A 56,831-nucleotide genomic window follows, 5' to 3' on the forward strand; every position below is an offset into this window, starting at 1 on the left:
AAAAGTCCTGCTCGCTCTGGTGCTGGGCGTGGCGTTCGGCGTGGCCTTGCACACCGTTTACGGTGCCGGCAACCCGGTCCTCAAAACCTCGATCGGCTGGTTCGATCTGGTGGGCAACGGTTATGTGCAACTGCTGCAAATGATCGTGATCCCGCTGGTGTTCGCCTCGATCCTCAGCGCCGTGGCCCGCCTGCACAACGCCTCATCGCTGGGCAAGATCAGCTTCCTGACCATCGGCACGCTGCTGTTCACCACGGCCATCGCGGCCTTGATCGGCATCGGTCTGACCAACCTGTTCGGCCTGACCGCCGAAGGCCTGGTGGCCGGTACCCAGGAAATGGCGCGCCTGCAAACCATCCAGACCGACTACGCCGGCAAGGTCGCCGACCTGAATGTGCCGCAACTGTTGCTGTCGTTCATTCCGCAAAACCCGTTCGCCGATCTGGCGCGGGCCAAGCCGACGTCGATCATCAGCGTGGTGATCTTCGCTGCGTTCCTCGGTGTCGCGGCCCTGCAGTTGCTCAAGGATGATGCTGACAAAGGTCAGAAAGTGATCAACGCCATCGACACCCTGCAAGCCTGGGTGATGCGTCTGGTGCGCCTGGTGATGAAGCTGACCCCGTACGGTGTTCTGGCGCTGATGACCAAAGTGGTCGCCGGTTCGAACCTGCAAGACATCATCAAGCTCGGCAGTTTCGTGGTGGTGTCCTACATCGGCCTGGGCCTGATGTTCGTGGTACATGGCGTGCTGGTGTCGGCCGCCGGGATCAATCCGCTACGCTTCTTCCGCAAGATCTGGCCGGTGCTGACGTTTGCCTTCACCAGCCGTTCGAGCGCTGCGACGATTCCATTGAGCATCGAAGCGCAGACCAGTCGCCTGGGTATCCCGCAGTCCATCGCCAGTTTCGCCGCTTCGTTTGGCGCAACCATTGGCCAGAACGGTTGCGCCGGCCTGTACCCGGCGATGTTGGCGGTGATGGTGGCGCCGACCGTGGGCATCAACCCGCTGGACCCACTGTGGGTCGCGACGCTGGTGGCGATTGTCACGCTGAGTTCGGCCGGTGTGGCCGGGGTTGGCGGCGGTGCGACCTTTGCGGCGTTGATCGTGTTGCCGGCGATGGGCTTGCCAGTGTCACTGGTGGCGTTGCTGATTTCGGTCGAGCCGCTGATTGATATGGGGCGTACGGCGTTGAACGTCAGTGGCTCGATGACGGCGGGGGCGATTACCAGTCAGGTGATGCAGCAGACTGATAAAGAATTGCTGGATGCGGATGAGCATTCGGAGTTGGCTCACGCGTAGGAGCTGCCGCAGGCTGCGATCTTTTCGTGGCAAAGAAAGATCAAAAGATCGCAGGCTTCGCCAGCTCCTACAGTGAATGCGCTGATCCTGTAGGAGCTGCCGCTGGCTGCGATCTTTAGGCTTTTTCCCAGACTTCGAAGTTGTACGCCGGTTTGTCGCCTTCGGCCGGGTTCGGCACATTCGACACCAGTTTCCACTGGTTCAAATCAAACTCCGGAAACCACGCATCCCCTTCCGGGCTCAGCGCCACGCGGGTCAGGTACAACCGATCAGCCTGCGCCAACCCTTGCGCATACAACTGCGCCCCGCCAATCAGCATCAGCTCATCAACGCCCTGTTCCTTCGCCCATGCTTCGGCGCGAACCACAGCGGCTTCGAGCGACGGATAAACCTCCGCGCCTTCCAGCACCAGATCCGCCTGACGGCTGACCACGATGTTCAAACGGCCCGGCAACGGGCGACCGAGGGAATCCCAGGTCTTGCGACCCATGATGATCGGCTTGCCGAGCGTCGTGGCCTTGAAGTATTTGAAGTCCCCCGGCAAGTGCCAGGGCATGCTGTTGTCGACGCCGATCACACGGTTTTCACCGAGGGCTGCGATCAGGCTGAGGGGGAGTGATTTAGTCATGCCGGCGAGGATACCAGAGCCTCGCTTTCGCCGATAAGCGTCACAGCGGTTATGCTCACTGCTCAATTAAGCGACGGGATGCCGCGTGACTGAACTCAATACCCTCTGGCTGACAGAAACCATCCGCCTGCGCGAAGAGTACGCCGGCCCTCTGGAAGACCTTGAAGCCAACCGACTGGCCCGCAGCACCGGCGGCGATTTACCGTTGCGCATTCAACGCCGGGCCCTGTGGCTGGCTGAACGCGATGGCCTGGTTACGGCCCTCAAACACTGGCTGCAAGGTGCACGACTGGCGCTGATCGTCATGGCGGTGCTGGCGGTGATCAGCGGGGCCGGCCTGGCCTTTGCCGCCATGGGCGACGGCCTGCACCCGGTGAATGTGTTCTGGGCCTTGGGCAGCTTGCTCGGGCTCAATTTGATCCTGCTGCTGAGCTGGGCCTTGGGCCTGGTGTTTGCCGGTGAACACGGCGCCAGCCTCGGACGCCTGTGGCTGTGGCTAAGCGAAAAACTCGCCCGGGACGCCAAAGCCGCACAACTGGCGCCGGCTCTGCTGCTGTTGCTGCAACGGCAGAAACTCAACCGCTGGGCAATCGGTGTGCTGGTCAACAGCTTGTGGTTGCTGGCGATGCTCAGCGCGCTGGTGATCCTGCTGGCGTTGATGGCGACCCGGCGCTATGGCTTCGTCTGGGAAACCACCATCCTCGGCGCCGATACTTTTATTGCCGTGACCCAGGCCCTCGGCGCGCTGCCGGCCCTGCTCGGCTTCAGCGTGCCCACCGAGGAGATGATCCGCGCCAGTGGCGACGCCGCCCTCAACATCGAAAGCGCCCGCCAGGCCTGGGCCGCGTGGCTGGTGGGCGTTCTGCTGGTCTACGGCGTTTTGCCGCGCCTGCTGCTCGCGCTGTTTTGCCTGTGGCGCTGGAAATCCGGGCAGGCGGCGCTGCGCCTGGATTTGAACCTGCCTGGTTACGCACAACTGCGCGAACGCTTGATGCCCACCAGTGAGCGCCTCGGCGTCAGCGATGCGGCACCGGCCCAACTGCATCGCGTGGAAAGCGGCGTCAGTGAACAACAAAGTGATGGTGCTCTATTGGTCGCCATCGAACTGGACGACGACCGCCCGTGGCCACCGCAATTGCCGAAAACCGTCAGCAACGCCGGCATCCTCGACAGCCGCGAATCGAGACACAAACTCCTCGAACAACTGAGTCGCTTTCCCCCCGCGCGCCTGGCCATTGCGTGCGATCCACGGCGTTCGCCGGATCGCGGCAGCCTGGCCTTGATTGCCGAACTGGCGCGCAGTGCCAGCGCCACCCGCGTGTGGTTGTTGCAGGCACCACCCGGAGAAGCACTGGACGCTGAACGCCTGGGCGACTGGCACGTGGCGCTGCAACAGCTTGAGCTGCCGTTTGCCGATTGTGCACCGATGAACTGGCTGGAGACGGGTCATGACTGATACCTGGAAGCAGCCGCTGAAACTCGCCGTGGTCGGCCACACCAACGTCGGCAAAACCTCGTTGCTGCGTACCCTGACCCGCGACGTCGGCTTCGGTGAAGTGTCCCATCGCCCCAGCACCACGCGGCACGTCGAAGGTGCACGGTTGTCGGTGGACGGCGAGCCCTTGCTCGACCTCTACGACACTCCCGGCCTGGAAGACGCCATCGCCCTGCTCGACTACCTCGAACGCCTGGAGCGGCCTGGCGAACGCCTCGACGGCCCGGCGCGGCTGACTCGTTTCCTCGATGGCAGCGAAGCCCGGCAACGCTTCGAACAGGAAGCCAAGGTGCTGCGCCAGTTGCTGGCGTCGGACGCCGGGCTCTATGTGATCGACGCCCGGGAGCCGGTGTTGGCCAAGTATCGCGACGAACTGGAAGTGCTGGCCAGTTGTGGCAAACCCTTGCTGCCGGTACTGAACTTCGTCAGCAGCGCCAACCACCGCGAGCCGGCATGGCGTGAAGCACTGGCGCGGCTTGGCTTGCATGCCTTGGTGCGCTTTGACAGCGTCGCGCCGCCGGAGGATGGCGAGCGTCGACTCTATGAAAGTCTCGCCCTGTTGCTGGAATCCGCCCGGCCGCAGCTCGAACGCCTGATCGCCGATCAGCAAGCCCAGCGTCTGGCTCGCCAGCAAAGTGCGGCGCGGTTGATTGCCGAATTATTGATCGATTGCGCGGCCTGCCGACGCAGTGTGGTCAGTGAGGCCGAGCAGGAACAACAGGCGATCAGCGAACTACGCAAAGCCGTACGCCAGCGCGAGCAGCGTTGCGTCGAGGCCCTGCTCAAGCTCTACGCCTTCCGCCCACAGGATGCCGCCGCCAGTGATTTGCCGCTGCTCGACGGCCGTTGGGGCGACGACTTGTTCAATCCGGAAACCCTGAAACAATTGGGCGTGCGAGTCGGTGGCGGAATCGCAGCCGGCGCGGCCGCCGGGGCCGGGGTTGATCTGCTGGTGGGTGGCATCACCCTGGGCGCGGCGGCACTCGCCGGGGCCATCGCTGGCGGCGCCCTGCAAACCGCGCGCAGTTACGGCAGCCGTTTGCTCGGTAAAATCAAGGGCCAGCGTGAATTGACGGTGGATGACAACGTGCTGCGGCTGTTGGCGCTACGTCAGCGGCAATTGCTGCAAGCGCTTAATGCCCGTGGGCACGCTGCGATGGACAGTATTCAGGTCGCCACGCCACAGGATAAAACCTGGCGCGAAGGCAAACTGCCCGAAGCGCTGAACAAGGCGCGGGCGCATCCGCAGTGGTCGTCGCTCAATCCTCATCCAAAATTGAATCAGGCGGAGCGGCAGGAGCAGGTTGAGGGGTTGGCGCAGCAGCTTTAGTGGCATGACCGATGATTTATGGTGTGAGCGCTGGCCTCTTCGCGAGCAAGCCCGCTCCCACAGGTTTTTGTGCTGGAACAACAATCTGTGACCAGACGCAAATCCAATGTGGGAGCGGGCTTGCTCGCGAAGGCCGCGCCTCGGTTCAAAGGCTTCATGCAGCCAACAAACGCACCGCTTTGTCCTTCAACACCGCCAGATCAATCACCGGCACATGCATCTCTTTCGCCAGTTCATCCCACTGGCGCATGCGCAAGCTCACGGCACACAGCGGGTCCTGCTCGAACGCCTGCGCCTCTTCAGCCGTCATCACCCCGCCCTGATATTCCAGGGTTCGGCGACTGGCTTCACTCAGGCGCTCGTAGTATCCCGCCTCCTTGAGCGTCAGGTAACGCTTGGCCTGCACGTGATACTCGACCAACCGCGCCATGCGCTCGCTGAATCCGGCGCGGCGCAGATAATCCGCACCCAGACGCTCATGACTGACCACGCCTAAGCCGCCCATGTTCTCCGCGCTTTCAGCGCAGATATGCCCGATGTCGTGAAAGAACGCCGCCAGAATCACTTCATCATCGAAGCCTTCGGCAATGGCCAGCTCAGCGGCCTGGGACATGTGCTCGATCTGCGACACCGGTTCACCGATGTAATCGCTGTCACCAAAACGCTCGTACAGACTGAATACTTCGGCGACGACTTGTTCATTGCGCGCCATCAGATTTCCCCCAACACAGCTGCGATGTTTCGTTCAGCCATCGCTGGCCCGACACTCATGCCGACACCGGTATGCATCAACGCCACGCTCAGGCCTTTTGCCGGGCGCAGAAACGAGAACGGTCCCGGTCCCCGTGAACCATAGACCCCCTGCCAGCGCTCGACCACTTGTACCTTGCAGCCCAGGGTCTGCTCGGCCAGCTCGATCATCCAGTCGTCAATCTGCTCGGCATTGAAGGGTGACGGATCGCTGCCGTAATGGTGCGAATCACCAATGATCAATTCACCATAGGGCGTCGGGCTGATCAGCAGGTGGATACCGTTCTCGTGCAGATGCGGCGCGTACCGCAGAATTTCTGCCTGTACCGCGCCGGCCTCCGGCAAGTCGGCGAAGGCGCCGTAGTGCACGCAACTCAAACCGGTGAGCAGCGCGTGTTGCAGGTTGAGGTTGATTTGCGGGCGCGCGCGAAGCATTTGCAGGCGACAGATTTGCGGCTCGAGTTCGGCGATCTGTTCGGCCAGCAGCGTCTGATAATCGTGGCCGGAGCAGACGATGATCTGCCCGGCACTGAAGCTGCCGGCGGTGCTGTGCAGGCGGCCCGGCTCGATATCGCGTACCAGGGTAGAGAAGTGAAACTCGACGCCCAGGTCGCGGCGCAGGAAATCGATCAGCGCCGGAATCGCTTCGCGGGAATACAGCTGCTGATCGTCCATACCATGCAAGGCCGCGCGGTGATGGCGGAACTGACCGCCGTACAAATCGCGCAGCGCGGCGCCGCGCAGCAGGTCGACGCGGTAACCGTGTTCGACGGCGCGGCCGTCGCAGAAAGCTTCCAGCAACTGCTCTTCCGCCTCGTTGCGGGCGAACAGGTACGAGCCATTGCGCTTGAGTTGCAGGCCGGCGAGCTGCGCCCAGTCGCACCAGATCCCGCGACTGGCGCGGGCCAGTTCCAGCATTGGTCCTGGCGGTTGGCCGGTGACCAGTGCCTGGCCGAAGTTGCGCACCGAAGCGCCAACAGGCGTTTCGCTGCGCTCGAAAACCCTGACCTTCAGACCGCGTTTGGCGGCGGCATACGCGTGGGACAAACCCAGGATGCCGGCGCCGACGATCAGCATGTCGTTGTGTTGTGTCATGGAGTCTTGTCCTGAATGTGAAACCGTCTTCGCGAGCAAGCCCGCTCCCACAGGGGAATGCGTTCCAATGTGGGAGCGGGCTTGCTCGCGAAGAGGCCCTGTCAGCCGATAAAGACCTACTTGGCCGCCACTTTCTCTGACTTGCCGTCATAGCGCTTGCGCCATTCGGTCAGGATCTCGTCGCGGTTCTTCGAAGCCCAGGCGAAGTCGTTCTTGATCAGGCGCTGTTCGTAGTCAGCCGGCAGTTCGGTCTGTGGCTTGGCGATGCCAGGCTGGGCGAGCACGGCGAAGTTTTCCTTGTAGAGTTCCATCGCCTCTGGACTGGCGGAGAAGTCAGCCAGTTTCTTCGCCGCTTCTTCGTGGGCAGTACCCTTGATCACCGCAGTCGCTTCGATCTCCCAACCCAGGCCTTCCTTCGGCAGGATGATGTCCAGCGGTGCGCCCTGGCGTTTCAGCTGAACGGCCGGGTATTCAAAGGAAATACCAATCGGGAATTCGCCAGCCGCCGCCAGTTTGCAAGGCTTGGAACCGGAGTGAACGTACTGCCCGATGTTCTGGTGCAGGCCGTCCATGTAGGCCCAACCCTGCTTCTCGCCGAAGGTTTGCAGCCAGGCGCTGACGTCGAGGAAACCGGTGCCGGACGATGCCGGGTTCGGCATGACGATCTTGCCTTTGTACTCAGGCTTGGTCAGGTCTTGCCAGCTCACGGGCTTGGTCAGGCCCTGCTTCTCGGCTTCGACGGTGTTGAAGCAAATGGTCGCGGCCCAGACGTCCATGCCGACCCAGGCTGGTGGGTTGGCCGCGTCGCGGTAGTTGGCGCCGATCTTGCCCAGGTCTTTCGGTGCATAGCTTTGCAGCATGCCTTGCTGATCAAGGATCGCCAGGCTGGAAGCTGCCAGGCCCCACACGGCGTCAGCCTGCGGACGGGCTTTTTCGGCCAGCAGTTTGGCGGTGATGATGCCGGTGGAATCACGCACCCATTTGATTTCGACGTCCGGGTTGGCCTTTTCGAAAGCTTCTTTGTAGGTCTTCAGTTGTTCGGCTTCGAGGGCGGTGTACACCGTCAACTCGGTTTTCGCCGCAAAGGCGTTCAGGCTGAAAGCGGTGAGGACAGCAGCGGCCAGGGCCATAGGCTTGAACATGATCTTTTCCTGTTTTTGAGTTGAGGGGTTGTGCAGATTCAATGACCGGGCGCGGTCTGCCGCCAGGCTTGGGAGCGGCGCAGCAAACCGCGCGAGGCCCAGGCCAGCAGCAGAGACACGCCCGCCGAGGTAATCAGGATCAGCGTCGACATCGCTGCCGCACCGCCGACGTTGCCGGCGTCGTCCATGTTCAGTACCGCCACCGCCGCGAGGATGGTGTCGGGGCTGTAGAGGAAGATCGCCGCCGAAACGGTGGTCATGGCCGAGACGAACAGGTAGCGCACGATGTCCAGTAGTGCCGGCAGGCAGATAGGCACGGTGACCCGCAGGTAATGGCGATACAGCGGCGCCTTGAGCGACAGCGCGGCGGCTTCGAACTCGGCGTCGAGCTGACGCAGCGCGGTGGTGGCGGTCATTTGTGCGGTGGTCAAATAGTGAGCAATGGTGCAGACGATCAGCAGGGTCATGGTCCCGTACAGCACATGCAGCGGGTTGCCGGTGAGATTGAAGAAGAAGACGTAACCCAGCCCAAGCACCAGTCCCGGTACCGCCATCGGGACGAAACTGAGCATGCGCAAGGTCAGGTTCAGGCCGCGCTGGCCCTTGGTTTTTTCCATCAGGTAGGCGCCGGTGAAAATCAGCAGGCTGCCGATCAACGCCGTGGCCAGGGCCATCTTCAGGCTGTTGCCGTAGGCCAGCCAGCCACCGCCGGCGGTTTCGTTGAACTGATAGTGGTTGAGCGACAGCGACAGGTTGTACGGCCAGAACTTCACCAATGACGAGAACACCGCCATGCCGAACACCAGCAGCAACGCGGCGCAGATCAGCAGGACGATGACCAGGTAGCAGCTGTCGCGCAGCTTCGATGGCAAAGGCTTGAACACTTGGGCGCGACCGCTCATGGCGTCGCCATGGCGCCGACGCAACCAGGCATCGACCCCGAAACTGAAGAGCGCCGGCAGCAACAGCACCATGCCGATCAACGCCCCGCGACCAAACTGTTGCTGGCCGACCACCGCCTTGTAGGCTTCCAGCGCCAGCACTTGATAGTCGCCACCGACCACCACGGGCACGCCGAAATCGGTGATGGTCAGGGTGAACACCAGGCAGAACGCAGCGAACACAGCCTGTCGGGTCGCCGGCCAGGTGATGCTGCGGAAGGCTTTGGCCGGGCTGGCTCCCATGCTGGAGGCAGCATCGAACAGTCGCGCATCGGCCAGGGACAGGGCCGACAGCAGAATCATCAAGGCGTGTGGGAAGGTGTAGATGACTTCGCCGAGCACAATGCCCCAGAAGCCGTAGATGTTGTCCGAAAGCAGGCCACGCAACATGCCCTGGTTGCCGAACAGGTAAACCAGCGCAATCCCCGGCAGCATCGACGGCGCCATCAATGGCAACAGCGAAATACCGCGCCAGATGCCTTTGGCCGGAATCAAGGTGCGTTGCAGGGCGTAGGCAAACAGGTAGGCCAGCGGTACGACAATGGCCGCGACGCTGAGGGAAACCTTCAGGCTGTTACCGAGCAACCAATGGAAGTTCTCGCTGCTCACCAGCTCTTTCGCTGCGACCCAGCCACCGCCCTGCCCGGCTTCGGCGCTGAAACCGCGCCAGAAGATCGCCAGCAACGGCATCAATACGGCAACGCCCAACAACACCAGCATGAGGACTTTGCCACCGACCACGAACAACCGGTCACCAACCTCGGCGCGGGTGGTTTGCCGAACCTGCTTGTGCGGCAGCGGCAGGGCGATGTTCGCGCTCATCAGGCAAACACCTGCAGGCTGCGCGGCGGCAAGGCGACCATGATCTGCTGGGTGCCAAGGCGCGGCATGGCTTCCGGCGCCAGCTCAGCCAGCAAGGCGTGGCCCGGCAAATGATCGAGTTCAAAGCTCATGCGGCAGCGGTTGCCGAGGAAGGTGATCTCGCGAACCTTGGCCGGGAACAGGTTTTCCTCGTGCACCAGCGGATTGACATTGATCGCTTCCGGACGGCAGAACAAGCGGCCCGACGCGGTCTTGGCGCTGCCATCGGCCAGACGCATGTTCATCCCGCCGACCTGGGCGTGGCTGTCGCCGCTGCGCTGGAAGGGTAGCCAATTACCCTGGCCGACGAACTCCGCCACAAACGGCGTGGCCGGGCGGTTGTAGATTTCCTGCGGCGTGGCGTACTGCTCGACCTTGCCGTTGTTCATCACGGCGATGCGGTCGGCCATCAGCATGGCCTCGTCCTGATTGTGGGTGACCATCAGGGTGGTGATGCCAAGGTTGCGTTGCAGTTGGCGCAACTCGGTACACAGATGCTCGCGCACCCGGGCATCGAGGGCCGACATCGGCTCGTCCAGCAGCAACAGCGAAGGTGCCGGGGCCAGGGCGCGAGCCAGGGCAACCCGCTGCTGCTGGCCGCCGGACAATTGACCGGGATACTTTTTCTCGCTGCCACTCAGGCCGACCAGTTCCAACATCTGACCGACACGACGGCGAACTTCGTCGCGACCGCTGCCGGCGAGGCCGTAGGCTATGTTCGCTTCGACGGTGAGATTGGGAAACAACGCGTAGGACTGAAACAGAATACCGTAGTCCCGCGCTTGGGGCGCCAGGTGGGAAACGTCACGATCACCGAGGTACAACTCGCCGCTGTCCTGCTTTTCCAGACCGGCGATGCAACGCAGCAACGTGGTTTTGCCGCAACCCGACGGGCCGAGCAGACACACCAGCTCACCGGCCGCCACGTCGAGGGAAACGTTATCCAGCGCCGTGAAAGCGCCAAAACATTTCTGTACGCCGCGCACTTTCATCGGTGCACCGGGGTTGGTCAAGGCAGTTGCGATCGGGTTGTTCATGGACGGACCTCATCTAGCAGATGGGGCAATCCTAGAGTTGTAATGAGTCCGTCATGTGGCAGTAAGGCAAAAACTGCCGATAGTGGTATTCAAGGATTTTGGTTCAAATTTTGTATTGCCTGAACTGGCCTCATCGCGAGCAAGCTCGCTCCCACAGTGGGTTTGAGGTGAAACACAAATTGTGTGAACACCCAAAATCCCTGTGGGAGCGAGCTTGCTCGCGATGGCGCCGGTACAGACACCACAGAATTCAGGCCGGAGCCATTTCCTGCGCCAACCCCAGAAACGCCGCCGGCAGCCGCGCGTTTTTGCGCTCCTTGAGGCAATACAGGTATTCGGGTATCTGCGGTGCATTCTCGATGGTCAGCACTCGCAGTTGCGGATCATGGGGCACTTCCTGTCGGGCAATGATGCTGATGCCGATGTTGCGCAGCACCGCTTCGCGAATCGATTCGCGGCTGCCGATCTCCAGCAGCGGGCCGAAACACACGCCAGCGCTGAGCAGCAACTCTTCGGTCAAACGACGGGTGGTCGAGCCCGGTTCGCGCATCAGCAAGGTGTGCCCGGCCAAGGCGCCGAGCGGCACGTGATCGTGAACCGCCAGCGGATGATTGCGATGCACCGCCAGCACCAGCGGATCGCTACCGAGCACCCGGCGAACCAGTCGCGCGTCGTCAAGCAACTGCGACGAGGCCGCGACATCGACCCGGTAATCCTCCAGCGCTTCAAGCACCTGTTGGGAGTTGCCGATTTCCACCGAAACCTCAACCTGCGGCAGGCGTTCGCGGAAGGTTTTCACCAGGTCGAGAATGTAATACGGCGCCGTGGCGGCTATGCGCAACGTGCCCTGGACCTGACCGCAGTTACGCAGGAAAAACTCGATGTCGGCTTCCTGCTGCATCAGCACCTTGACCATCGGCAGCAGCCGCGCGCCCTCCTCGCTGACGCTGAGACGCCGGCCGCCACGGTAGAACAGCTCGACCGAATACTGACTTTCGAGGTTGCGGATCTGCGTCGTCACCGTCGGCTGGCTCAGGCCGAGCTTTTTGGCAGCCTGGGTAATGCTGCCCAGGCGGGCCACCATGTAAAACGCCTTCAGCTCGGCACTCAGCACACCCGCCCCTCATCCTTTACTTGCGCAGCAGGCGCAAACCGTTGAACACAACCAGCAGACTCACGCCCATGTCGGCGAACACCGCCATCCACATGGTAGCGACCCCGGCGAAGGTTACCCCAAGAAAGATCGCCTTGATCACCAAAGCCAGGGCGATGTTCTGTTTGAGGATGCTCGAGGTCTGCCGAGACAGTCGAATGAACGCCGGGATTTTGCGCAGATCGTCGTCCATCAGGGCGACATCGGCGGTTTCGATTGCGGTATCGGTACCCGCGGCGGCCATGGCGAAGCCGATTTCGGAACGCGCCAGGGCCGGGGCGTCGTTGATGCCATCGCCGACCATGCCGACCCGATGCCCTTGGGCGTAAAGCTCCTCGACAGCCTGCAATTTGTCGCCTGGCAACAGGTCGCCCCGGGCTTCGTCGATGCCGACTTGCACGGCAATGGCTTGCGCGGTGTGGACGTTATCGCCGGTGAGCATCAGGGTCTTGATGCCCAGGTCATGCAACTGCCGGATAGCCTCGCGGCTTGACTCCTTTACCGTGTCCGCCACGGCAAACAGCGCCAAAGGGCCGGACGAATCGAGCAGCAACACCACCGATTTTCCCTGTTTTTCCAGGGCAAACAGCTTTTCCTCCAGCGCCGGCGAACACAGGCCCAGATCTTCCACCAGTCGATGATTGCCCAAATGGTAGAGCTGGCCGTTGATCTCGCCGCGCACCCCGCGCCCGCCAAGCGCTTCGAAGTTATCCACAATCAGCATCGCGGTCTGGTTATCCACAGCCGCTTTGGCGATGGCCAGGGAGACCGGGTGATCCGAGCGCCCGGCCAGCGCGGCGGCAATGGCGGGCGCCGAGTCGTCGGCGGTCGGGTCTAGCGACAGGTAGTCGGTCTGCACCGGTTTGCCGTGAGTGATGGTACCGGTCTTGTCCAGGGCCAGGTAATCGAGCTTGTAACCGCCCTCCAGATAGACGCCGCCCTTGACCAGAATGCCTTTGCGCGCCGCCGCCGCGAGGCCGCTGACGATGGTCACCGGCGTGGAAATCACCAGCGCACAGGGGCAGGCCACCACCAGCAGCACCAGCGCCCGGTAGATCCAGTCGAACCACAACTCGCCCATGAACAATGGCGGGATCACCGCCACGGCCAAGGCCAGGACAAACACCGCCGGGGTGTAGATTTTCGAGAAGCTGTCGACGAAACGCTGGGTCGGCGCCCGCGCCCCTTGGGCCTGCTCGACGGCGTGGATGATGCGGGCCAGGGTCGAGTTATCCGCCACGGCGGTCACCGCGTACTCCAGCGAACCGGCCTGATTGATGGTCCCGGCGAACACTTTGTCGCCGACGGTTTTTTCCACCGGCAGGCTTTCACCGGTGATTGGCGCCTGGTCGATGGTCGAGCGACCGGACAACACTTCACCGTCCAGGCCGATACGCTCACCGGGGCGCACCCGTACCCGCGCGCCAAGCCCGATGCTTTTGACATCCTGCTCAAGCCAGCTCCCGTCAGCCTGCAACACCGTTGCCGTGTCCGGGGTCATTTGCATCAAACCGCTGATGGCATTGCGCGCACGGTCGAGGGATTTGGCTTCGATCAACTCGGCCACGGTGAACAGGAACATCACCATCGCCGCTTCCGGCCACTGGCCGATCAGCACCGCGCCGGTCACGGCAATGCTCATCAGGGCGTTGATGTTCAGGTTGCGGTTCTTAAGGGCGATCCAGCCTTTTTTGTAAGTACCAAGGCCACCGCTGAGGATCGAGACCAGCGCGATAACCGCCACCGCCCAGTTCGGCGCGAAGCCGGTGAAGTGGATAACTTCTGCCAGCAATGCACCAACACCGGATAGCGCCAAGGGCCACCACGGCTTTTTCCCAGGCGCCGGCGTCGGCGTCGGGGCTTCAGCACCCTGTTCCAGCGGTTCGGCCTGCATGCCCAAGGACTTGATGGCCTCGACGATCGGCTCGACTCCAGGAAAATCGTGGGTCACGCCGAGCACCCGATTAATCAGATTGAACTCCAACTGGTGCACGCCGGTCAGTTTGCTTAGCTTATTCTGGATAAGCGTCTGTTCGGTTGGACAGTCCATCGCCTCGATGCGAAAACGGCTCAGTCGGGCCCCGGGCGTCGGCAATTCGCTCAGTTTTACCAGCGCAGGCGCTGCCGCTTTAGATGAACAACAGGCGTCGCCATGACCGCCGTGGTCATGTTTTTTCACGGGTTTGAGCTTGTGGCTGTGCTCGTTTCCAGCCTCGGGTTTGTGGGAATGCAGGGAATCGCTCATTGGTTGCGTCCATAAGAGTGCCTGTTGCCAAGTAAAGACCCTGTAGCCACTATAGGGTCAAGCACCCATTCCGGAGTTTTGGAGATTGGCGTCATGAAAATTGGAGAATTGGCGAAACTCACGGACTGCGCCGTGGAAACGATCCGCTACTACGAGCGCGAGAGCCTTCTGCCGGAACCGGCCCGCAGTGACGGCAATTATCGCGTCTATACCCAGGCCCACGCCGAGCGCCTGACATTCATCCGCAACTGTCGCACCCTCGACATGACGCTCGAGGAAATCCGCAGCCTGCTGGCGTTTCGCGACAGTCCGCAGGATCAGTGTGAAAGCGTGAATGCACTGATCGACGAGCACATTCACCACGTCAAGGCGCGGATCGACGGCTTGCTGGCCTTGCAGGCACAACTGCTCGACCTGCGCCAACGCTGTGGCGAAGGGCCGGGAGTCGATCAATGCGGGATTTTGCAGCGCCTGGAAGTGAGCGGCGGGGTGGCGGCGACGGAGGTGGAGCATTCCCACGTTGGCCGTAGTCACGGTCACTGAAAACAACACAAAACCAAATGTGGGAGCGGCGGTGCGACGATTCGACTTGCTCGCGAAGGGGCCGTGTCAGCTGATAGAAATATCACTGGCAGACCGCTTTCGCGAGCAAGCCCGCTCCCACATTGGTTAAGCGTCGTGTTTCAGACCGCCATCGGCGCGGTCATCGGCGCGTGGTGTTCGTACCCTTCCAGCGAGAAATCCCCCGGTTCCACCAACTCCAGCCATTCCGGCTGGTAAACACCCGTCTTGGCAAACTCCGGCACACGGTCAGAAATCACCAGTTTCGGCATCGGGAACGGCTCGCGCTTGAGCTGTTCGTTGAGCATGTCCAAGTGGTTTTCGTAGACGTGGGCATCACCGATGAAATAGGTGAACCAACGCGGCGTGTAGCCCGTCAGGCGACCAATCAGGCTCAACAGCGCAGCACCTTCGGTGAGGTTGAACGGCGTGCCCAGGCCCAGGTCGTTGGAGCGGATGTAGAGGGTCAGGGAAATCTCCCTGGTCTCGACATTCGGGTGGAACTGGTAGAGCAGGTGGCACGGTGGCAAGGCCATTTCATCTAGCTGCGCGCAGTTCCAGCCATGGAACAGGATGCGGCGGCTGCCCGGGTCCTTGATGATGGTGTCGACGCACTGGCGAACCTGATCGATGGCCTTGTAGAGCACCACATAGGCCTGGCCGTCTTCTTCGCCTTCGGCAATCTGGCGATAGCCTTGCTTCAGGGTCTGCTCGATGGCAGCCGGGTTGCTGACCGGGATCTGCTTGTACGCAGGCCATTTGCGCCATTGCACGCCATAGATTTCGCCGAGGTCATCTTCGCCCTGACGGAACGGGTTGGCCAGCCACTGGGCGTTTTCGTTGGCGTTCTGGTCCCAGACCTTGCAGCCCAGGGCGCGGAATTCGGCAGCGTTGTTCACGCCACGCAGGAATCCGCACATTTCGCCAATGGCCGATTTAAACGCCATCTTGCGCGTGGTAATCGCCGGGAAACCTTCCTGCAGGTCATAACGCAGCATCGCACCGGGAAAGCTGATGGTGTTCACGCCGGTACGGTTGGCCTGTTTGGTGCCGTTCTTGATGACGTGGGCGACCAGTTCGAGATATTGCTTCATGAATTACCTGTGTCCTTGAACCCGGGACCGTAGCCCCGGGGTTCGAATTTTATACGGCTGCCGCTGGAGTTGCCGGGGCGCGGTGATACGCCAGCCAGATCAGGAACAGCCCGCCGACGATCATCGGCACGCACAGTACCTGGCCCATGGTCAGCCAGTTCCAGGCCAGATAGCCCAACTGGGCGTCCGGTACGCGGACGAACTCGACGATGAAACGGAAGATGCCATAGAACAGCGCGAACATCCCCGATACCGCCATGGTCGGCCGTGGCTTGCGCGAGAACAGCCAGAGAATCAGGAACAGTGCCACGCCTTCGAGGGCGAACTGGTACAGCTGCGACGGATGACGCGCCAGTTGCGCCGGATCGGTCGGAAAGACCATCGCCCATGGCACATCGGTCGCCTTGCCCCACAACTCGGCGTTGATGAAGTTGCCGATACGCCCGGCGCCCAGGCCAATCGGCACCATCGGCGCAACGAAATCCATCAGTTGGAAGAACGACTTGTTGTTCTTCTTGCCGAACCACAATGCCGCCAGCATCACGCCGATGAAACCGCCGTGGAACGACATGCCGCCCTTCCACACTTCGAAAATCAGCATCGGGTTGGCCAGGTAAGCGCTCAGATCGTAGAACAGCACATAACCCAGACGTCCGCCGACGATCACCCCCATCGACATCCAGAACACCATGTCGGAGAGTTTCTCCTTGGTCCAGGTCGGGTCGAAGCGGTTCAGGCGGCGGGACGCCAGCAGCCAGGCGCCGCCAATGCCGATCAGGTACATCAAGCCGTACCAGTGGATTTTCAGCGGACCGATGGCCAGGGCCACCGGGTCGATCTGCGGGTAAGGCAGCATTGCGACTCCTCGTTAGAGATTCAAATCTTAAAAATTCCCGGGCGACGCTGCCACCTCAGGATTAAGCCAGGATTGCGCTGCCCGTCAGAGCAGATGCTTCAGACTAGAAAGTTCAGGCCGACGCAGAACAGCAAAGCGGCAAACAGCCGTTTCAGCAACTTCGGCGACAACCTGTGGGCCAATCGCGCGCCCAAGCGGGCGAACACCATGCTGGTCAGGGCAATGCCCAGCAACGCCGGCAAATAGATAAAACCGAGACTATGGGCCGGGAGCAACGGATCGTGCCAGCCCAGAATCATGAAACTTAATGCACTGGCCAGGGCAATCGGCAGACCGCAGGCCGATGAAGTGGCCACCGCTTGCTGCATCGGCACGCTGCGCCAGGTCAGGAATGGTACGGTCAACGAACCGCCGCCAATGCCGAAAATCGCCGAAGCCCAGCCAATCACGCTGCCGGCCACGGTCAGACCGAGTTTGCCCGGCACGGTTCGGCTGGCCTTGGGTTTGATCTCCAGCGCCAGCTGAGCGGCGATCACCAGGGCGAATACACCAATGAGCTTCTGCAGGTTGGGGCCGGAAATCGCTTCGGCCGTCAGCGCGCCGAACCCGGCTCCGAGCAGAATACCGACGGTCATCCACATGAAGATCGGCCAACGCACGGCGCCACGGCGATGATGCTCGCGTACCGCGTTTACCGAGGTAAAGATGATCGTCGCCAGGGACGTACCCACTGCCAGGTGCGTGAGGATCGACGGATCGAACCCTTGGGCCTTGAAGCTGAACACCAGCACCGGGACTATGATAATCCCGCCACCCACGCCAAACAGCCCGGCGAGTACACCTGCACAGGCGCCGAGCGCCAGATAGAGCAGAAATTCCATGGTCGTCCCGCCCGCATCCCCAAAACCGGAGCGGCATGGTAACGGATGCATGGCCTCAAGCTCCACTGCGCAAGGCGATGGATCGATGAGCGATGTCTGCGTAGAGTGAGCAAAAAACACACAAGGACAGCCTGATGTGCCTGATTGTTTTTGCCTGGCGACCGGGTCATGCCCAGCCGCTGGTCGTGGCGGCCAATCGCGATGAATTCTACGCCCGCCCCAGCCTGCCCCTGGCGCCATGGCCCGAAGCGCCGCACGTGCATGCGGGGCGCGACCTCGAGGCCGGTGGCACCTGGCTCGGTATCGGTGCCAACGGACGCTTTGCGGCGCTGACCAACATCCGCGACCCCCATCGGCCACCGGGGCGCAAGTCTCGTGGGGAGCTGGTGGCGCGATTTCTCAATGGCGACTGCTCGATTGATGACTATTTGGCCGACGTTGTCCGACGTTCGCTTGAATATGGCGGTTTCAATCTACTGGTTGGCAACAGGAACGAGCTCTGGCACTTCAACGCCCGGGAAACGCAAGCCGTGATGCTGCAACCGGGAGTCTACGGCGTGTCGAACGCCGGGCTGGATACGCCGTGGCCGAAGTTGCTCAAGGCCAAGGCTGCATTGAGCGAGGTGCTGGATGATCCGCAGCCGCAGGCGCTGCTGGCGTTATTGAGCGATGCACAGACCGCGCCGTTTGCCGAGTTGCCGGATACCGGTGTCGGACTGGCCACCGAGACGCTGCTGTCGAGCGTGTTCATTGCCAGCCAGAGCTATGGAACGCGGGCGAGTACGGCGTTGATTGTGCAGGCGGATGGGGCGCTGCATATGGTCGAAAGGAGTTTCGGGCCGTTTGGTGGGCATCTTGGAGAAGTGGAACTCAAAATTTGATCTGACGTGGCCCTGTGGCGAGGTTGCTTGTCGGATCGCCGCACCGTCCCGCTCGGCTGCGAAGCAGTCGCAATCCAGCTACCACAGTTTTTCTGAAAAACCGCATTAGCCGGAGTTAGGAGCGCTTCGCACTCCAGCGGGAGCAAGCTCCCTCGCCACAGGGGCCGTCAGCGTTTTAGAGGGGCTTGATCGCTGCCGGATTGATCATCCGCGCCAACCCGAGGTTCTTCAGCGCCAGCTGCAACGAGCTGTGAATCACTTGCGGATTGTCGATGGTCATCAGCTCTGCCAGCAGCTCCTTGGCCTTGCTCAGGTTGATCTGGCGCAGCATCCACTTCACTTTCGGCAAGTTGGTGGCGTTCATCGACAAACTGTCGAACCCCATCGCCATCAACAGCACCGCCGCCGCCGGATCACCGGCCATTTCACCGCAGATACTCACTGGCTTGCCTTCGGCGTGGGCATCACGCACCACATTCTGCAGCGCCTGCAGCACCGCCGGGTGCAGGTAATCGTAGAGGTCGGCCACCCGCGGGTTGTTGCGGTCCACGGCCAACAGGTACTGGGTCAGGTCGTTGGAGCCGACCGACAGGAAGTCCACTTGCCGCGCCAGTTCCTTGGTCTGGTACACCGCCGCCGGAATCTCGATCATGACGCCAATCGGCGGCATCGGTACGTCGCAGCCCTCGTCACGCACTTCACCCCAGGCACGGTGGATCAGGTGCAGGGCTTCCTCCAGCTCGTGGGTGCCGGAAATCATCGGCAGCAGGATGCGCAGGTTGTTCAGGCCTTCACTGGCCTTGAGCATGGCGCGGGTCTGCACCAGGAAAATTTCCGGGTGATCAAGGGTGACGCGAATGCCGCGCCAGCCGAGGAAGGGGTTGTCTTCCTTGATCGGGAAGTACGACAGCGATTTGTCGCCGCCGATGTCCAGGGTTCGCATGGTCACCGGTTGCGGGTGGAACGCGGACAGCTGTTCGCGGTAGATCGCCAGTTGTTCCTTTTCGCTCGGGAAACGCTGGTTGATCATGAACGGCACTTCGGTGCGGTACAGACCCACGCCTTCGGCACCGCGCTTCTGCGCGCGCGCCACATCCGCCAGCAGGCCGGTGTTGACCCACAGCGGCATGCGGTGGCCATCGACTGTCACGCACGGCAGGTCGCGCAGCGCATCCAGCCCCAGGGCCAGTTGTTTCTCTTCCTCGACCACCTCGGCGAACTGCTTGCGCAGCACTTCACTCGGGTTGGTGTAGACCTCGCCGTGGTAGCCGTCGACGATCATCTGGATGCCGTCGACCTTGGAGTACGGCAGGTCGACCAGGCCCATCACGGTCGGAATGCCCATGGCGCGGGCGAGGATGGCGACGTGGGAGTTACCGGAACCGAGCACCGACACCAGGCCGGCCAGCTTGCCTTCCGGCACCTCGCCGAGCATCGCCGGCGTCAGTTCTTCGCTGACCAGAATAGTGTTGTCGGGGTAGACCAGGGTTTGCTGGCGCTCTTCCTGCAAATAAGCCAGCAAGCGACGGCCGAGATCCTTGACGTCGGAGGCACGCTCACGCAGGTAAGCGTCGTCCATCAATTCAAAGCGGTTGACGTGATCGGTGACCACCTGGCGCAACGCGCCCTGGGCCCACTGGCCGGTCTTGATCACGGTGGTGACTTCGCTGCCCAGCGCGGCATCGTCGAGCATCATCAGGTAGACGTCGAACAAGGCCCGTTCTTCGGGGCGCAGCTGGGTGGCGAGCTTGGCCGACAACGCGCGCATGTCGGCGCGTACGCCTTCGATGGCGGTCTTGAACAGCTTGAGCTCGGCGTCGATGTCAGAAATGGCCTTATCCGGCACCACGTCCAGATCGGCCGGGGGCAACATGACTACCGCCGTACCAACCGCGGCACCCGGCGAACCCGGCACGCCGACGAACTTGGCTTCCTGGATGCCCTTGCCCTGGCGACCGAGGCCACGGATCGAACCGGTGGCTTCGGCGTGGGCGATAACACCGGCGAGCTGCGCGCTCATGGTCACGAGGAAGGCTTCTTCACCCTCATCGAACTGGCGACGTTCTTTTTGCTGGATGACCAACACGCCAACGACGCGGCGGTGGTGAATGATCGGCGCACCGAGGAACGAGGCGTAGCGCTCTTCACCGGTTTCGGCGAAGTAGCGGTAGCGCGGGTGGTCCGCGGCGTTTTCGAGGTTCAGGGGTTCTTCACGCGTGCCGACCAGACCCACCAGACCTTCGTTGGGCGCCATGCTGACCTTGCCGATCGAGCGCTTGTTCAAGCCCTCGGTAGCCATCAGCACGAACCGGTTGGTCTCCGGATCAAGCAGGTAGACCGAGCAGACCTGGCTGCCCATGGCCTCTTTGACGCGCAACACAATAATCCCCAACGCCGCCTTGAGATCCTTGGCGGAGTTAACTTCCTGGACGATCTTGCGCAGCGTATTGAGCATGGCTCGGGGTCGAACTCCGTCGTCAGTCGCGCGCTAAAAGGCGCGGGGCAAGCTCTTTGAGAGCGCGTCGATACACCTCGCGCTTGAATGTCACCACCTGGCCCAACGGATACCAATAGCTGACCCAGCGCCAGCCATCGAATTCCGGTTTACCGGTCAAATCCATCCGCACCCGCTGCTCGTTGGAGATCAGGCGCAGGAGAAACCATTTCTGTTTCTGGCCGATGCACAGCGGTTGGCTGTGGGTACGTACCAGACGTTGCGGCAAACGATAGCGCAACCAGCCCCGGGTGCAGGCGAGAATTTCAACATCTTCGCGTTCAAGGCCCACTTCTTCGTTCAGCTCGCGGTACAAGGCGTCTTCCGGCGTCTCTTCGGGGTTGATTCCCCCCTGCGGAAACTGCCAGGCATCTTGATTGATTCGGCGAGCCCATAGCACCTGGCCGGCGTCATTCGTCAGAATGATCCCGACATTGGGGCGAAAACCATCGGGGTCGATCACGGCAACAACCTCGCAAACGCATGTCGCCGCATTGTTCCACAAAGGTTGTGAAGGCGGCAACGAAGGTTCCTACCTTATGTGCACTCTTGTGAAAAGACCGTATTCTTGTCGCCTTTTTACTGACTTTTCAGCGGGTAACTGTAATGCGCCTGGCTTTATTCGATTTGGACAACACCCTTCTGGGCGGTGACAGCGATCACGCTTGGGGCGATTACCTGTGCGAGCGCGGCTTTCTAGACGCCGTCGCCTACAAGGCACGCAACGATGCGTTCTACCAGGATTACCTGGCCGGCAAACTGGATAACGCCGCTTACCTGAACTTCTGCCTGGAAGTCCTCGGCCGCACCGAAATGGCCACGCTGGCTCAATGGCACAGCGATTACATGCGCGACTGCATCGAACCGATCCTGCTGCCCAAAGCCATCGAGCTTTTGGCCAAGCACCGCGCGGCCGGCGACAAACTGGTGATCATCACTGCGACCAACCGCTTCGTCACCGGGCCGATTGCCGAGCGCCTGGGTGTCGAAACCCTGATCGCCACCGAATGCGAAATGGTCGACGGCCGCTACACCGGGCGCAGCACCGACGTGCCGTGCTTTCGCGAGGGCAAGGTGACGCGCTTGAATCGCTGGCTGGAGGAAACCGGGTTTACGCTGGAAGACAGCTACTTCTATAGCGACTCGATGAATGATTTTCCGTTGCTGGAGCAGGTGACTCATGCGGTGGCGGTTGATCCGGACCCGAATCTGCGAGCCGAGGCCGAGAAGCGGGGTTGGCCGGTGATTTCGTTGCGCGATTGATAAATCAAAAGATCGCAGCCTTCGGCAGCTCCTACAAGGTATCGCGCGCACACCTGTAGGAGCTGCCGAAGGCTGCGATCTTTTTGGGTCAAACAGGCTTGGCACCCATCAACCCGGCAATGGCCACAAGACAGACAAAACTGAACAACGCCAAGGCAAAGGTGAATTTCCCCACACCACCCGGTGTCTTGCGCAGCTTGTTCAGCCGCACCAGCAGCCAGAACCACGCCAGCGCCGCCACGGTGTACAGCACGCTCGACACCAGCAACCAGGCTTGCCCCAGCGGCCAGCCCACCAGGTGCACCATCCACCAGCCGGTAAACGGCATGCTCAGCAGCGCCAGGCCCATCAGCAGCCAGACATATACCCTTGGCCGCTGCAAGGTTCGACTACCCGCCGTCGCGTCACCCTTGCGCCGCGCAAGCAAAACCCAGGCTCCCAGCCCCAGCGCACAGGCCAGCAGTACAACCGTTGCCACCATGTGCGCCGCTTTCAGGGCAGTTAACGTTTCCATTGTCAGATTTCCTTATTTCCTTGCCCGTCAGCGTAGCCGTTCAGCCAAGAAACAGCTGATAAGCCGGGTTGTCGCTTTCGTCCCAGTATGGGTAACCGATTTCTTCCAGCGCCGCCGGCACCAGGTGGCGCTCGTCGTGAGGCACTTGCAGGCCCGCGACGACACGGCCATCGGCCGCGCCATGGTTGCGGTAGTGGAACATCGAGATGTTCCAGCGCCCGCCGAGCTTGTTGAGGAAGTTGAACAGCGCGCCCGGACGCTCCGGGAATTCGAAACGCAGGATCACTTCATCGACCACATGCGCCGCACGCCCACCCACCATGTGGCGGATGTGCAGCTTGGCCAGTTCGTTATCGGTCAGGTCCAGCACCGGGAAACCCTGCTCGCTCAGGCTGGCGATCAACGCGCTGCGCGGGTCGTTTTCCGGGTGGGTCTGCACGCCGACAAAGATGTGCGCTTCGCTGCCGGTGTTGTAGCGGTAGTTGAATTCGGTGATCTGACGCTTGCCGATGGCCTCGCAGAACGCCTTGAAGCTGCCCGGTTTCTCGGGAATGGTCACGGCGATGATTGCTTCGCGGCCCTCACCCAGCTCCGCACGCTCGGCGACATGGCGCAGGCGATCGAAGTTAACGTTGGCCCCGGAGTCGATGGCCACGAAGGTCTGGCCGCTGACGCCGCGCTGCTCGACATACTTCTTGATCCCGGCCACGCCCAAGGCGCCGGCAGGTTCGGTGATCGAGCGGGTATCGTCGTAGATATCCTTGATCGCCGCGCAGATTTCGTCGGTGCTGACGGTGATCACTTCGTCGACATGGTCTTTGCAGATGTCAAAGGTGTGCTGACCGATCTGGGCCACCGCCACGCCGTCGGCGAAGAGGCCTACGGTCGGCAGTACCACACGCTCACCCGCCGCCATGGCGGCTTGCAGGCAATTGGAGTCATCCGGTTCGACGCCGATGACCTTGATGTCCGGGCGCAGGTACTTCACGTAAGCGGCGATGCCGGCGATCAGGCCGCCGCCGCCCACCGGGACGAAAATCGCATCCAGTGGCTGCGGATGCTGGCGCAGAATCTCCATCGCCACGGTGCCCTGCCCGGCTATGGTGTGGGGGTCGTCGTACGGGTGAATGTAGACGTAGCCTTTTTCGTCGACCAGTTTCAGCGAGTAGGCCAGGGCTTCCGGGAACGAATCGCCGTGCAGCACCACTTTGCCACCACGGGAGCGCACGCCTTCGACCTTGATCTCCGGGGTAGTCTTGGGCATGACAATGGTCGCTTTCACGCCCAACACCTTGGCCGCCAGGGCCAGGCCCTGGGCATGGTTGCCCGCCGACGCGGTGACCACGCCGCGAGCGCGTTCTTCGTCGCTCAACTGGGTCAACTTGTTGTAGGCGCCGCGAATCTTGAACGAGAACACCGGCTGCAAGTCTTCGCGCTTGAGCCAAATGCTGTTGCCCAGCCGCTCGGAGAGCTGGCGGGCAGTCTGCAGCGGGGTTTCTACGGCAACGTCATAAACGCGCGAGGTGAGGATCTTTTTGACGTACTGTTCAAGCATCGGAAAGCATCACTGAGCGGGTTGGGCAGGACCAAGGAGTCTAACCCGGCTTTCAACTGTACGACCATACGAATGCAGAGGTTTTAGCCCCGCTTAGGGCTATAATGCCGGCCTTTCGTCCCCTCCTCGGCACCCCGGAGCCCGCATGAACCAGGATCAACTCAAACAGGCAGTGGCTCAGGCCGCCGTCGACTTCATCCTTCCGAAACTCGACGACAAGAGCATCGTCGGGGTCGGCACCGGCTCCACCGCCAATTGCTTTATCGACGCGCTGGCCAAGCAAAAGGGCGCATTCGACGGCGCTGTCGCCAGCTCCGAAGCCACCGCCGCACGCCTCAAGGGCCACGGGATTCCGGTGTACGAACTGAACACCGTCAGCGACCTGGAGTTCTATGTCGACGGCGCTGATGAAAGCGACGAGCACCTGAACCTGATCAAGGGCGGCGGCGCGGCCCTGACCCGCGAGAAGATTGTCGCGGCCGTGGCCAAGACCTTCATCTGCATCGCCGACGCCAGCAAGCTGGTGCCGGTCCTCGGTACTTTCCCGCTGCCGGTGGAAGTGATCCCGATGGCCCGCAGCCACGTGGCCCGCGAACTGGTGAAGCTCGGTGGCGACCCGGTTTACCGTGAAGGCGTGCTGACCGACAACGGCAACATCATCCTCGACGTGTTCAACATGCAGATCACCAATCCGGTGGAACTGGAAACGCAGATCAATGCGATCGTCGGCGTGGTCACCAACGGTTTGTTCGCGGCACGTCCGGCGGATCTGTTGTTGCTGGGTACGAGCGAAGGCGTGAAGACACTGCGCGCCGAGTAAGCCAGTTTGCCCACCTGTTTGCGGGCAGACGAAATACCTGTGGGAGCGGCGGTGCGGCGATCCGACTTGCTCGCGAAGGGGTCGTGTCAGTCGATAGAGATGTCAACTGACAGATTGCCTTCGCGAGCAAGCCCGCTCCCACATTTGTTTTGTGGTGCTGGTTAGAGTTGCGTGGGTTTCTTGAACACGTAGAACAGGTTCGGCTCACTCACCAGGTACAACGCACCGTCGTCGTCCACGGCGAGCCCCTCCGCTTGCGGCACGGTTTTTTGCAGGCCATGGCGCCCCTTGCTCAATGACATTGTGCTCAGCGGACGCCCGCCCACATCCAGCTCCAGAATCAATCGCGACTCATCCGACAGCGCCAGCAAATGCCCGCTGCGCTCGTCGTATTGCAGGCTCGACAGATCCCGCACGAACATCCCGGCATCACGCTTGGGGTCGTTGATCACGTGCACCGAGTAGGATTCTTCAGGATTGAAGCGCGGAAAACCGTGCACCTCGTAGATCAGCATCGGGTTGCGCTCCTTGGCGACGAACAGGCGCTTGCCCACAGAGTCGTAGGCCAGGCCCTCGAAGCCCTTGTTGCCGCCCATGTGTACGCCAATGGTCATCTGCTCGGCGTCTGCCGCATCGACGAAGGTGGTGTCCTGCTCCAGACGAATCTTGATCAGCCGCTGCTGGCTTTCATCAGTGACCACGTAGATGTCTTCGCTGATGAACTCCACCGCCTCCGGATCACCGAAACCGACCAGCGCCACACGACGCAAGATCCTGCCGTCGAGGGACAACTCGACCAGCTCGCTCCGTTTGTTGGTGACGGTGAACAGGCTTTTGCGCACGGGATCGTAGGTCAGCGCCGAAACGTTGTCGGCCAGGCCATCGATCACCTGCGCTTCGGTCGCGACCTGGTACTGGTCCAGCCCCATGGACCGGGAACTCACCGGCTGCCACAGCGTATGCAGATTGAACCAGGTGCGCTCGAACAGGCGCATGTACTGGGCGATCGCTATCAACGCGATCAGCAAGACCACCAACAGAATCAGAATCAGGGATTTGGGACGGGCAAATCGACGCATTCGGGTGGGCTCGGGTCAAAACAGGCGGATGAAATATCACGCCCGTCTGAACTGAAGCTTAATGGCCGTGAGCCTTTTACGCATACGCAATCAGCGTAGGAGCTGCCGCAGGCTGCGATCTTTTGATCTTTAGCTATCAGTCAAGAGATCGCAGCCTTCGGCAGCTCCTACACAGAGGCACTACCTCTGTTTTTCGAAGCGATAAAACAGGTTCGGTTCACTCACCATGTACAGCGTGCCCGCTTCATCCATGGTTACGCCTTCGGCACGGGGAATGGTATTTTTCAGACCGTTGAAGCCACGCAGCAGGGTAATGAAACTGACCTGCTCACCCTTCTTGTCCAGCTCCAGCAGCAGGTGCGAGTCAGCGGACAACACCAGCATGTGGCCGGTCCGTGGATCGACGGCCAGGGCAGACAGGTTGCGCATGTCCAGTGCATGGCTGGCCAGCTTCAGCTTGTCGCCGGTCAGGACCTTGCCATCACCTTTCCAGGCGAACAATGCCGGCGGACGCTCTTCGCCCAGTAGCAGTTGCTGATTGCTCGGGTCCCAGGTGACAGCCTCGAACGCCTTGTTCTGGTCTTTGGAGGGTCCGAGGTCGTATTTCGGGAAGTCGGCCATATCCAATTCGCGGGTATCGGCATCGACCTTGACGATAGCGATCAGATGCTCTCGCTCATCGACAATGGCCAGCCGGCCGTCGCCCAGCACGGTGATGCCCTCAGGGTTGCTCCAGCCGACCAACGGCATTTTGCGCAGCACATCGCCCTGCAAGTTCAATTCGACCAGGAACGGGTTCTTGCCCATGACCGAAAACAGGGTCTTGGTCTGAGGGTCGTAGGCCACGTCCGATGCTTCATCCTTCTCCATGCCCGGCAACGGCTTGGCATCGATCACCGCCCGATAGCCCGGAAGCCAGATACTCGCCTGACGCTCGGCCGGACTCTTGAATTGCTCTTTCACCCAGAGCACGCCACGAGAATCCCAGTGCATGGCAAATGCGACGCCGTAGGCAACAACCGCCACCAGCAGCAGCCAGGTGTGCCAGCGCAGGGCGAAGCGCGAACGGCGAACAGGTTCAAGCGTGGAAAGAGGAGGAGTGGCCATCGAGGAATGCGTTCCAGAAATTCAGGCTAGGGTAATAGCACAGTTTGGGGCCGGCTCAGAGGCCAATAGCCCTGAAATTATCCAGACTGGATGTGAAAAAAACGGGAAATGCCAGGGTGAGCCTTTTGAAGACCACGGAAAAATCAATGTGGGAGCGGGCTTGCTCGCGAAGAGGGTGTGTCAGACAACACTTATGTCGACTGTCACGCCCCCTTCGCGAGCAAGCCCGCTCCCACAGGGTTTGGCGGTGCCTGGACTAGCGAACGCTGCTGGTGAAACTGCTGGCGCCGGGCAATTCCAGAACGATCTCGTCACCGACGTTCAGCGGACCAACGCCCACTGGCGTGCCGGTGAGGATCACGTCACCAGCCTGCAGCGAGAAGCAGCCGGCCATGTGCTGGATCATCGGCACGATCGGGTTGAGCATCGCGCTGCTGTTGCCGTCCTGGCGCACTTCACCGTTGATGGTCAGGCGAATGCCGATATCGGTCAGGTCGGCAAAGGTGCTGCCGGACACGAACGGAGCAAGCACTGCCGCGCCGTCGAAGGACTTGGCGATTTCCCAGGGCAACCCCTTGGATTTCAGCTCGGCCTGCTTGTCGCGCAGGGTCAGGTCCAGGGCCGGAGCGAAACCGGAGATGGCGTCGAGCACTTCTTCACGGCTCGGCTTGGTCGACAACGGTTTGCCGATCAAGACCGCGATTTCCGCCTCGTAATGCACCGAACCGCGCTCGGCCGGAATGCTGAAACCGCCTTCCAGCGGCACCACGCAACTGCCCGGCTTGATGAACAGCAGCGGCTCGGTCGGCACCGGATTGTCCAGTTCCTTGGCGTGTTCGGCGTAGTTACGGCCGATGCACACCACTTTCCCCAACGGGAAGTGAATGCGCGTACCGTCGACATACTGGTGCTGATAGCTCATTACCGACTCCTGCTTCGTTGGCTCTTAAAGTTCGAAAATCAAACAGCGAAAATCTTGCCCGGGTTCATGATGCCGTTCGGGTCGAACACCGCCTTGACCGCCTTCATGTATTCGATCTCGACAGGCGAGCGGCTGTAGGTCAGGTAGTCACGCTTGGTCATGCCCACGCCGTGCTCGGCGGAGATCGAACCGTTGTACTTCTCGACGGTTTCGAACACCCACTTGTTGACGGTCGCGCACTTGGCGAAGAACTCATCCTTGCTCAGGTTATCCGGCTTGAGGATGTTCAAGTGCAGGTTGCCGTCGCCGATGTGGCCGAACCAGACGATTTCGAAATCCGGGTAGTGTTCGCCGACGATGGCGTCGATTTCCTTCAGGAATGCCGGGACTTTCGATACGGTGACCGAGATGTCGTTTTTGTACGGTGTCCAGTGGGAAATGGTTTCGGAGATGTATTCGCGCAGCTTCCACAGGTTCTGCAGCTGGGTTTCGCTCTGGCTCATCACACCGTCCAGTACCCAGCCCTGCTCGACGCAGTGCTCGAAGGTTTCCAGGGCGTGGTTGGCCACTTCCTCGGTGGTCGCTTCGAATTCCAGCAGCGCGTAGAACGGGCAATCGGATTCGAACGGCGCCGGCACATCGCCACGAGCCATGACTTTGGCCAGGGCTTTGTCGGAGAAGAATTCGAAGGCGGTCAGGTCAAGCTTGCTCTGGAAGGCGTGCAGCACCGGCATGATCGAATCGAAATCGGCGGTACCGAGGACCATTGCAGTGAGGTTTTTCGGTGCGCGGTCCAGGCGCATGGTCGCTTCGACCACGAACCCGAGGGTACCTTCGGCACCGATGAACAGCTGGCGCATGTCGTAGCCGGTGGCGTTCTTGATCAGGTCGCGGTTCAGTTCCAGAACGTCACCCTTGCCGGTGACCACTTTCATGCCGGCGACCCAGTTACGGGTCATGCCGTAGCGAATCACCTTAATCCCGCCGGCATTGGTGCCGATATTGCCGCCAATCTGGCTCGAACCCGCCGAAGCGAAGTCCACCGGGTAGTACAGGCCTTTCTCTTCGGCGACGTTCTGCAGGTGCTCGGTGACCACGCCCGGCTGGCAAACGGCCGTGCGGTCAGTGAGGTTCACGTCGAGGATCTGGTTCATGTAGTCAAAGGACACCACGACCTCACCATTGGCCGCCACCGCTGCTGCGGAAAGACCGGTACGACCGCCGGACGGCACCAGCGCCACCTTGTGTTTGTTCGCCCACAGGACAATGGCCTGGACCTGCTCGGTGGTCTTGGGGAACACGATGGCGGTCGGGGCCGGGGCGAAATGCTTGGTCCAATCCTTTCCGTAAGCATTCAGGGAGTCGGCATCGGTCAGCACCTTGCCAGGCTCAACCAGGGTCTTCAGCTCTTCAATCAGGGCAGGATTGGTCATCGACAGAACTCTCGAACAATTCATGGTCATCCTGAGAACGCTTCACGTCGCAGGAATGAGTGTTTAGCGGGGTGCATATGCTAGCATAACGACCCCGCAGGATAGTGCCCAAGGGCTGTTCTGCGGTGACGGCTTTCCTGCCGTCCGGGTCAGCATCTGCTGGCTACTTCCTGCCATTTTTTCTCCGGGACACAGGTTTACGCAGATGAGCAAGACTTCTCTCGATAAGAGCAAGATCAAGTTCCTTCTTCTCGAAGGCGTCCACCAATCGGCTGTCGACGTCCTCAAGGCGGCGGGCTACACCAGCATCGAGTACCTCACGGGTTCTCTGCCGGAAGCCCAGCTCAAGGAAAAGATCGCTGATGCTCACTTCATCGGCATTCGCTCCCGCACTCAACTGACCGAAGAGATCTTCGATCACGCGAAGAAGCTCGTGGCTGTAGGGTGTTTCTGCATCGGCACCAACCAGGTCGACCTGGACGCGGCCCGCGAACGCGGCATCGCGGTGTTCAACGCACCGTACTCCAACACCCGTTCCGTAGCGGAGCTGGTGCTGGCCGAAGCGATCCTGCTGCTGCGCGGCATCCCTGAGAAGAACGCTTCCTGCCACCGTGGCGGCTGGATCAAGAGCGCGGCCAATTCCTTCGAGATCCGTGGCAAGAAGCTGGGCATCGTCGGCTACGGCTCGATCGGCACTCAACTGTCGGTCCTGGCGGAAGGCTTGGGCATGCAGGTGTACTTCTACGACACCATCACCAAGCTGCCATTGGGTAACGCCACTCAGGTAGGCAACCTGCACGAGCTGCTGGCGATGTCCGACATCGTTTCGCTGCACGTTCCGGAAACCGCCGCCACCCAGTGGATGATGGGCGAGAAGGAAATCCGCGCCATCAAGAAAGGCGGCATCCTGATCAATGCCGCCCGCGGCACCGTGGTCGAACTGGACCACCTGGCGGCAGCCATCAAGGACAAGCACCTGATCGGCGCGGCCATCGACGTATTCCCGGTGGAGCCACGCTCCAACGACGAAGAGTTCGAAAGCCCGCTGCGTGGCCTGGACAACGTGATCCTGACCCCGCACATCGGCGGTTCCACCGCTGAAGCCCAGGCCAACATCGGTCTGGAAGTGGCGGAAAAACTGGTCAAGTACAGCGACAACGGTACTTCGGTATCGTCCGTGAACTTCCCGGAAGTGGCCCTGCCGGCTCACCCTGGCAAGCACCGCCTGCTGCACATCCACGAAAACATCCCGGGCGTGCTCAGCGAGATCAACAAGGTCTTCGCCGAAAACGGCATCAACATCTCCGGTCAGTTCCTGCAGACCAACGAGAAAGTCGGTTACGTGGTAATCGACGTCGACGCCGAGTACTCGGATCTGGCGCAAGAGAAGCTGCAACACGTCAAAGGCACCATCCGTAGTCGTGTGTTGTTCTGATCACGACCTGAGCGACAAAAAAGGGAGCCTTCGGGCTCCCTTTTTCATTCACGCAACAACGTTACTTGACGTTGACGGTGATCTTCTCGGAAACGATCGGCGGATCGAACGGCATGTGGTTGCTATCGCCCAGTTCCAACTGCAAGGTGTGCTTGCCCGGCGTGAGCGTTACTTCAGCCTGGGTCTGCGCGTTGCCGAAATGCATGTGGTTGGCATCCTTGGGAATCGGCGCACCGGCGGCGGGCAGCTCGTCGACATCGATCAGCAAGTGGTGGTGACCGGTGTTCTTGGTGGTATCGCCCGCCGGTGCCAAGGCAACGTTCTCGACCGCGAACTTGACCACGACCGTCTGGGGAACCGTCGCGCCATCCTTGGGAGACACGATGGACACTTCGGCGCCTTTCGGAGCCGGCGTTGCAGCACTGGCCAGCACCGAAACACCCATCAACAGGCCAGCCAAAGCAGCACGTGACATAAAGGTTTTCATTCTCTTCTCCAGTTTTTCCGTAAAATCCGCGTGACCATGACAACTTCATGGCCATTCGTTGTCGAAGGCACTCGACAACCATAGCAAAGCGAGCCTGAATCAGAGGGTCGCGATAATAAATTCAAAGGAGTGACCATGCGCTTTCTGCCTGGCCTGATCTGCCTGCTACCCCTTCTGAGCCCTTTGGCTCATGCCGAACTGATTGATGACGTCAACGACCGGGGCGAATTGCGCATTGCCGTTGAAGCCAACACTCCCCCGTTCAATTTCAAGGATGACGATAAGCTCACCGGCTTCGAAGTCGAGCTGGGCCAACTGCTGGCAAGTGAACTCGATGTCCGGGCCGACTTTGTCGTCACCGACGGCAGCGATCTGCTGACCGGCGTCGAAAGCGGCAAATACGACATCGCTATCAACCACATAGCAGTGACCCCGGATCTCAAGGATCGTTTCGACTTCAGCGAGCCTTACATTCAAACCCATGCGCAACTGATCGCGCAGAAAGAAGAGCCGCGCTCCATTTTGCTGGTGCAATCGCTGACGCAAGAGACGCCCAAAACCAACCCGGCCGTGAGCCTGGCGATTCCGTTCCAGAAGGGTAATCCGGCGTTCCATGCCAGCCTGGAAAACGCCTTGCAGCGGATCAAGGATGACGGACGACTGCAAGCGCTGGAGCAGAAGTGGTTGGGGGCGGATGCGGGTGTGGTGCCGAAGCTGCAGAACTGAAGTAAATGCAGAACCTGTGGGAGCGAGTTTGCTCGCGATGAGGCCAGTCCAGTCAACATTGATGTTGGATGTCAGGCCGCCATCGCGAGCAAGCTCGCTCCCACAGTGTCTTGTGTCGCTCGTTAATCGAGTGTTGCCAACGCCTGCGCCGCCTGCGGCAACTCCAGCTCACTGAACACCTGCACCCCGTGGCGTTTGAGCAGTGCCGCCGTCACGCCCTCGCCACTGACCTTCACACCGCTGAACGTCCCGTCATAGGTCAGCAGATTGCCGCAGGACGGGCTGTTGGCCTTGAGGACGGCGATGCGGATGCCGTGCTTTTGTACCAGCTCCAGTGCCTGATACGCCCCCGACAGAAACTGCGAACTGACGTCCTCACCCTCGGTGGTGATCACCAACGCCTGGCCATCGAGGACTTGCACGCCCTGCCCGCCTGGAATTTCCGCTGCCGCCCGAGGTGTTGGCAATCCACCGGCCACCTCGGGGCACAACGGCACGACCCGCCCCTCATCAAGCCACTGCTGAAGCTGATCGAACGGCCCGCTGGCCCCGCCGTCGTAACGGACGCGGTGGCCCAACAGGCAGCGGCTGACGAGAATTTTCCGCATGATCAGAACGGCTCGTTGCCGCGCCGGCGGAACCAGCCGGTCAGCGACAGGCGATCCCGGGTCGCGGGCAGGACTTCATGGGGAACCTCTCCGGAGAGAAACACCACCAGGCAGCCGCCTACAGGTTGCACGTCGTGGACGCGATCATTGTCGAGGTACATGCGCAACTGGCCGCCGAGTTCGGGAAGCCAGGCGTCATTGAGGTAAACCACCGCCGAAACCATACGCCGGTCGTCATCGCGAAAGCGGTCGACGTGCTTCAGGTAGAACGCACCGGGCGGGTACATCGCAAAATGGCTTTCGAAATCCTCCAGGCCGAGAAACAGACCGCGATTGATCGCCTCGCGCAGGCTGTTCATCAAACTCAGGTAGCTGTCGCACGCCTCGGCCTGGCCGGGGTCGATCCACTGGATATGGTCGCCACGAATCCCTTCGCGGATCTCCGAAAACGGTCCACGGCCGACGGCGGCCGGAGCCAGTTCACCCTCGGCAGCACGTTTGCGACACTCGGCCGCCAGCGCCCGGGTCAGATCCAGAGGCAGGAAAATATTCTGCTGCGACCAGCCGTGCTCGGCCAGGTCGTCGACGATTCGTAGCAGCAGCGGGTGATCAGAGGATATTTGCATGGCGCGCATAGTATTCCTGTGCCCGGAAATCCGACAGAGCCGCGCAGCGGGTTGATACGAATTCTCGACAAGCAGGAGTGCCGCACGGAGAATAGTCGCCTGCTGACAGGAGTCCCTATGCGCCGTTTGCTTTTATCACTGCTGATGTTCTGCGTTATGCCCGCCTGGGCAGACGGCCATGACCTGTTGTACAAGGTCGCCGGCTGGCCGGAACAACGCGCGCATTTCAGCGACGCCCTCTCGGCCGCTCAGCAACGCTACCAGGGCAGCCTGCCTCCAGCGGTATTTCAGGCACTGGTCAGTAACAGCAATCAGCGTTTTTCCGCCCAGGCCATGGACCAGCGCGCCGAAGCGCAATTGCGCAAGAACCTCGCCAACCCCAAGCCCGCGCTGACGTTTTTCCAGTCACCCCTGGGCAAGAAAGTCGTCGCCGCCGAGCTGCTGGCGACCCGTCGCGACCAACTGGCGAAAAACGCCAAGGGCCTGCCGAAGATGCAGGCCAGTGACAGCCGCATGCTGATCATCGGCCACCTGGCACAAGCCCTGCCCGCACGCGAGGCCGGCGCGGAAGTCAGCCTGGCGATTGCTGGCGTCGCCGCCGACAGCTTGAGTTCGATGATCCCCGGGTTGCTCGGTGCCGGTCAGGCCCAAGGCATGCTCAACGGCCAACGCCAGCGCCTGATGGACCAGATCGGCAGCGACCTGAACAACACGCTGCTGTATGTCTATCGCGACCTGTCGGACAACGAACTGGAAGAGTTCGCGACCTTTGCTGAATCTTCGGAAGGCCAGGCTTATTATCAAGCCGCATTGGCAGCAATCCGGGCAGGGTTGGCGGTGGGGCAGAGTAATTCGAACCTGACCCAGTAAAAAAGATCGCAGCCTTCGGCAGCTCCTACAAACGTTCGGTAGGAGCTGCCGAAGGCTGCGATCTTTCGATCTTGACTCATCGATATTGCCGGCTCATCCGCCTGGTCAAGAACCCGAAATACTCCTCTCGCATCACCAGCGTCTCATTCGCCAGATGATGCCGCGCCTCGGGAAGCATCAGCACCTGCGGCCGATCAAACTTGCCCCGCAACACTTCCAGGTTGTGTTCCCAATCCACCGTCATGTCGGCCTGCCCCTGCACGATCAGCGGCCGGCGGGCACTCACGGGAGCGGCCTCGATGCGCTTGATCCAGCGCGCCAATGCGCCCACCCAGGCCGTCGGCAGACGCAGCGGCTGCAACGGATCGGCTTGCAGGAACGGCAGAAAGGCCGGGTCGCTGGAGTTCTCGCTGAAACGTCGGGCGATGGCTTTGACGAAAGGCTTGAGCAGGTAATAACTCAGCTGCGACCAACCCCACGCCCGCGGCCGCACCAGCGGCGACAGCAGAATCACCTGCCCCTGGGCCGGGCTGCTCGCCCCCGCATTCAACACATGATCGATCACGATCGCCCCGCCGGTGCTCTGCCCGCACAGGTGCCACGGCTGCGGCAGGTCGAGAGACTGCGCCTCACTGAACAGACCTTGCAGCGTGTCCTGGTACTCGGCGAAATCCTTGATGCTCGCCCGTTCGCCACTGGACAAGCCATGCCCCGGCAAGTCGCAGGCAATCACCGCAAAGCCCTGGTCCAGCGCCCATTCGATCACATGCCGGTAGAGCCCGGTGTGGTCGTAGAAACCGTGGATGACAAACAACGTCGCCTTTGCCCGCTCGGGCCACCAGAACTGGCTGACCAGCTCATAACCGTCGACCTCGAATCGCCCAAGGCCACTGCGCACCTGACGCGAGGCAAAATCCAGCCCGTAGAATCGCTGGTAAGCCTGCGCCTGCGCCGACAACGGCTGCCCGGCCGCCAATGGCAGCAGGCTTGCACGTAGAAAATCAGGGTCGAAAGTAGCCGGCATGGACGATTCCAGAACGTGAAACGGACTTTATAGGCCTGCGATATTCATCTGTCGCGGCAAGCATGGCAAGCTAGCCGACCTTCGAGGATTGAACCGATGCGCTCGCCCCTTCGCGCCACCCTGTTTGCCAGCCTGCTCGCCGTGGTGTGTGCCGGCGCATTGTGGGCGGCCTACGACTGGTTCCAGGGGCGTTACCTGCGGGCGTTCAGCGAGCACACCGCGATGTTTTCCGGCGATCCGCTGCGCCTTCCCGAATCCCTCGCCGGCCCTGGCGCCATCCGCCTTGTGCATTTCTGGGACCCGGCCTGCCCGTGCAATGTCGGCAACCAACAACACCTGACCGAACTGGTCGAGCGCTACATTCCCCATGGCGTGGAATTCTATGCCGTGCAAAAACCCGGCAGCCACGGCCAATTGCCGGGCACCTTGAACAGCCTGAAAACCATCGACGTCCTGCCCGGCTCCGAACAGATCCCCGCCAGCCCGGCCGTGGCGATCTGGGATCGCAGCGGCAAACTGGCGTATTTCGGCCCCTACAGCGAAGGCCTGACCTGCAATTCGAGCAACAGCTTTATCGAACCGATCCTGCAAGCGCTGGATGAGGGACGTGCGGTGAGTGCCACGCACACACTGGCGGTGGGGTGTTACTGCCCGTGGCTTGTCGAGCCAAGCAAATAGGGAAAGACGCAGTAATACGAATCCCTCCTACGGGCGATGCGCCAAATCGGCGCAACGTGTTACACAGTGGCGCCAGGAATCACAATAACAACAAGGAGTCTCCATGAAACGCAGCCTGACCGCTCTCGCTCTGTTGATCGTCATGCTGGCCGCCGGGGCCGGTTGGTACCTCTACAGCAAGCAGCCGTCACGCCAGGGCATGATGGAACTGCAACACCTGCAAGGCTCCGTCACCGTGCGCTACGACGAGCGCGGCGTCCCGCACATCCGCGCCGACAACGAAACCGACCTGTACCGTGCCCTCGGCTATGTGCATGCCCAGGACCGCCTGTTCCAGATGGAAGTCCTGCGTCGCCTGGCCCGTGGCGAACTGGCCGAAGTGCTGGGGCCGAAACTGCTCGATACCGACAAACTGATGCGCAGCCTGCGCATTCGCGAACGTGCCGAAACCTACTTGGCGAATCTCGACAAGCAGTCGCCCTCCTTCATCGCCATGCAAGCCTATCTGGACGGCATCAACCAGTATCAGGACAGCCACGCCAAACCCGTGGAGTTCGATGTGCTGGGCATTCCAAAACGCCCGTTCACGGCCCAGGACACCATCAGCATCGCCGGCTACATGGCCTACAGTTTTGCCGCGGCATTTCGTACCGAACCCTTGCTGACATTCGTGCGCGATCAACTGGGGCCTGAATACCTGAACATCTTCGATCTCGACTGGCAGCCAAAGGGCGTGCTCAACGGGACCGGCACACCCTTGGCCAGCGCCGACTGGAAAGACCTCAACGCCCTCGCCCGCCTGAGCGAGCAAGCCCTGGCTGACAACGGCCTGCCACAGTTCGAGGGCAGCAACGCCTGGGTCGTCGCGGGCAGCCGGACCCAAAGCGGCAAGCCGTTGCTGGCGGGTGATCCGCATATCCGTTTTTCCGCGCCGTCGGTGTGGTACGAAGCACAGCTCTCGGCGCCGGGCTTTGAACTCTACGGCCACTATCAGGCCCTGATGCCGTTTGCCTCCCTGGGCATGAACAGCGACTTCGGCTGGAGCATCACCATGTTCCAGAACGACGACCTCGACCTGATCGCCGAGAAGGTCAACCCGGACAACCCCAATCAGGTCTGGTATCGCGGCAAATGGGTGGACATGACGACCAGCGAGCAGCAGATCGTGGTCAAGGGCCAGGCGCCAGTCACCCTGGTGTTGCGCCAGTCGCCCCACGGCCCGATCGTCAACGATGCCTTGGGCAGCGGCGCCGGCAAAACGCCGATTGCCATGTGGTGGGCGTTTCTCGAAAGCCAGAACCCGATCCTGGAGGGCTTCTACCAGCTCAATCGCGCCGATACCCTGGCCAAGGCCCGCAGTGCCTCGGCAAAAATCCAGGCCCCGGGCCTGAACGTTGTCTGGGCCAATGCCAAGGGTGACATCGGCTGGTGGGCGGCGGCGCAATTGCCTAAACGCCCGACGGGTGTACGCCCGTGGTTCATCCTCGACGGCAGCACCGCCGAGGCGGACAAGGACGGCTTCTACCCGTTCACGGCCAACCCCCAGGAAGAAAACCCGGCCCGGGGCTACATCGTCTCGGCCAACTTCCAGCCAGTGTCGCCGACCGGCATGGAGATTCCCGGCTACTACAACCTTGCCGATCGCGGCCAGCAACTCAATCGCCAGCTCAGTGACAAAGCGGTCAAATGGGACCTGGAAAACAGCCAGAAGCTGCAACTGGGCACCACCACCGCCTACGGCCCGCGCCTGTTGGCACCACTGTTGCCAGTATTGCGCGAAGTGGTGAGCGGTCCCGCCGAGCTCAAACTGGTGGAGCAACTGGCCCAGTGGCAAGGCGATTACCCCCCCGACTCGACCAGCGCCACGCTGTTCAACCAGCTCCTGTTCAACCTGGCTGACGCGACGATGCGCGATGAACTGGGTAACGACTTCTTCGAAACGCTGCTCTCGACCCGGGTGATCGACGCCGCGCTCCCCCGCCTGGCCGCCAGCGCCGATTCACCGTGGTGGGACAACCGCAGCACCCTCGGCAAGGAAACCCGTGCCGATACGGTGAAGGCCGCCTGGCAAGCCAGCCTCGCGCACCTCAAGAGCACACTCGGCGCCGACGCCTCGCAATGGCAGTGGGGCAACGCGCACACGTTGACCCACGGCCATCCGCTGGGGCAGCAAAAGCCGCTGGACCTGTTCTTCAATGTCGGCCCCTTCGCCGCACCGGGCAGCCATGAAGTGCCGAACAACCTCTCGGCGAAAATTGGCCCGGCACCCTGGCCCGTCACTTATGGCCCCTCGACCCGACGCCTGATCGACTTCGCCGACCCGACCCACAGCCTGACCGTCAACCCGGTCGGCCAGAGCGGCGTACTGTTCGACAGTCACTATGATGATCAGGCCGAGGCCTACATCGAGGGGATGTACTTCCAGGCGCATCTCAATGATGAAGAAGTCACGGCCAACACGCGCAGTACGTTGAAGCTGTTGCCGGCGCGGGCTGTGCCATAGATTTTGCTGGCTGGACCGGCCCCTTCGCGAGCAAGCTCGCTCCCACAGGGATCTGTGTCGAACACAAATTGTGTGAACACCAGAGAACCCTGTGGGAGCGGGCTTGCCCGCGAAGGGTCCCTCACAGGCAATAAAAATGTCAGCTCAAACCATCGCCGCAAAATTCAACCTGAACTGCTGCGGCGTCACCCCCAATCTACGATTGAACACACTGCGCATATGCTGGGCATCGCGAAAGCCGCATTGATAGGCCACGGTCTTGAGCGGCGCGCGGGTACTTTCCAGCAGCGTCCTCGCCGCATCCACTCGCGCACGCTCGACGAACTCGGCCGGGGTGATTTTCGCTTCCCTGGCAAACACCCGGGAGAAGTTCCGCGCGCTCATGTTGGCGGCATTGGCCAGGTCGGCGATCGTCAGGTCGCCCGTCAGGTTGGCCAGCACGTAATGCTGCACCATCGCCACCGCTGAATCCGTTTCGGCGTGCGGCGTGAGGAACGGACTGAATTGCGACTGCCCGCCCGAACGCTGGGTAAACACCACCAGCCGCTTGGCGACATTCAGCGCCACTTCCGACCCGTGATCCCGACCCAACAGATACAGCGACAGATCGATACCCGCGGTGACCCCGGCCGAGGTGAACAGCTCGCCGTCCTCGACATACAGTCGATCCGCCTCCACCCGGGACGTGGGACACAACACCGCCAGATCCGATGCGTCCTGCCAGTGCGTGGTGACCGTGCGCCCCTCCAGCAATCCGGCCCGGGCGAGCATGAACGCGCCATTGCAGATCGAGCCAAAGCGCTTGGCCCGGGCACAGGCATCGCGCAACCAGCCATCGAATGCCATACCGAAACTCATGAACGGCAACTGCAGCCCGCCGGCCACCAGCAACAGGTCGTATGGCTCCAGCGCCTCGCTGAAATGCCGATGGGCATTGAGTGCCAAACCGTTGGAGCACGCCATCATCCCGCGCTCGACGCCGATCACCTCCAGACGATAGTGATCCTGCGGGGCAAGGAAGCGATTGGCCTCGGAAAACACATCCATGGGACCGGTGACATCCAGTGACTGGACGCCGGCGAACACCACGATGGCTACGGTTTTCTGCATGGTTCAAGTTCATCCTCAACGTTGAAAAAAGATCGCAGCCTTCGGCAGCTCCTACAGGTGAGCGCAATGCCATGTAGGAGCTGTCGAAGGCTGCGATCTTTTCTAGCTGCTCACCAGCAACCCTAGCCAATCCACACATAACAAGCGAGGTTGGCGCGATATGCACGCTCATTGGCCGGGATCGCAGCCATGGATCGATTGTCCGGTTTCGGGGGCCGGAACAGACTGAAACCCTCAGCGCCGCCAAGGCGTTCACGACGAGGAAAACTCCATGAGCAGCACCATCGCCGGCATCCAGATCCCCGACAGCGCACTGGCCAGGGCCACCACCGAATACATTCGCGACATCGAGTCCGACCTGCTCTACCACCACTCGCGCCGGGTCTTCCTGTTCGGCGCACTAAGCGGTGAGCGCAAGCGACTGGCCTACAACCCGGAGTTGCTGTACGTCGGCGCGATGTTCCATGACCTGGGCCTGGTGCAAGGTTATCGCAGCGACAACGAGCGCTTCGAAGTCGATGGTGCCAACGCTGCAGCGGCGTTCCTCAAGCCCTACGGGTTGAGCGATGACGACATCGAACAGGTCTGGCTATCGATTGCCCTGCACACCACGCCGGGCGTGCCCCGGCATTTGCGGCCCACCGTGGCGCTGGTCACGGCTGGCGTCGAGATGGACGTGCTGGGCATGGACTACGCAGCGTTTTCCAGCGTGCAGCGCGAAGCGGTGGTGCATGCGCATCCACGGGGCGAGGGGTTCAAGGAGTGCATCATCTGCGCGTTTGCCGATGGCTTGCGCCATCGTCCGCAGACCACGTTTGGTAATGTGAAAGCCGATGTGCTGGCGGATCAGGAGCCGGGGTTCAAGCCGATGAACTTCGTCGAGGTCATCCGCAAATCGCCCTGGGTCGCATGAGCAAATGTGGGAGCGGGCTTGCTCGCGAAGGGGTCGTGTCAGTCGACATCCACATTGACTGACACACCGCTTTCGCGAGCAAGCCCGCTCCCACATTTTGAATCGGGGTGACCACATTGTTGTGGTCACCCCTGGTTCAGACTCAAGCCGCTTCCGGTGCCTGTGCGCGACGCACGTCCGGTTGCTTCCACGAGTCGGCTGCCGCTTCTTCGATCGCCTGCTGGATCGCACGACGACGGCTTTCTTCGGCGCGACGGCTGAAGAACCAGACCAGGAAAGTCACGATCGACACCGCCAGCAGGATCAGGCTGGCCACGGCGTTGATCTCGGGCTTGACCCCCAGACGCACCGCCGAGAACACTTCCATCGGCAGGGTCGTGGAACCCGGGCCCGACACGAAACTCGCCAGCACCAGGTCATCGAGGGACAATGCGAAGGACATCATCCCGCCCGCCGCCAACGACGGTGCGATCATCGGGATGGTGATCAGGAAGAACACCTTCCACGGCCGTGCACCGAGGTCCATGGCCGCCTCTTCGATGGACAGGTCCAGCTCGCGCAAGCGCGCCGAAACCACCACCGCCACATAGGCCGCACAGAACGTGGTGTGGGCGATCCAGATGGTGACGATGCCGCGTTCCTGCGGCCAGCCGATCATCTGCGCCATGGCCACGAACAGCAGCAACAGCGACAGACCGGTGATCACCTCAGGCATCACCAGCGGCGCGGTGACCAGGCCACCGAACAGGGTACGGCCCTTGAAGCGCGTAATGCGCGTCAGGACGAACGCCGCCAGTGTGCCCAATGCCACCGCCGCCACCGCCGTGTAGCAGGCAATTTCCAGCGAACGCACCACCGAACCCATCAGTTGGCTGTTGTCGAGCAGGCCGACGTACCACTTGATCGACCAGCCGCCCCACACCGTTACCAGTTTCGAGGCGTTGAACGAGTAGATCACCAGGATCAGCATCGGCAGGTAGATGAACAACAGACCCAGTACCAGCATCAGGCTGGAGAAACGGAAGCGCTTCATTCTTTACCCTCCATTTCCTTGGCCTGACTGCGGTTGAACAGGATAATCGGCACAATCAGGATCGCCAGCATCACTACCGCCAGGGCAGACGCCACCGGCCAGTCACGGTTGTTGAAGAACTCTTGCCAGAGCACTTTACCGATCATCAGGGTTTCCGGACCGCCGAGCAGTTCCGGGATCACGAACTCGCCCACCACCGGGATGAACACCAGCATGCAGCCGGCGATGATGCCGTTTTTCGACAGCGGCACGGTGATTTTCCAGAAGCTGTTGAAGGTGCTCGAACCCAGGTCCGACGCAGCTTCCAGCAGGCTCTGGTCGTGCTTCACCAGGTTGGCGTACAGCGGCAGGATCATGAACGGCAGGTAGGAATAAACCACGCCGATGTAGACCGCCAGGTTGGTGTTGAGGATCTGCAGCGGCTCGTCGATCCAGCCCATGCTCATCAGGAACCCATTGAGCAGGCCGTTGTTGCTGAGGATGCCCATCCACGCGTAAACGCGGATCAGGATCGCAGTCCAGGTCGGCATCATGATCAACAGCACCAGCACCGTCTGCACTTCCTTGCGGGCAACGGAGATGCCGTAGGCCATCGGGTAGCCGATCACCAGGCAGAGGATGGTGCTGAACAGCGCCATCTTCAGCGAGCCGAGATATGCGGCGATGTACAGCTCGTCACCGGCCAGCATCGCGTAGTTGCCCAGGTTAAGCAGCAACTGCAGCTTCTGCTCGGCGTAGCTGTAGATTTCGGTGTAGGGCGGAATGGCCACGTCCGCTTCTGCGAAGCTGATCTTCAGTACGATGAAGAACGGCAGCATGAAGAACAGGAACAGCCAGATGAAGGGAACCCCGATGACCATTTGACGGCCACCGGGAATTATTCGATTGAGTCGACGCTTGAGTTTGCGCATGTTCATGAGCGAAGCACCACGCCGCTGTCGTCTTCCCAGTACACGTAGACCTGATCACCCCAGGTCGGACGCTGCCCGCGACGCTCGGCGTTGGCCACGAACGACTGCACCAGCTTGCCGCTTGGCAGTTCGACGTAGAACACCGAGTGCCCGCCCAGGTAGGCGATGTCGTGCACCTTGCCGCTGGACCAGTTGTACTGGCAGGTCGGCATGTCGGCGGTGACCAGCAGTTTTTCCGGACGGATCGCGTAGGTGACCGACTTGTCCTGCACCGAAGTGCTGATGCCGTGGCCGACGTAGATCTGGCGATCCAGGTCTTTGCAGGTAATGATCGCGTGGCCTTCGGCGTCGTCGATCACTTCGCCTTCGAAGATGTTCACGTTACCGATGAATTCGCAGACCAGGCGACTGGTCGGGGTTTCGTAGATGTCGATCGGGCTGCCGATCTGGGCGATCCAGCCCAGGTGCATGATCGCGATGCGCTCGGCCATGGTCATGGCCTCTTCCTGGTCGTGGGTCACCATGACGCAGGTCACGCCGACGCGCTCGATGATCTCCACCAGCTCCAGCTGCATTTGCGAACGCAGCTTCTTGTCCAGTGCGCCCATCGGTTCGTCGAGCAGCAGCAGCTTCGGACGCTTGGCCAGGGAACGGGCCAGGGCCACACGCTGACGCTGACCGCCGGACAATTGATGCGGCTTGCGCTTGGCGTACTGGCTCATCTGCACCAGCTTGAGCATTTCGGCCACGCGGGCGTCGACTTCTGCCGCGGGAATCTTGTCCTGCTTGAGGCCGAAAGCGATGTTCTGCGCCACGGTCATGTGCGGGAACAGAGCGTAGGACTGGAACATCATGTTGATCGGCCGCTCGTAGGGCGGCATGTCTGTGATGTCTACGCCATCGAGGAAAATGCGTCCCTCCGTGGGCCGCTCGAAACCTGCGAGCATGCGCAGCAAAGTGGATTTGCCCGATCCCGAACCGCCGAGCAGGGCGAAAATTTCGCCTTTCTTGATTTCCAGGGACACATCGTCCACGGCAATCGTCTCGTCGAACTTCTTCGTGACCCGGTCGATTTTGACCAGCACCTGTTTAGGTTGCTGGTCGCCCTCGAGGGCTTTCTTATAGGCGCCGGAGGCAACTGCCATTTACGAAACTCCCAGAAAAAAGAGTGCAGTTCGCTCAAGGTGAGCCAACCTTGGATAGTTTGAGCCTTGAAACTATTTACCCGACTTGACCTTGGTCCAGCTGCGGGTCATCAAACGTTGAATATTCGGCGGTAACTCGATCGACACGTAGGTCTTGTCGAGCACCTCTTGCGGTGGATAAACCGCTTCGTCGGTGCGAATGGACTGTTCCATCAGTTTGTCCGACCCCGGGTTAGGGTTGGCATAGCCGACGTAATCGCTGACCTGGGCAATCACCTCAGGCTTGAGCAAATAGTTGATGAAGGCGTGGGCTTGCTTGACGTTGGCCGAGTCCTTCGGAATCGCCAGCATGTCGAACCAGAGTGCACCGCCCTCTTTCGGAATCGAGTAGGCAATGTTCACGCCTTTCTTGGCTTCTTCGGCGCGGTTCTTGGCCTGGAAGATGTCACCGGAGAAACCGATCGCCACGCAGATATCGCCGTTGGCCAGATCCGCGATGTACTTGGAGGAGTGGAAGTAGGTCACGTAAGGCCGTACTGCGAGCAACTTCTCTTCGGCCTTTTTGTAATCTTCAGGGTTGGTGCTGTTGGCATTCAGGCCCATGTAGTTGAGCACTGTCGGCATCATTTCATCGGCGGAATCGAGAAACGCGACGCCACAACTTTGCAGCTTCTTGATGTTCTCCGGCTCGAACAGCACGCCCCACGAATCAATCGTATCGACGCCCAGCACAGCCTTGACCTTGTCGACGTTGTAACCGATGCCGTTGGTGCCCCACAGGTACGGCACGGCGTACAGGTTGCCCGGATCGTTCTGCTCCAGGCGCTTGAGCAGCACCGGGTCGAGGTTCGAATAGTTCGGCAGCTGAGACTTGTCGAGCTTCTGGAATGCTCCGGCCTTGATCTGTTTGCCGAGGAAGTGGTTCGACGGCACGACCACGTCGTAGCCGGTACGCCCGGCCAGCAATTTACCTTCCAGGGTTTCGTTGGAATCGAAGACGTCATAAACCGGCTTGATACCGGTTTCTTTCTGGAAGTCGGCCAGGGTGGTCTCGCCGATGTAGTCCGACCAGTTATAAATATGCACGGTACCGGCGGCCTGGGCACTGACAGCCAGCGTCAACCCGGCGCCCGCCAGCATGGCATTGCGCAACAAAGAAAAAATAGGCAAGTGGAGGTCCTCTGAAATTAGTTGGGCCCAAGTTGCCCCGTGTTACATGACAACCGTGGTTGCCCGGCAACAAAACCGGCGCGCAACTTACCCTCGAAAAACCGTTCCAGCAAAACTTTCTGTCATTTAATTACACCTGTTGTCGCCACCGCGCGGGTGGCGACAACAGGTTGTTGCATAAAACCGGCTTATTTACCGGATTTGATCTTGGTCCAGCTGCGGGTCATGATCCGCTGCGTCGCGGCCGGCAAGTCGGCAATCGCGTACAACTTGGCGAGCACGTCCGCCGGTGGGTAAACGCCCGGGTCGCTGGTGATGTCTTTATCGACCAACGCAGTTGCAGCCGCGTTACCGTTCGGGAAGCGCACGGCGTTGGTGATTTCAGCCATGATTTCCGGCTTCTGCAGGAAGGTCATGAACTTGTAGGCGCCTTCGACGTTTTCGGCATCTTTAGGGATGGCGACCATGTCGTAGAAGCTGCCGGCACCTTCTTTTGGAATGTTGTAGCTGACTTTCACCTTGCCACCGGCTTCTTCCGCGCGGGACTTGGCCTGGTAAATGTCACCCGAGTAACCCACAGCCACGCAGATGTTGCCGTTGGCCAGGTCGGAGATGTACTTGGACGAGTGGAAGTAACCTACCGAAGGGCGGATTTTCAGGAACAGCGCTTCGGCTTCGGCCAGTTGTTTCTTGTCCTGGCTGTCGGTTGGATAGCCCAGGTAGTGCAACGCCACCGGAATCATCTCGGTTGGCGAATCGAGGAAGCTGATGCCGCACGATTTCAACTTCGCGGCGTTTTCAGGTTTGAACAGCAGGTCCCAGGAGTTGGTCGGCGCGTCGGCACCCAACGCAGCCTTGACCTTCTCGGGGTTGAAGCCGATACCGATCGAACCCCACATGTACGGGAAGGCGTGTTCGTTGCCCGGGTCGCTCACGGAAACGGCCTTGAGCAGGTCGGTGTTCAGGTTCTTCCAGTTAGGCAGCTTGGACTTGTCCAGCTTCTGGTAGACGCCAGCCTTGATCTGCTTGGCCAGGAAGTTGTTCGACGGTACAACGATGTCGTAACCGGACTTGCCTGCCAGCAACTTGGCTTCCAGGGTTTCGTTGCTGTCGAAGACGTCATAGACAACCTTGATGCCCGACTCGTCTTCAAACTTCTTGACGGTATCCGGTGCGATGTAGTCGGACCAGTTGTACACGTGCAGTACTTTGTCATCGGCCTGAACCGCGCCCGCCATCAAACCCATCACGGACATGGCAAGGAGGGTCTTGCCAGCGAGCTTTTTACCTAGTGCCTTCATGCGTAATGCTCCAAATTTTTCTTTTTTGAACCACTTGTTCAGCGACCGAACCCGGGCAACTGGAACCGCGGCTAGTCTGGCAAGATCCACATCGGTCTTTCAAGGAACGGCCACGCTTTCTGACCAGTTCCGAGCGAAAGTTCCTGGTTCATTTGCAGAACTTTGGACTTCCGCTCAGAGCCTAGCACTTAGCCCTGCAATGCACTCAGGGTCAGGTCAAGACACTTGCGAGCCTTGGTCACCAGTTCATCGATTTCCGCCGGTGTAATCACCAGTGGCGGAGCGATGATCATGGTGTCGCCGACGGCGCGCATGATCAGGCCGTTATCGAAGCAGAACTGACGGCAGATCATGCCGACGCCCTTGCCTTCGTAGCGCTTGCGCGTGGCCTTGTCCTGGACCAGTTCGATGGCCCCCAGCAGACCCACGCCACGAACTTCACCCACCAGCGGGTGATCGTTCAGTTCCCGCAGACGCTTTTGCAAATACGGTGCCGTTTCTGCATGTACGCGCTCGATGATCTTCTCGTCGCGCATGATGCGGATGTTTTCCAGCGCCACCGCAGCGGCTACCGGGTGACCGGAGTAAGTGAAGCCGTGGTTGAAGTCGCCGCCTTCGTTGAGCACGTCCACCACTTCATCACGCACGATCAGGCCGCCCATCGGGATGTAGCCCGAGGTCAGGCCCTTGGCGATGGTCATCATGTCTGGCTTAAGGTCGTAGAAATCGGCACCGAACCACTCGCCGGTACGACCGAAACCGCAAATCACTTCGTCAGCCACGAACAGGATGTCGTACTTGGCGAGGATTTCCTTGATGCGCGGCCAGTAGGTCTCTGGCGGAATGATCACGCCACCGGCGCCCTGGATCGGCTCGGCAATAAAGGCACCGACGTTGTCGACGCCGACTTCCAGAATCTTTTCTTCCAGCTGGTTGGCCGCCCAGATACCGAATTCTTCCGGGGTCATGTCGCCGCCTTCGGCGAACCAGTACGGCTGGGCGATGTGTACGATACCCGGGATCGGCAAGTCGCCCTGTTCGTGCATGTACGTCATGCCGCCCAGGCTCGCGCCGGCCACGGTGGAACCGTGATAGCCGTTCTTGCGGCTGATGATGACTTTCTTGTTCGGCTGGCCCTTGATCGCCCAGTAGTGACGAACCATACGCAGCATGGTGTCGTTGCCTTCGGAGCCGGAGCCGGTGAAGAACACATGGTTCATGCCTTCTGGCGCGATGTCGGCGATAGCCTTGGCCAGTTCCAGTACCGGTGGGTGCGCAGTCTGGAAGAACAGGTTGTAGTAAGGCAGTTCACGCATCTGTTTACTGGCGGCATCGGCCAGTTCATCGCGACCATAACCAATCGCGACGCACCACAGGCCGGCCATGCCGTCGAGGATCTTGTTGCCTTCGCTGTCCCAGAGGTAAACGCCCTTGGCGTTGGTGATGATCCGCGGGCCTTTCTCTTTCAGCTGCTTGAAGTCGCTGAACGGAGCCAGGTGGTGATCATTGCTCAGGGTTTGCCATTCACGGGTTTGCGGATTGTTGCTGGTCATACGAATCTCCTAAAACAATCAGGTGAAGGCGCCGCCAGGCAGCGGCGGCGCCCGGCGTATCAGACGGCAAAGAGCAGGAATTCCCTTTCCCACGAACTGATCACGCGCTTGAAGTTTTCATGCTCGGCCCGCTTGACCGCAACGTAGCCAGTGATGAAATTTTTGCCCAGGTACCGCTCGATGGTCGCGCTGTTTTCCATGCGTTCCAGTGCGTCTTCGATGGTTAGCGGCAGGCGCAGGTTGCGGCGTTCATAGCCTCGCCCAACCACCGGCGCACTCGGGTTCAGGCCTTCGACCATGCCGATGTAACCGCAGAGCAGGCTCGCGGCAATCGCCAGGTACGGGTTGGCATCGGCGCCCGGCAGGCGGTTTTCCACCCGTCGGTTTTGCGGCCCCGCATCCGGTACCCGCAGGCCCACGGTGCGGTTCTCTTCACCCCACTCCACGTTCACCGGCGCCGAAGTATCCGGCAGGAAGCGGCGGAACGAGTTGACGTTGGGTGCGAACAGCGGCAACAGTTCGGGAATGAGCTTCTGCAGACCACCGATGTGGTGCAGGAACAACTGGCTCATGGTCCCGTCTTCATTGGAGAAGATGTTCTTGCCGGTCTCGATGTCGATGATGCTCTGGTGCAAGTGCATGGCACTGCCCGGCTCGCCGGTCATCGGCTTGGCCATGAAGGTCGCGGCCACGTCGTGCTTGAGCGCGGCTTCGCGCATGGTGCGCTTGAACACCAGGATCTGGTCGGCCAGGGACAGGGCATCGCCGTGACGGAAGTTGATTTCCATCTGCGCCGTGCCGTCCTCGTGGATCAGGGTATCGAGGTCCAGTTCCTGCAATTCGCACCAGTCATAGACGTCTTCGAACAGCGGGTCGAATTCGTTCGCCGCTTCGATGGAGAACGACTGGCGACCGATTTCCGGACGACCGGAACGGCCGATCGGCGGTTGCAGCGGGTAGTCCGGGTCGTCACTGCGCTTGGTCAGGTAAAACTCCATTTCCGGCGCCACGATCGGCTGCCAGCCTTTGTCGGTATAGAGTTTCAGGACTTTCTTGAGCACGTTGCGCGGCGACAGCTCGATCGGGTTGCCTTGCTTGTCGTAGGTATCGTGGATGACGATGGCGGTCGGCTCGATGGCCCACGGCACCAGGTACACCGCACCCTGATCGGGACGGCAGATCATGTCGATGTCGGCCGGGTCGAGCAGCTCGTAATAGATGTCGTCTTCGACGTAATCGCCGGTCACTGTCTGCAACAGCACGCTTTCTGGCAGGCGCATGCCTTTTTCGGCGATGAATTTGTTGGTCGGCGAAATCTTGCCCCGGGTAATCCCGGTCAAGTCGGCGATCATGCATTCGACTTCTGTGATCTTGTGGTTTTTCAACCAATCGGTGAGCTGGTCGAGGTTGTTACTCATAAATGCCTCTAGGCTTGAGTTGTCTGACCCTTTTAAGGTCAGGCGTTGTTTGACGCATCGGCGTCGCGTTGTAGAGCGTTTGCGCGGCAGATTATCGTGCTTGCCGACACGGCTGCAGAAGCCGGGCGTGCAGAATCGCGAGCGGTGCCCTGAACGATGGTCAGGCCGCTATTGTGAATCGGTTCTATATTGAATGGAGTAACCGTAATGGGGGTGCCATCACGACCGTCCAGAATATCGGACGGGGACGGTTGAACCGTCACGGATGGGAGGATCACCAGAACCGCTGAGGCCACGGAACGGACGGACGTGTCATCACTGATGTGATAAACATGCCGACCGACCTGTCTTGAGCAGTCGGTGACGCCGATTATCGGCAGGCGAGACATGAAGCACCCCGGTATTATTGCTGTTATGGGTTTGATTCGAGCTTAGCCTTGTTCATTTTTTTACACAACACCCCCGTAAAAAATACAACACGGCCCGCTCAAGCCTGCGGGCGCCATGGAGGCCAAAGGCATAAAAACGCCCCAAAGTGCCTCAAAAAAGCCACACGGGCGCTTTTTTAGGGCAAAAAAGGCCTCGCTTGACTTCGGCATGCCGTTCGGGTTGACTGGAATCTGAAAAGATCAATGATTGATATTTTTAACAACAAAGGTGTTGCATCATGTCGGTACCCCCGCGTGCCGTTCAGCTTAACGAAGCGAACGCGTTCCTTAAGGAACATCCTGAGGTTCTGTACGTTGACCTTCTGATTGCGGATATGAATGGTGTGGTGCGCGGCAAGCGCATCGAACGCACCAGCCTCCACAAGGTTTACGAGAAAGGCATCAACCTGCCGGCCTCTCTATTTGCTCTGGATATCAATGGCTCGACGGTGGAAAGCACCGGCCTGGGCCTGGACATCGGTGATGCTGACCGAATCTGCTATCCAATTCCCGATACCCTATGCAACGAGCCATGGCAGAAGCGCCCGACCGCGCAACTGCTGATGACCATGCACGAACTCGAAGGCGAACCATTCTTCGCCGACCCGCGTGAAGTGCTGGCCAATGTGGTGCGCAAGTTCGACGAAATGGGCCTGACCATCTGCGCCGCGTTCGAACTGGAGTTCTACCTGATCGACCAGGAGAACGTGAACGGTCGTCCGCAGCCACCGCGCTCGCCGGTTTCCGGCAAACGTCCACACTCGACACAGGTCTACCTGATCGACGACCTCGACGAATACGTCGACTGCCTCCAGGACATTCTGGAAGGTGCCAAAGAGCAAGGCATTCCCGCCGACGCCATCGTCAAGGAAAGTGCCCCGGCGCAGTTCGAAGTGAACCTGCACCACGTGGCTGACCCGATCAAGGCCTGCGACTACGCGGTCCTGCTCAAGCGCCTGATCAAGAACATCGCCTACGACCATGAAATGGACACCACCTTCATGGCCAAGCCTTACCCAGGCCAGGCGGGTAATGGTCTGCACGTCCACATTTCGATTCTCGACAAAGACGGCAAGAATATTTTTGCCAGTGAGGATCCCGAGCAGAACGCCGCACTGCGTCACGCGATCGGCGGTGTGCTCGAGACCCTACCGGCGCAGATGGCTTTTCTCTGCCCGAACGTCAACTCCTACCGTCGTTTCGGCGCACAGTTCTACGTGCCAAACTCGCCGTGCTGGGGCCTGGATAACCGTACTGTGGCGATTCGCGTACCGACCGGTTCTTCCGACGCCGTGCGCATCGAGCATCGTGTAGCCGGCGCCGATGCCAACCCGTACCTGCTGATGGCTTCGGTTTTGGCGGGTGTGCACCACGGCCTGACCAACCAGATCGAGCCTGGCGCCCCGGTCGAAGGCAACAGCTACGAGCAGAACGAGCAGAGCCTGCCGAACAACCTGCGCGATGCACTGCGCGAGCTGGACGACAGCGAAGTCATGGCCAAGTACATCGATCCGAAATACATCGATATCTTCGTCGCGTGCAAAGAGAGTGAGCTGGAGGAGTTCGAACACTCCATCTCCGACCTCGAGTACAACTGGTACCTGCATACCGTTTAATCGGTTGCAGTAAAAAAAACGCCGCCGGCTGTAAAAGCCGGCGGCGTTTTTTTATGGGTGCCATCAAACCCCGTGGCGAGGGAGCTTGCTCCCGCTGGAGGCCGAAGGACTCCCTTTAATCCGCAGTCGGTTCTGTCAGGCACACCGCATCGGCCGTTTTGGGGCCGCTTCGCGACCCAACGGGAGCAAGCTCCCTCGCCACAGGGGATATGGAACATCTGCCCGCTCTGCGTACAATGCCCGCTGCCCCGCAGGAGACTCCAATGACACGCGTAGCCACCCCCCGCAAACCCCGCGCACGCAGCCAGGCCCGGATCGATTCGATACTCGATGCCGCCCGCACGCTGCTGGCTGCCGAGGGTGTGGCCAGTCTGTCGATCTACAGCGTCGCCGAGCGCGCGGAGATTCCGCCCTCCTCGGTCTACCACTTCTTCGCCAGCGTGCCGGCTTTGCTCGAAGCCTTGACCGCCGACGTCCATGCGGCCTTCCGCGCCTGCCTGCAAGCTCCCATCGACCATCTCGCCTTGAATGGCTGGCGCGATCTGTCGCGACTGGTGGAACAACGCATGCTCGACATCTATGCAGAAGACGCCGCCGCCCGCCAACTCATTCTGGCCCAGCACGGTCTGACTGAAGTCACCCAGGCCGACCGCCAGCACGACATCGAACTGGGCGACCTGATGCACAAGCTGTTCGACCATCACTTCGAGCTGCCGACGTTGCCCAGTGATGTCGATGTGTTTGCCCTGGCCATGGAACTGGGCGACCGGGTGTATGCGCGCTCGGTGCAGCAGCACGGGCAGATTACGCCGCGCATGGCCGAGGAAGGGATGCGGGTGTTTGATGCTTATGTGGGGTTGTATTTGCCGCCGTATTTGCCCAAGCGTGTGGCGCTTTAAAAGATCGCAGCCTTCGGCAGCTCCTACATCGGAATGCGTATTCCAGTAGGAGCTGCCGAAGGCTGCGATCTTTTGATCTTAACGAATAAAAAACCCCGAAGGGCTCAAACCCTTCGGGGTTGTTGTTTACGCATGTGCCTTACAACTTGGCGATCGACACCTCGGTGGATTTCACAAACGCGATCACTTCACTGCCGACCGCCAGTTCCAGCTCTTTCACCGAACGCGTGGTGATCACCGAAGTGACAATGCCGGACGCGGTCTGCACGTCGATTTCCGACAGCACGTCGCCGAGGACGATTTCCTTGATGGAGCCCTTGAACTGGTTGCGAACGTTGATGGCCTTGATAGTCATGATGTTGATTCCTGTCGTGGATAAGACTTGAGTTATTGAGCCCAGCGCAATTGCGTAGGCAAGGGTGAAACAGGTTCCGGTTCCGGCGGGTGGCCGGGCAGCGCCAGCACGCGATTTAGCACTTCGGTTTCCAGCGCCGCCAGCCGATGGGAACCACGAACCCGAGGGCGCGGCAGTTCCACGTGCAGGTCCAGGCCGACTTCGCCGTCTTCGATCAGGATCACCCGATCGGCAATCGCCACGGCTTCACTGACGTCATGGGTCACCAGCAACACCGTGAAGCCGTGCTGCTGCCAGAGCCGTTCGATCAGTTGCTGCATTTCAATTCGAGTCAGGGCATCCAGCGCACCCAAAGGTTCGTCGAGCAACAGCAGGCGCGGCTGATGAATCAACGCACGAGCCAATGCCACGCGTTGCTTCTGCCCACCGGACAGCGCGGCCGGCCACTCGTGGGCACGATCGGCCAGGCCCACCGCTTCCAAAGCTTCAAGCGCCTGCGGCCGCCAGTTCCCCTTGAGGCCCAGACCGACGTTGTCGATGATCTTTTTCCAGGGCAGCAAACGCGCTTCCTGGAACATCAGCCGCGTATCCTCCCGCGCATCACTCAATGGCGCGGCACCGGCGAACAACTCACCGCCGCTTGGTTGATCGAGGCCGGCGAGCAAGCGCAACAGGGTACTTTTGCCGCAACCACTGCGACCGACCACAGCGACAAACTGGCCCGCCGGAATGTGCAGGTCGATCTCGCGCAGCACCTGCCGCGCACCGAAGGTTTTTTGCAACTTGCGCACCACCAGCGGAGTCCCGCGCAGCAGGCGTGGAGGCTGTTGGGCAGTCATACCGAACCTCCCCTCGCAACCTGATACGCCGGATGCCAGCGCAGCCACACTCGTTCAAGTCCACGGGCCGCGAGGTCTGCCAGTTTGCCGAGCACCGCGTACAACAGAATCGCCAGCACCACCACGTCGGTCTGCAAGAACTCCCGGGCATTCATCGCCAGATAGCCGATGCCGGAACTCGCGGAAATGGTTTCCGCGACGATCAACGTCAGCCACATGAAGCCCAGCGCGAAGCGTACGCCAACCAGAATCGAAGGCAGCGCCCCCGGCAAAATCACCTGCCAGAACAGGCTGAAACCGCTCAGGCCATAGCTACGCGCCATCTCTACCAGCGCCGGGTCGACATTGCGGATGCCGTGATAGGTGTTGAGGTAAATCGGGAACAAGGTGCCCAGCGCCACCAGGAAAATCTTTGCCGACTCATCAATGCCGAACCACAGGATCACCAGTGGAATCAGCGCCAGGTGCGGCACGTTGCGGATCATCTGCACCGAACTGTCGAGCAAGCGCTCGCCCCACTTCGACAGACCGGTGATGAAGCCAAGGGTCAGGCCGATGCCACCACCGATGGTGAAGCCTAGCGCGGCACGCCAGCCACTGATCGCCAAGTGCGTCCAGATTTCGCCACTGCGCACCAGGCTCACGCCGGCCTCGATGACGGCGATGGGTGCCGGCAGGATTCGTGTCGACAACCAGCCCGCCGACACACTCAACTGCCACACCGCCAGCAACAACACCGGCAACGCCCAGGGCGCCAGGCTGTGGATGATTTTCTTCATGATCGCGCCTCAGCTCTGGGACGCGGCTTTTGGCAGAATGTCGTTGGCGACCATCTCGCCGAACGGGCTGACGTAACCGGCGCTCTTCGGCAGTTCAGGACGCTCGACATCGAGGTGCGGGAACAGCAACTCCGCCACCCGGTACGACTCCTCCAAGTGTGGATAACCGGAGAAGATGAAGGTATCGATGCCCAGGTCCGCGTACTCCTTCACGCGGGCGGCCACGGTCGGACCATCGCCCACCAGCGCCGTACCGGCACCGCCGCGCACCAGACCGACGCCGGCCCACAGGTTAGGACTGACTTCCAGGTTGTCACGGCTTCCGCCATGCAGCGCAGCCATGCGTTGCTGACCGACCGAATCGAAACGCGCCAGCGAAGCCTGGGCGCGGGCGATGGTTTCGTTGTCCAGATGCGAGATCAATTTGTCCGCCGCTTGCCAGGCTTCGGCGTTGGTTTCACGCACGATCACATGCAGGCGAATGCCGAAGCGTACGGTGCGACCAAGCCTGGCGGCCTTGGCACGGACCTGTTCGATTTTTTCCGCAACGGCGGCCGGTGGTTCGCCCCAGGTCAGGACCATTTCCACCTGTTCGGCGGCCAGATCCTGGGCGGCTTCAGAGGAACCGCCGAAGTACAGCGGCGGACGCGGTTGCTGGATCGGCGGATAGAGCAATTTCGCCCCCTTCACGCTGATGTGCTGGCCGTCGTAATCGACGGTTTCGCCTTCCAGTACCCGACGCCAGATGCGGGTGAATTCCACCGAGGCCTGATAGCGCTCTTCGTGGCTCAGGAACAGACCATCGCCCGCCAACTCTTCCGGATCACCACCCGTCACCAGATTGAACAACGCACGACCGCCGGACAGTCGATCCAGGGTCGCAGCCTGACGCGCCGCCACCGTCGGGGAAATGATCCCCGGGCGCAGGGCAACCAGGAACTTCAAGCGCTGGGTCACAGGAATCAGCGATGCCGCCACCAGCCACGAGTCTTCGCAGGAGCGACCGGTAGGAATCAGCACACCGCCGAAGCCCAGACGATCCGCCGCTTGCGCCACTTGTTGCAGATAACCGTGGTCGACGGCGCGAGCGCCTTCGGCGGTGCCAAGGTAATGGCCGTCGCCGTGGGTAGGCAGGAACCAGAAAATATTGAGGCTCATGGAGTGGTCTCCTTGGGGAATCGAATTATTGGGCTTTGGTTACTGAGCTTTGGGCAACGGCAGCCGGCGGCGTCCAGATCACGTCTTTAATGCTCAACTGCTTGGGAATCAGCTTGAGCTGGTAGAAGCTGTCGGCGATTTTCTGCTGTGCGGCGACCACTTCCGGGGTGAGGAACAGCGCGCCATAGCCCTGGCGTTTCACCGAGGTCAGGGTGATGTCCGCTGGCAGGCCGAGCAGCGGTGAAACCTGTTGGGTCACCTCTTGCGGGTTAGCCTTGGACCACTCGCCCACCGCGCGCACTTCTTCCACCAGTGTCTTGATCACCTCGGGATTTTTCTGCGCATAAGGCTTGGTTGCCAGGTAGAACTGATGGTTGTCGACGATGCCTTGGCCATCGCGCAGGGTGCGCGCTTGCAGCTGTTGTTCGGCAGCGGCCTGGTACGGGTCCCAGATCACCCAGGCGTCGACACTGCCACGCTCGAACGCGGCGCGGGCATCGGCCGGCGGCAGGAATACGGTCTGGATGTCGGTGTATTTGAGGCCGGCATCTTCCAGCGCACGCACCAGCAGGTAGTGCACGTTGGAACCCTTGTTGAGCACGATTTTCTTGCCCTTGAGGTCCGTCACCGACTTGATCGCCGAGTCCTTCGGCACCAGGATCGCCTCACTGTGCGGCGCTGGCGGTTCATAGGCGACGTAGAGCAGATCGGCACCCGCTGCCTGGGCAAACACCGGAGGCGTTTCGCCGGTAACACCGAAGTCGATGGAGCCGACGTTCAGGCCTTCAAGCAGTTGCGGGCCACCGGGGAATTCCGTCCATTGCACGTCCACACCTTGGGCGGCGAGACGTTTTTCCAGGGTGCCCTTGGCTTTGAGCAGCACCAGGGTGCCGTATTTCTGATAGCCGATTCGTAGCACGCCTTCCCGGGTAGAAAGCGCCTGAGCTTGAGTAATGGCGCCGAAGGTCAAAGCCGCAGCAAACAGAGCGACCAGACCACGACGCAAAATGACAGGGCGCATGGCGCTCTCCTTTTTGCAGTTGGGTTTTGGCTGCACCTGCTTGCCCGTTGGCGGGCGAGTAAGGCCAGTACTTCAATTTTTTGGTGAGGTTCAAATGCTCCAGCGAGCACTCAACAAACGATCATTCAACAGGTTCGGGTCGAGCGGCTTGGGCCGTCGCGCCATAGCGCTGAAAAACAGCTCCAGCGATTCATTCAGTCGTTGTTCCAGCTCCGGTGCCAACTGCGCCTGGGCGCTACCTTCGCCGTAGGCGATCTGACTGTCGACGGCGAAAATGCCTTGCAGCATTTCCTGGGCCTTCAATGCCGACAGCACCGGTTTGAGCGCGTAATCCACTGCCAACATATGGGCGATGCTGCCGCCAGTAGCCATCGGCAGAACCACCTTATGGCTCAAGGCGCGTTCGGGCAGCAGATCCAGCACGACTTTCAGTGCTCCGGAAAACGATGCCTTGTAAACCGGTGTGGCGATCAGCAGGCCATCGGCATTTTCAATCTGTTGCAACAAGTCGATCACCTTGGGGCTGTCGAAGCGTGCGTGCAGCAAGTCCTCGGCCGGGAAGTCCCGCACCTGATAACTCACTACTTCCACGCCCTGCCCTTGCAACCAACGCTGGGAGCGATCCAGCAGCACCCCGGAACGAGAGCGCTGACTGGGACTGCCACCGAGTGAGACAACCAACATTCAGACGATTCCTTGCACGGTGTTGGCGATTCGCGGTTTGCGATCTCGCTTCGATGGAGTGACCTTAACAGCTGATTCATATATCCATAAATCATATTTATTCA

The 56,831-nt window shown here is 60.7% G+C and carries 53 protein-coding genes (2 of these 53 running past the window's edge); 15 read left to right on the forward strand and 38 right to left on the reverse strand.

The features are described 5' to 3' along the window. On the forward strand, positions 1–1,300 hold the 3' portion of the coding sequence (locus tag AB4O40_RS16085; protein ID WP_460053855.1) for an L-cystine transporter. 92 nt of this gene lie to the left of the window's left edge; 1,300 of the gene's 1,392 nt are visible here — the last part of the coding sequence; its start codon lies off the left edge, out of view; the stop codon is at positions 1,298–1,300. A gap of 115 nt (positions 1,301–1,415) precedes the next feature. On the opposite strand, the gene AB4O40_RS16090 is transcribed toward AB4O40_RS16085, so the two are convergent. Beyond that, complete coding sequence (locus tag AB4O40_RS16090; RefSeq protein WP_056726458.1) at positions 1,416–1,928, reverse strand: dihydrofolate reductase; 513 nt, start codon at positions 1,926–1,928, stop codon at positions 1,416–1,418. Positions 1,929–2,013: 85 nt separating this feature from the next. Between AB4O40_RS16090 and AB4O40_RS16095 the strand changes: the two genes are divergently transcribed. Beyond that, entirely contained in the window at positions 2,014–3,384 is a 1,371-nt protein-coding gene (locus tag AB4O40_RS16095; protein ID WP_409078165.1) for a DUF2868 domain-containing protein, read from the forward strand. Beyond that, positions 3,377–4,753: a GTPase/DUF3482 domain-containing protein gene (locus tag AB4O40_RS16100; protein WP_056726456.1), complete on the forward strand. Its 1,377-nt coding sequence runs from the start codon at positions 3,377–3,379 to the stop codon at positions 4,751–4,753. Before AB4O40_RS16095 ends, AB4O40_RS16100 begins: the two co-directional genes overlap by 8 nt. 154 nt (positions 4,754–4,907) lie before the next feature. On the opposite strand, the gene AB4O40_RS16105 is transcribed toward AB4O40_RS16100, so the two are convergent. From AB4O40_RS16105 to AB4O40_RS16135, 7 genes are all read right to left on the reverse strand, one after another. Then, the gene (locus AB4O40_RS16105; RefSeq protein ID WP_056726455.1) at positions 4,908–5,465 is read right to left on the reverse strand and encodes a phosphonate degradation HD-domain oxygenase; all 558 of its coding nucleotides are present in this window, start codon (positions 5,463–5,465) and stop codon (positions 4,908–4,910) included. Continuing rightward, positions 5,465–6,598 carry a TIGR03364 family FAD-dependent oxidoreductase gene (locus AB4O40_RS16110; RefSeq protein ID WP_056726454.1) on the reverse strand — a complete coding sequence of 378 codons (1,134 nt, stop codon included), beginning with the start codon at positions 6,596–6,598 and terminating at the stop codon, positions 5,465–5,467. Before AB4O40_RS16110 ends, AB4O40_RS16105 begins: the two co-directional genes overlap by 1 nt. A gap of 116 nt (positions 6,599–6,714) precedes the next feature. Next, the gene (locus tag AB4O40_RS16115) at positions 6,715–7,740 is read right to left on the reverse strand and encodes a putative 2-aminoethylphosphonate ABC transporter substrate-binding protein (protein ID WP_015097240.1); all 1,026 of its coding nucleotides are present in this window, start codon (positions 7,738–7,740) and stop codon (positions 6,715–6,717) included. A gap of 38 nt (positions 7,741–7,778) precedes the next feature. Beyond that, positions 7,779–9,503: a putative 2-aminoethylphosphonate ABC transporter permease subunit gene (locus AB4O40_RS16120; protein ID WP_223541310.1), complete on the reverse strand. Its 1,725-nt coding sequence runs from the start codon at positions 9,501–9,503 to the stop codon at positions 7,779–7,781. Next, entirely contained in the window at positions 9,503–10,579 is a 1,077-nt protein-coding gene (locus tag AB4O40_RS16125; RefSeq protein WP_056726451.1) for a putative 2-aminoethylphosphonate ABC transporter ATP-binding protein, read from the reverse strand. Before AB4O40_RS16125 ends, AB4O40_RS16120 begins: the two co-directional genes overlap by 1 nt. 250 nt (positions 10,580–10,829) lie before the next feature. Then, a complete protein-coding gene (locus tag AB4O40_RS16130) occupies positions 10,830–11,693 on the reverse strand; it encodes a LysR family transcriptional regulator (RefSeq protein WP_056726450.1) in 864 nt (287 codons plus the stop codon). Between the two features lie 16 nt (positions 11,694–11,709). Continuing rightward, complete coding sequence (locus AB4O40_RS16135) at positions 11,710–13,977, reverse strand: heavy metal translocating P-type ATPase (protein WP_460053853.1); 2,268 nt, start codon at positions 13,975–13,977, stop codon at positions 11,710–11,712. Positions 13,978–14,070: 93 nt separating this feature from the next. On the opposite strand from AB4O40_RS16135, the gene cadR reads away from it, so the two are divergent. Then, positions 14,071–14,520, forward strand: a complete 450-nt coding sequence (gene cadR, locus AB4O40_RS16140) for a Cd(II)/Pb(II)-responsive transcriptional regulator (RefSeq protein WP_056726448.1) — start codon at positions 14,071–14,073, stop codon at positions 14,518–14,520. A gap of 140 nt (positions 14,521–14,660) precedes the next feature. Here cadR and AB4O40_RS16145 read toward each other — a convergent pair whose 3' ends face one another. From AB4O40_RS16145 to AB4O40_RS16155, 3 genes are all read right to left on the reverse strand, one after another. Continuing rightward, complete coding sequence (locus tag AB4O40_RS16145; protein WP_150755062.1) at positions 14,661–15,632, reverse strand: thymidylate synthase; 972 nt, start codon at positions 15,630–15,632, stop codon at positions 14,661–14,663. A 49-nt stretch (positions 15,633–15,681) separates the two neighbouring features. Further along, entirely contained in the window at positions 15,682–16,488 is an 807-nt protein-coding gene (gene lgt, locus AB4O40_RS16150; RefSeq protein ID WP_056726446.1) for a prolipoprotein diacylglyceryl transferase, read from the reverse strand. Between the two features lie 98 nt (positions 16,489–16,586). Then, positions 16,587–17,369 carry a sulfite exporter TauE/SafE family protein gene (locus AB4O40_RS16155; protein ID WP_056726445.1) on the reverse strand — a complete coding sequence of 261 codons (783 nt, stop codon included), beginning with the start codon at positions 17,367–17,369 and terminating at the stop codon, positions 16,587–16,589. 134 nt (positions 17,370–17,503) lie between these two features. Between AB4O40_RS16155 and AB4O40_RS16160 the strand changes: the two genes are divergently transcribed. Further along, positions 17,504–18,250 (forward strand): NRDE family protein, encoded by a 747-nt coding sequence (locus tag AB4O40_RS16160; protein ID WP_414913489.1) that lies wholly within the window; start codon positions 17,504–17,506, stop codon positions 18,248–18,250. A 175-nt stretch (positions 18,251–18,425) separates the two neighbouring features. Here the strand turns inward: AB4O40_RS16160 and ptsP are convergent, their stop codons facing one another. Then, complete coding sequence (gene ptsP, locus AB4O40_RS16165) at positions 18,426–20,705, reverse strand: phosphoenolpyruvate--protein phosphotransferase (protein WP_056726443.1); 2,280 nt, start codon at positions 20,703–20,705, stop codon at positions 18,426–18,428. Positions 20,706–20,727: 22 nt separating this feature from the next. Further along, complete coding sequence (locus AB4O40_RS16170; protein WP_003229203.1) at positions 20,728–21,207, reverse strand: RNA pyrophosphohydrolase; 480 nt, start codon at positions 21,205–21,207, stop codon at positions 20,728–20,730. Between the two features lie 143 nt (positions 21,208–21,350). On the opposite strand from AB4O40_RS16170, the gene AB4O40_RS16175 reads away from it, so the two are divergent. Further along, positions 21,351–22,007: a histidinol-phosphatase gene (locus AB4O40_RS16175; RefSeq protein WP_056726442.1), complete on the forward strand. Its 657-nt coding sequence runs from the start codon at positions 21,351–21,353 to the stop codon at positions 22,005–22,007. Positions 22,008–22,095: 88 nt separating this feature from the next. On the opposite strand, the gene AB4O40_RS16180 is transcribed toward AB4O40_RS16175, so the two are convergent. Continuing rightward, a complete protein-coding gene (locus AB4O40_RS16180; RefSeq protein ID WP_460053851.1) occupies positions 22,096–22,521 on the reverse strand; it encodes a DUF2269 family protein in 426 nt (141 codons plus the stop codon). Positions 22,522–22,561: 40 nt separating this feature from the next. Further along, positions 22,562–24,076, reverse strand: coding sequence for a threonine ammonia-lyase, biosynthetic (ilvA, locus tag AB4O40_RS16185; protein ID WP_008048261.1), 1,515 nt, complete (start codon positions 24,074–24,076; stop codon positions 22,562–22,564). 145 nt (positions 24,077–24,221) lie between these two features. On the opposite strand from ilvA, the gene rpiA reads away from it, so the two are divergent. Then, positions 24,222–24,896 carry a ribose-5-phosphate isomerase RpiA gene (gene rpiA, locus AB4O40_RS16190; protein ID WP_460053850.1) on the forward strand — a complete coding sequence of 225 codons (675 nt, stop codon included), beginning with the start codon at positions 24,222–24,224 and terminating at the stop codon, positions 24,894–24,896. A gap of 161 nt (positions 24,897–25,057) precedes the next feature. Here rpiA and AB4O40_RS16195 read toward each other — a convergent pair whose 3' ends face one another. The 4 genes from AB4O40_RS16195 to AB4O40_RS16210 all read right to left on the reverse strand — a co-directional run bounded on the left by AB4O40_RS16195 (position 25,058) and on the right by AB4O40_RS16210 (position 29,437). After that, on the reverse strand, positions 25,058–25,975 hold the full coding sequence (locus AB4O40_RS16195; protein ID WP_460053849.1) for an SdiA-regulated domain-containing protein: 918 nt from the start codon (positions 25,973–25,975) through the stop codon (positions 25,058–25,060). A 180-nt stretch (positions 25,976–26,155) separates the two neighbouring features. After that, entirely contained in the window at positions 26,156–27,082 is a 927-nt protein-coding gene (locus AB4O40_RS16200) for an SdiA-regulated domain-containing protein (protein WP_409078175.1), read from the reverse strand. A gap of 256 nt (positions 27,083–27,338) precedes the next feature. Continuing rightward, complete coding sequence (locus AB4O40_RS16205; RefSeq protein WP_409078176.1) at positions 27,339–28,004, reverse strand: fumarylacetoacetate hydrolase family protein; 666 nt, start codon at positions 28,002–28,004, stop codon at positions 27,339–27,341. A gap of 38 nt (positions 28,005–28,042) precedes the next feature. Next, positions 28,043–29,437, reverse strand: a complete 1,395-nt coding sequence (locus tag AB4O40_RS16210; RefSeq protein ID WP_033052123.1) for an FAD-binding oxidoreductase — start codon at positions 29,435–29,437, stop codon at positions 28,043–28,045. 205 nt (positions 29,438–29,642) lie between these two features. Between AB4O40_RS16210 and serA the strand changes: the two genes are divergently transcribed. Continuing rightward, positions 29,643–30,872, forward strand: coding sequence for a phosphoglycerate dehydrogenase (gene serA, locus AB4O40_RS16215; protein ID WP_007976393.1), 1,230 nt, complete (start codon positions 29,643–29,645; stop codon positions 30,870–30,872). Positions 30,873–30,933: 61 nt separating this feature from the next. Here serA and AB4O40_RS16220 read toward each other — a convergent pair whose 3' ends face one another. Next, positions 30,934–31,359 (reverse strand): DUF4399 domain-containing protein, encoded by a 426-nt coding sequence (locus AB4O40_RS16220; protein ID WP_056726436.1) that lies wholly within the window; start codon positions 31,357–31,359, stop codon positions 30,934–30,936. Between the two features lie 135 nt (positions 31,360–31,494). On the opposite strand from AB4O40_RS16220, the gene AB4O40_RS16225 reads away from it, so the two are divergent. Beyond that, on the forward strand, positions 31,495–32,085 hold the full coding sequence (locus AB4O40_RS16225; protein WP_056726435.1) for a transporter substrate-binding domain-containing protein: 591 nt from the start codon (positions 31,495–31,497) through the stop codon (positions 32,083–32,085). A 122-nt stretch (positions 32,086–32,207) separates the two neighbouring features. On the opposite strand, the gene AB4O40_RS16230 is transcribed toward AB4O40_RS16225, so the two are convergent. Continuing rightward, positions 32,208–32,693, reverse strand: coding sequence for a 2-thiouracil desulfurase family protein (locus AB4O40_RS16230; RefSeq protein ID WP_056726434.1), 486 nt, complete (start codon positions 32,691–32,693; stop codon positions 32,208–32,210). A 2-nt stretch (positions 32,694–32,695) separates the two neighbouring features. After that, positions 32,696–33,328, reverse strand: coding sequence for a 2OG-Fe(II) oxygenase (locus AB4O40_RS16235; RefSeq protein ID WP_056726433.1), 633 nt, complete (start codon positions 33,326–33,328; stop codon positions 32,696–32,698). A 108-nt stretch (positions 33,329–33,436) separates the two neighbouring features. Here AB4O40_RS16235 and AB4O40_RS16240 point away from each other — a divergent pair, with 108 nt between their 5' ends. Next, entirely contained in the window at positions 33,437–34,189 is a 753-nt protein-coding gene (locus AB4O40_RS16240; protein WP_056726432.1) for a DUF2059 domain-containing protein, read from the forward strand. A 76-nt stretch (positions 34,190–34,265) separates the two neighbouring features. On the opposite strand, the gene bipL is transcribed toward AB4O40_RS16240, so the two are convergent. After that, on the reverse strand, positions 34,266–35,213 hold the full coding sequence (gene bipL / locus AB4O40_RS16245; protein WP_056726431.1) for a phospholipase BipL: 948 nt from the start codon (positions 35,211–35,213) through the stop codon (positions 34,266–34,268). 96 nt (positions 35,214–35,309) lie between these two features. Between bipL and AB4O40_RS16250 the strand changes: the two genes are divergently transcribed. Together AB4O40_RS16250 and AB4O40_RS16255 are read left to right on the forward strand one after the other, a co-directional pair. Further along, positions 35,310–35,891, forward strand: coding sequence for a DUF6436 domain-containing protein (locus tag AB4O40_RS16250; RefSeq protein WP_056726430.1), 582 nt, complete (start codon positions 35,310–35,312; stop codon positions 35,889–35,891). A 103-nt stretch (positions 35,892–35,994) separates the two neighbouring features. After that, positions 35,995–38,394, forward strand: coding sequence for a penicillin acylase family protein (locus AB4O40_RS16255; protein ID WP_460154722.1), 2,400 nt, complete (start codon positions 35,995–35,997; stop codon positions 38,392–38,394). Positions 38,395–38,538: 144 nt separating this feature from the next. Here AB4O40_RS16255 and AB4O40_RS16260 read toward each other — a convergent pair whose 3' ends face one another. After that, positions 38,539–39,504: a GlxA family transcriptional regulator gene (locus AB4O40_RS16260; RefSeq protein ID WP_460053846.1), complete on the reverse strand. Its 966-nt coding sequence runs from the start codon at positions 39,502–39,504 to the stop codon at positions 38,539–38,541. 271 nt (positions 39,505–39,775) lie between these two features. On the opposite strand from AB4O40_RS16260, the gene AB4O40_RS16265 reads away from it, so the two are divergent. Continuing rightward, the gene (locus AB4O40_RS16265; protein ID WP_056726427.1) at positions 39,776–40,417 is read left to right on the forward strand and encodes an HD domain-containing protein; all 642 of its coding nucleotides are present in this window, start codon (positions 39,776–39,778) and stop codon (positions 40,415–40,417) included. A gap of 142 nt (positions 40,418–40,559) precedes the next feature. Here the strand turns inward: AB4O40_RS16265 and AB4O40_RS16270 are convergent, their stop codons facing one another. From AB4O40_RS16270 to AB4O40_RS16300, 7 genes are all read right to left on the reverse strand, one after another. Next, positions 40,560–41,450 carry an ABC transporter permease subunit gene (locus AB4O40_RS16270; RefSeq protein WP_056726426.1) on the reverse strand — a complete coding sequence of 297 codons (891 nt, stop codon included), beginning with the start codon at positions 41,448–41,450 and terminating at the stop codon, positions 40,560–40,562. Continuing rightward, the gene (locus AB4O40_RS16275) at positions 41,447–42,328 is read right to left on the reverse strand and encodes an ABC transporter permease subunit (RefSeq protein WP_172435394.1); all 882 of its coding nucleotides are present in this window, start codon (positions 42,326–42,328) and stop codon (positions 41,447–41,449) included. The genes AB4O40_RS16270 and AB4O40_RS16275 overlap by 4 nt, the downstream gene beginning before the upstream one ends. A gap of 35 nt (positions 42,329–42,363) precedes the next feature. Continuing rightward, positions 42,364–43,506 carry an ABC transporter ATP-binding protein gene (locus tag AB4O40_RS16280; protein ID WP_008048747.1) on the reverse strand — a complete coding sequence of 381 codons (1,143 nt, stop codon included), beginning with the start codon at positions 43,504–43,506 and terminating at the stop codon, positions 42,364–42,366. Positions 43,507–43,578: 72 nt separating this feature from the next. After that, positions 43,579–44,676: a polyamine ABC transporter substrate-binding protein gene (locus AB4O40_RS16285; RefSeq protein WP_056726424.1), complete on the reverse strand. Its 1,098-nt coding sequence runs from the start codon at positions 44,674–44,676 to the stop codon at positions 43,579–43,581. Positions 44,677–44,864: 188 nt separating this feature from the next. Then, on the reverse strand, positions 44,865–45,977 hold the full coding sequence (locus AB4O40_RS16290) for a polyamine ABC transporter substrate-binding protein (protein ID WP_056726423.1): 1,113 nt from the start codon (positions 45,975–45,977) through the stop codon (positions 44,865–44,867). Positions 45,978–46,165: 188 nt separating this feature from the next. Then, on the reverse strand, positions 46,166–47,530 hold the full coding sequence (locus AB4O40_RS16295) for an aspartate aminotransferase family protein (RefSeq protein ID WP_056726422.1): 1,365 nt from the start codon (positions 47,528–47,530) through the stop codon (positions 46,166–46,168). A gap of 59 nt (positions 47,531–47,589) precedes the next feature. Then, positions 47,590–48,948 (reverse strand): glutamine synthetase family protein, encoded by a 1,359-nt coding sequence (locus AB4O40_RS16300; RefSeq protein WP_056726421.1) that lies wholly within the window; start codon positions 48,946–48,948, stop codon positions 47,590–47,592. Between the two features lie 667 nt (positions 48,949–49,615). On the opposite strand from AB4O40_RS16300, the gene AB4O40_RS16305 reads away from it, so the two are divergent. Together AB4O40_RS16305 and AB4O40_RS16310 are read left to right on the forward strand one after the other, a co-directional pair. Continuing rightward, complete coding sequence (locus AB4O40_RS16305) at positions 49,616–50,992, forward strand: glutamine synthetase family protein (protein WP_046039110.1); 1,377 nt, start codon at positions 49,616–49,618, stop codon at positions 50,990–50,992. 263 nt (positions 50,993–51,255) lie between these two features. After that, positions 51,256–51,891, forward strand: a complete 636-nt coding sequence (locus AB4O40_RS16310) for a TetR/AcrR family transcriptional regulator (RefSeq protein ID WP_056726420.1) — start codon at positions 51,256–51,258, stop codon at positions 51,889–51,891. A gap of 139 nt (positions 51,892–52,030) precedes the next feature. Here AB4O40_RS16310 and AB4O40_RS16315 read toward each other — a convergent pair whose 3' ends face one another. The 7 genes from AB4O40_RS16315 to AB4O40_RS16345 form a co-directional block, all read right to left on the reverse strand. Beyond that, positions 52,031–52,246 carry a TOBE domain-containing protein gene (locus AB4O40_RS16315; RefSeq protein ID WP_007967989.1) on the reverse strand — a complete coding sequence of 72 codons (216 nt, stop codon included), beginning with the start codon at positions 52,244–52,246 and terminating at the stop codon, positions 52,031–52,033. Positions 52,247–52,278: 32 nt separating this feature from the next. Continuing rightward, the gene (gene ssuB / locus AB4O40_RS16320) at positions 52,279–53,085 is read right to left on the reverse strand and encodes an aliphatic sulfonates ABC transporter ATP-binding protein (RefSeq protein WP_223541305.1); all 807 of its coding nucleotides are present in this window, start codon (positions 53,083–53,085) and stop codon (positions 52,279–52,281) included. Next, positions 53,082–53,864 (reverse strand): aliphatic sulfonate ABC transporter permease SsuC, encoded by a 783-nt coding sequence (gene ssuC, locus AB4O40_RS16325; protein ID WP_056726418.1) that lies wholly within the window; start codon positions 53,862–53,864, stop codon positions 53,082–53,084. Before ssuC ends, ssuB begins: the two co-directional genes overlap by 4 nt. Positions 53,865–53,873: 9 nt before the next feature. Next, complete coding sequence (gene ssuD / locus AB4O40_RS16330) at positions 53,874–55,022, reverse strand: FMNH2-dependent alkanesulfonate monooxygenase (RefSeq protein ID WP_056726417.1); 1,149 nt, start codon at positions 55,020–55,022, stop codon at positions 53,874–53,876. A 25-nt stretch (positions 55,023–55,047) separates the two neighbouring features. After that, a complete protein-coding gene (locus tag AB4O40_RS16335; protein WP_056726416.1) occupies positions 55,048–56,043 on the reverse strand; it encodes a sulfonate ABC transporter substrate-binding protein in 996 nt (331 codons plus the stop codon). 90 nt (positions 56,044–56,133) lie between these two features. Beyond that, the gene (gene ssuE / locus AB4O40_RS16340) at positions 56,134–56,727 is read right to left on the reverse strand and encodes an NADPH-dependent FMN reductase (protein WP_056726415.1); all 594 of its coding nucleotides are present in this window, start codon (positions 56,725–56,727) and stop codon (positions 56,134–56,136) included. Then, positions 56,728–56,831, reverse strand: partial view of a hypothetical protein gene (locus AB4O40_RS16345; RefSeq protein WP_223541304.1) — the 3' portion only. 145 nt of this gene lie beyond the right edge of the window; the window shows 104 of its 249 coding nt (coding positions 146–249); its start codon lies beyond the right edge, outside the window — the gene reads right to left on this strand; its stop codon occupies positions 56,728–56,730. It lies immediately after the preceding gene.

The organism is Pseudomonas sp. S2_F07 (assembly GCF_054668325.1).

Coding starts and splice junctions, on each gene's coding strand:
- AB4O40_RS16310 (WP_056726420.1), top strand. CDS start 51,256: ATGACACGCGTAGCCACCCCCCGCAAACCCCGCGCACGCAGCCAGGCC.
- AB4O40_RS16090 (WP_056726458.1), bottom strand. CDS start 1,928: ATGACTAAATCACTCCCCCTCAGCCTGATCGCAGCCCTCGGTGAAAAC.
- AB4O40_RS16105 (WP_056726455.1), bottom strand. CDS start 5,465: ATGGCGCGCAATGAACAAGTCGTCGCCGAAGTATTCAGTCTGTACGAG.
- AB4O40_RS16220 (WP_056726436.1), bottom strand. CDS start 31,359: ATGAAAACCTTTATGTCACGTGCTGCTTTGGCTGGCCTGTTGATGGGT.
- AB4O40_RS16120 (WP_223541310.1), bottom strand. CDS start 9,503: ATGAGCGCGAACATCGCCCTGCCGCTGCCGCACAAGCAGGTTCGGCAA.
- rpiA (WP_460053850.1), top strand. CDS start 24,222: ATGAACCAGGATCAACTCAAACAGGCAGTGGCTCAGGCCGCCGTCGAC.
- AB4O40_RS16205 (WP_409078176.1), bottom strand. CDS start 28,004: ATGAGCTATCAGCACCAGTATGTCGACGGTACGCGCATTCACTTCCCG.
- ssuE (WP_056726415.1), bottom strand. CDS start 56,727: ATGTTGGTTGTCTCACTCGGTGGCAGTCCCAGTCAGCGCTCTCGTTCC.
- AB4O40_RS16175 (WP_056726442.1), top strand. CDS start 21,351: ATGCGCCTGGCTTTATTCGATTTGGACAACACCCTTCTGGGCGGTGAC.
- ssuB (WP_223541305.1), bottom strand. CDS start 53,085: ATGACTGCCCAACAGCCTCCACGCCTGCTGCGCGGGACTCCGCTGGTG.
- AB4O40_RS16295 (WP_056726422.1), bottom strand. CDS start 47,530: ATGACCAGCAACAATCCGCAAACCCGTGAATGGCAAACCCTGAGCAAT.
- AB4O40_RS16135 (WP_460053853.1), bottom strand. CDS start 13,977: ATGAGCGATTCCCTGCATTCCCACAAACCCGAGGCTGGAAACGAGCAC.
- AB4O40_RS16280 (WP_008048747.1), bottom strand. CDS start 43,506: ATGGCAGTTGCCTCCGGCGCCTATAAGAAAGCCCTCGAGGGCGACCAG.
- AB4O40_RS16265 (WP_056726427.1), top strand. CDS start 39,776: ATGAGCAGCACCATCGCCGGCATCCAGATCCCCGACAGCGCACTGGCC.
- AB4O40_RS16300 (WP_056726421.1), bottom strand. CDS start 48,948: ATGAGTAACAACCTCGACCAGCTCACCGATTGGTTGAAAAACCACAAG.
- AB4O40_RS16235 (WP_056726433.1), bottom strand. CDS start 33,328: ATGCGCGCCATGCAAATATCCTCTGATCACCCGCTGCTGCTACGAATC.
- AB4O40_RS16145 (WP_150755062.1), bottom strand. CDS start 15,632: ATGAAGCAATATCTCGAACTGGTCGCCCACGTCATCAAGAACGGCACC.
- lgt (WP_056726446.1), bottom strand. CDS start 16,488: ATGCTGCCTTACCCGCAGATCGACCCGGTGGCCCTGGCCATCGGTCCG.
- AB4O40_RS16270 (WP_056726426.1), bottom strand. CDS start 41,450: ATGAAGCGCTTCCGTTTCTCCAGCCTGATGCTGGTACTGGGTCTGTTG.
- AB4O40_RS16335 (WP_056726416.1), bottom strand. CDS start 56,043: ATGCGCCCTGTCATTTTGCGTCGTGGTCTGGTCGCTCTGTTTGCTGCG.
- AB4O40_RS16315 (WP_007967989.1), bottom strand. CDS start 52,246: ATGACTATCAAGGCCATCAACGTTCGCAACCAGTTCAAGGGCTCCATC.
- ptsP (WP_056726443.1), bottom strand. CDS start 20,705: ATGCTCAATACGCTGCGCAAGATCGTCCAGGAAGTTAACTCCGCCAAG.
- AB4O40_RS16230 (WP_056726434.1), bottom strand. CDS start 32,693: ATGCGGAAAATTCTCGTCAGCCGCTGCCTGTTGGGCCACCGCGTCCGT.
- AB4O40_RS16305 (WP_046039110.1), top strand. CDS start 49,616: ATGTCGGTACCCCCGCGTGCCGTTCAGCTTAACGAAGCGAACGCGTTC.
- AB4O40_RS16200 (WP_409078175.1), bottom strand. CDS start 27,082: ATGGCCACTCCTCCTCTTTCCACGCTTGAACCTGTTCGCCGTTCGCGC.
- AB4O40_RS16100 (WP_056726456.1), top strand. CDS start 3,377: ATGACTGATACCTGGAAGCAGCCGCTGAAACTCGCCGTGGTCGGCCAC.
- AB4O40_RS16155 (WP_056726445.1), bottom strand. CDS start 17,369: ATGGAATTTCTGCTCTATCTGGCGCTCGGCGCCTGTGCAGGTGTACTC.
- AB4O40_RS16180 (WP_460053851.1), bottom strand. CDS start 22,521: ATGGAAACGTTAACTGCCCTGAAAGCGGCGCACATGGTGGCAACGGTT.
- AB4O40_RS16290 (WP_056726423.1), bottom strand. CDS start 45,977: ATGAAGGCACTAGGTAAAAAGCTCGCTGGCAAGACCCTCCTTGCCATG.
- AB4O40_RS16255 (WP_460154722.1), top strand. CDS start 35,995: ATGAAACGCAGCCTGACCGCTCTCGCTCTGTTGATCGTCATGCTGGCC.
- AB4O40_RS16125 (WP_056726451.1), bottom strand. CDS start 10,579: ATGAACAACCCGATCGCAACTGCCTTGACCAACCCCGGTGCACCGATG.
- AB4O40_RS16260 (WP_460053846.1), bottom strand. CDS start 39,504: ATGCAGAAAACCGTAGCCATCGTGGTGTTCGCCGGCGTCCAGTCACTG.
- AB4O40_RS16160 (WP_414913489.1), top strand. CDS start 17,504: ATGTGCCTGATTGTTTTTGCCTGGCGACCGGGTCATGCCCAGCCGCTG.
- bipL (WP_056726431.1), bottom strand. CDS start 35,213: ATGCCGGCTACTTTCGACCCTGATTTTCTACGTGCAAGCCTGCTGCCA.
- cadR (WP_056726448.1), top strand. CDS start 14,071: ATGAAAATTGGAGAATTGGCGAAACTCACGGACTGCGCCGTGGAAACG.
- AB4O40_RS16240 (WP_056726432.1), top strand. CDS start 33,437: ATGCGCCGTTTGCTTTTATCACTGCTGATGTTCTGCGTTATGCCCGCC.
- AB4O40_RS16110 (WP_056726454.1), bottom strand. CDS start 6,598: ATGACACAACACAACGACATGCTGATCGTCGGCGCCGGCATCCTGGGT.
- AB4O40_RS16115 (WP_015097240.1), bottom strand. CDS start 7,740: ATGTTCAAGCCTATGGCCCTGGCCGCTGCTGTCCTCACCGCTTTCAGC.
- AB4O40_RS16195 (WP_460053849.1), bottom strand. CDS start 25,975: ATGCGTCGATTTGCCCGTCCCAAATCCCTGATTCTGATTCTGTTGGTG.
- AB4O40_RS16210 (WP_033052123.1), bottom strand. CDS start 29,437: ATGACCAATCCTGCCCTGATTGAAGAGCTGAAGACCCTGGTTGAGCCT.
- AB4O40_RS16225 (WP_056726435.1), top strand. CDS start 31,495: ATGCGCTTTCTGCCTGGCCTGATCTGCCTGCTACCCCTTCTGAGCCCT.
- ssuC (WP_056726418.1), bottom strand. CDS start 53,864: ATGAAGAAAATCATCCACAGCCTGGCGCCCTGGGCGTTGCCGGTGTTG.
- AB4O40_RS16250 (WP_056726430.1), top strand. CDS start 35,310: ATGCGCTCGCCCCTTCGCGCCACCCTGTTTGCCAGCCTGCTCGCCGTG.
- serA (WP_007976393.1), top strand. CDS start 29,643: ATGAGCAAGACTTCTCTCGATAAGAGCAAGATCAAGTTCCTTCTTCTC.
- ssuD (WP_056726417.1), bottom strand. CDS start 55,022: ATGAGCCTCAATATTTTCTGGTTCCTGCCTACCCACGGCGACGGCCAT.
- ilvA (WP_008048261.1), bottom strand. CDS start 24,076: ATGCTTGAACAGTACGTCAAAAAGATCCTCACCTCGCGCGTTTATGAC.